The organism is Nitrobacter sp. Nb-311A (assembly GCF_000152905.1).
GTDB lineage: Bacteria > Pseudomonadota > Alphaproteobacteria > Rhizobiales > Xanthobacteraceae > Nitrobacter.
In genome coordinates this window covers 244,348-296,298 of record NZ_CH672418.1, presented here as the reverse complement: position 1 = coordinate 296,298, position 51,951 = coordinate 244,348, and the positions used below count along the sequence as shown (strand labels likewise).

General features: G+C 61.0%; 71 protein-coding genes and 1 other annotated feature (1 of these 72 only partly in view). Of the genes, 19 read left to right on the top strand and 52 right to left on the bottom strand.

What is annotated here, in order from left to right; genetic code table 11:
• The 5 genes in view from NB311A_RS14725 to NB311A_RS14705 are tightly spaced (at most 33 nt apart) and all read right to left on the bottom strand, a layout consistent with a single transcriptional unit that may run on beyond the window.
• Window positions 1-401: the 5' portion of a hypothetical protein gene (locus tag NB311A_RS14725; protein ID WP_040675366.1), read on the bottom strand. It extends 85 nt beyond the left edge of the window; 401 of the gene's 486 nt are visible here — the first part of the coding sequence; the start codon lies at window positions 399-401; its stop codon lies off the left edge, out of view.
• A 33-nt stretch (window positions 402-434) separates the two neighbouring features.
• Entirely contained in the window at window positions 435-665 is a 231-nt protein-coding gene (locus NB311A_RS14720) for a hypothetical protein (RefSeq protein WP_009799412.1), read from the bottom strand.
• Window positions 666-677: 12 nt separating this feature from the next.
• Window positions 678-1,070 (bottom strand): hypothetical protein, encoded by a 393-nt coding sequence (locus tag NB311A_RS21385; protein WP_009799411.1) that lies wholly within the window; start codon window positions 1,068-1,070, stop codon window positions 678-680.
• Complete coding sequence (locus NB311A_RS14710; RefSeq protein ID WP_009799410.1) at window positions 1,067-1,429, bottom strand: hypothetical protein; 363 nt, start codon at window positions 1,427-1,429, stop codon at window positions 1,067-1,069. Before NB311A_RS14710 ends, NB311A_RS21385 begins: the two co-directional genes overlap by 4 nt.
• Window positions 1,426-2,232 (bottom strand): hypothetical protein, encoded by an 807-nt coding sequence (locus tag NB311A_RS14705; protein WP_009799409.1) that lies wholly within the window; start codon window positions 2,230-2,232, stop codon window positions 1,426-1,428. Before NB311A_RS14705 ends, NB311A_RS14710 begins: the two co-directional genes overlap by 4 nt.
• A gap of 71 nt (window positions 2,233-2,303) precedes the next feature.
• On the opposite strand from NB311A_RS14705, the gene NB311A_RS23230 reads away from it, so the two are divergent.
• On the top strand, window positions 2,304-2,528 hold the full coding sequence (locus tag NB311A_RS23230; RefSeq protein WP_009799408.1) for a YodC family protein: 225 nt from the start codon (window positions 2,304-2,306) through the stop codon (window positions 2,526-2,528).
• Here the strand turns inward: NB311A_RS23230 and NB311A_RS14695 are convergent.
• Genes NB311A_RS14695 through NB311A_RS14680 form a run of 4 tightly spaced genes read right to left on the bottom strand, consistent with a single transcriptional unit; the run spans window position 2,525 to window position 10,263 of the window.
• Complete coding sequence (locus NB311A_RS14695) at window positions 2,525-4,579, bottom strand: tail fiber domain-containing protein (RefSeq protein ID WP_009799407.1); 2,055 nt, start codon at window positions 4,577-4,579, stop codon at window positions 2,525-2,527. The two genes, NB311A_RS23230 and NB311A_RS14695, sit on opposite strands and share 4 nt — an antisense overlap.
• Before the next feature lie 21 nt (window positions 4,580-4,600).
• Entirely contained in the window at window positions 4,601-6,049 is a 1,449-nt protein-coding gene (locus NB311A_RS14690) for a hypothetical protein (RefSeq protein ID WP_009799406.1), read from the bottom strand.
• 11 nt (window positions 6,050-6,060) lie between these two features.
• Window positions 6,061-9,864 carry a host specificity factor TipJ family phage tail protein gene (locus NB311A_RS14685; protein WP_009799405.1) on the bottom strand — a complete coding sequence of 1,268 codons (3,804 nt, stop codon included), beginning with the start codon at window positions 9,862-9,864 and terminating at the stop codon, window positions 6,061-6,063.
• Window positions 9,865-10,263 (bottom strand): C40 family peptidase, encoded by a 399-nt coding sequence (locus NB311A_RS14680; protein WP_040675363.1) that lies wholly within the window; start codon window positions 10,261-10,263, stop codon window positions 9,865-9,867.
• Window positions 10,264-10,324: 61 nt separating this feature from the next.
• Between NB311A_RS14680 and NB311A_RS22070 the strand changes: the two genes are divergently transcribed.
• Complete coding sequence (locus tag NB311A_RS22070) at window positions 10,325-10,480, top strand: hypothetical protein (protein WP_165475267.1); 156 nt, start codon at window positions 10,325-10,327, stop codon at window positions 10,478-10,480.
• Window positions 10,481-10,646: 166 nt separating this feature from the next.
• On the opposite strand, the gene NB311A_RS14675 is transcribed toward NB311A_RS22070, so the two are convergent.
• The 29 genes from NB311A_RS14675 to NB311A_RS23225 all read right to left on the bottom strand — a co-directional run bounded on the left by NB311A_RS14675 (window position 10,647) and on the right by NB311A_RS23225 (window position 29,653).
• Window positions 10,647-11,150, bottom strand: coding sequence for a DUF1833 family protein (locus NB311A_RS14675; RefSeq protein WP_009799401.1), 504 nt, complete (start codon window positions 11,148-11,150; stop codon window positions 10,647-10,649).
• A complete protein-coding gene (locus NB311A_RS14670; protein ID WP_009799400.1) occupies window positions 11,147-11,509 on the bottom strand; it encodes a hypothetical protein in 363 nt (120 codons plus the stop codon). The genes NB311A_RS14675 and NB311A_RS14670 overlap by 4 nt, the downstream gene beginning before the upstream one ends.
• Window positions 11,509-13,647, bottom strand: coding sequence for a tape measure protein (locus NB311A_RS14665; RefSeq protein WP_009799399.1), 2,139 nt, complete (start codon window positions 13,645-13,647; stop codon window positions 11,509-11,511). The genes NB311A_RS14670 and NB311A_RS14665 overlap by 1 nt, the downstream gene beginning before the upstream one ends.
• Window positions 13,648-13,813: 166 nt before the next feature.
• Window positions 13,814-14,191: a hypothetical protein gene (locus NB311A_RS14660; RefSeq protein ID WP_009799397.1), complete on the bottom strand. Its 378-nt coding sequence runs from the start codon at window positions 14,189-14,191 to the stop codon at window positions 13,814-13,816.
• Between the two features lie 3 nt (window positions 14,192-14,194).
• Complete coding sequence (locus tag NB311A_RS22675) at window positions 14,195-14,890, bottom strand: phage major tail protein, TP901-1 family (RefSeq protein WP_009799396.1); 696 nt, start codon at window positions 14,888-14,890, stop codon at window positions 14,195-14,197.
• 67 nt (window positions 14,891-14,957) lie between these two features.
• Window positions 14,958-15,359 (bottom strand): DUF3168 domain-containing protein, encoded by a 402-nt coding sequence (locus tag NB311A_RS14645; protein WP_009799395.1) that lies wholly within the window; start codon window positions 15,357-15,359, stop codon window positions 14,958-14,960.
• Window positions 15,356-15,850, bottom strand: coding sequence for an HK97-gp10 family putative phage morphogenesis protein (locus NB311A_RS14640; RefSeq protein WP_009799394.1), 495 nt, complete (start codon window positions 15,848-15,850; stop codon window positions 15,356-15,358). Before NB311A_RS14640 ends, NB311A_RS14645 begins: the two co-directional genes overlap by 4 nt.
• Window positions 15,850-16,077, bottom strand: a complete 228-nt coding sequence (locus NB311A_RS14635) for a hypothetical protein (protein ID WP_131522920.1) — start codon at window positions 16,075-16,077, stop codon at window positions 15,850-15,852. Before NB311A_RS14635 ends, NB311A_RS14640 begins: the two co-directional genes overlap by 1 nt.
• Window positions 16,078-16,118: 41 nt before the next feature.
• Window positions 16,119-16,463 (bottom strand): phage head closure protein, encoded by a 345-nt coding sequence (locus NB311A_RS14630; RefSeq protein ID WP_009799392.1) that lies wholly within the window; start codon window positions 16,461-16,463, stop codon window positions 16,119-16,121.
• Entirely contained in the window at window positions 16,463-17,059 is a 597-nt protein-coding gene (locus tag NB311A_RS19785; protein WP_009799391.1) for a hypothetical protein, read from the bottom strand. Before NB311A_RS19785 ends, NB311A_RS14630 begins: the two co-directional genes overlap by 1 nt.
• A gap of 47 nt (window positions 17,060-17,106) precedes the next feature.
• Window positions 17,107-17,493: a hypothetical protein gene (locus tag NB311A_RS14620; RefSeq protein WP_009799390.1), complete on the bottom strand. Its 387-nt coding sequence runs from the start codon at window positions 17,491-17,493 to the stop codon at window positions 17,107-17,109.
• Window positions 17,494-17,558: 65 nt separating this feature from the next.
• Window positions 17,559-18,842, bottom strand: a complete 1,284-nt coding sequence (locus tag NB311A_RS14615; protein WP_009799389.1) for a phage major capsid protein — start codon at window positions 18,840-18,842, stop codon at window positions 17,559-17,561.
• 9 nt (window positions 18,843-18,851) lie between these two features.
• Window positions 18,852-19,505 (bottom strand): HK97 family phage prohead protease, encoded by a 654-nt coding sequence (locus tag NB311A_RS14610; protein ID WP_009799388.1) that lies wholly within the window; start codon window positions 19,503-19,505, stop codon window positions 18,852-18,854.
• A gap of 5 nt (window positions 19,506-19,510) precedes the next feature.
• Window positions 19,511-20,743 carry a phage portal protein gene (locus NB311A_RS14605; protein WP_009799387.1) on the bottom strand — a complete coding sequence of 411 codons (1,233 nt, stop codon included), beginning with the start codon at window positions 20,741-20,743 and terminating at the stop codon, window positions 19,511-19,513.
• A gap of 12 nt (window positions 20,744-20,755) precedes the next feature.
• Window positions 20,756-22,294 carry a terminase large subunit gene (locus tag NB311A_RS14600; protein ID WP_009799386.1) on the bottom strand — a complete coding sequence of 513 codons (1,539 nt, stop codon included), beginning with the start codon at window positions 22,292-22,294 and terminating at the stop codon, window positions 20,756-20,758.
• A gap of 2 nt (window positions 22,295-22,296) precedes the next feature.
• Complete coding sequence (locus NB311A_RS14595) at window positions 22,297-22,761, bottom strand: hypothetical protein (RefSeq protein ID WP_009799385.1); 465 nt, start codon at window positions 22,759-22,761, stop codon at window positions 22,297-22,299.
• A 188-nt stretch (window positions 22,762-22,949) separates the two neighbouring features.
• Window positions 22,950-23,270 carry an HNH endonuclease signature motif containing protein gene (locus NB311A_RS14590; protein ID WP_009799384.1) on the bottom strand — a complete coding sequence of 107 codons (321 nt, stop codon included), beginning with the start codon at window positions 23,268-23,270 and terminating at the stop codon, window positions 22,950-22,952.
• 129 nt (window positions 23,271-23,399) lie between these two features.
• Window positions 23,400-23,822, bottom strand: a complete 423-nt coding sequence (locus tag NB311A_RS14585) for a transcription termination/antitermination protein NusG (protein WP_009799383.1) — start codon at window positions 23,820-23,822, stop codon at window positions 23,400-23,402.
• The gene (locus NB311A_RS14580; protein WP_009799382.1) at window positions 23,815-24,030 is read right to left on the bottom strand and encodes a LuxR C-terminal-related transcriptional regulator; all 216 of its coding nucleotides are present in this window, start codon (window positions 24,028-24,030) and stop codon (window positions 23,815-23,817) included. The genes NB311A_RS14585 and NB311A_RS14580 overlap by 8 nt, the downstream gene beginning before the upstream one ends.
• Complete coding sequence (locus NB311A_RS14575) at window positions 24,027-24,314, bottom strand: hypothetical protein (RefSeq protein WP_009799381.1); 288 nt, start codon at window positions 24,312-24,314, stop codon at window positions 24,027-24,029. The genes NB311A_RS14580 and NB311A_RS14575 overlap by 4 nt, the downstream gene beginning before the upstream one ends.
• Window positions 24,311-25,426: a DUF6551 family protein gene (locus NB311A_RS14570; RefSeq protein WP_050752126.1), complete on the bottom strand. Its 1,116-nt coding sequence runs from the start codon at window positions 25,424-25,426 to the stop codon at window positions 24,311-24,313. The genes NB311A_RS14575 and NB311A_RS14570 overlap by 4 nt, the downstream gene beginning before the upstream one ends.
• On the bottom strand, window positions 25,423-25,794 hold the full coding sequence (locus tag NB311A_RS14565) for a hypothetical protein (protein ID WP_009799379.1): 372 nt from the start codon (window positions 25,792-25,794) through the stop codon (window positions 25,423-25,425). The genes NB311A_RS14570 and NB311A_RS14565 overlap by 4 nt, the downstream gene beginning before the upstream one ends.
• Before the next feature lie 8 nt (window positions 25,795-25,802).
• Entirely contained in the window at window positions 25,803-27,281 is a 1,479-nt protein-coding gene (locus tag NB311A_RS14560) for an AAA family ATPase (protein ID WP_245257003.1), read from the bottom strand.
• Complete coding sequence (locus NB311A_RS22065; protein ID WP_165475262.1) at window positions 27,241-27,546, bottom strand: hypothetical protein; 306 nt, start codon at window positions 27,544-27,546, stop codon at window positions 27,241-27,243. Before NB311A_RS22065 ends, NB311A_RS14560 begins: the two co-directional genes overlap by 41 nt.
• On the bottom strand, window positions 27,543-28,442 hold the full coding sequence (locus NB311A_RS19780; RefSeq protein ID WP_009799377.1) for a DUF1376 domain-containing protein: 900 nt from the start codon (window positions 28,440-28,442) through the stop codon (window positions 27,543-27,545). Before NB311A_RS19780 ends, NB311A_RS22065 begins: the two co-directional genes overlap by 4 nt.
• On the bottom strand, window positions 28,439-28,618 hold the full coding sequence (locus NB311A_RS14550) for a hypothetical protein (protein WP_009799376.1): 180 nt from the start codon (window positions 28,616-28,618) through the stop codon (window positions 28,439-28,441). Before NB311A_RS14550 ends, NB311A_RS19780 begins: the two co-directional genes overlap by 4 nt.
• Before the next feature lie 33 nt (window positions 28,619-28,651).
• Entirely contained in the window at window positions 28,652-29,089 is a 438-nt protein-coding gene (locus NB311A_RS14545) for a hypothetical protein (RefSeq protein WP_009799375.1), read from the bottom strand.
• A gap of 85 nt (window positions 29,090-29,174) precedes the next feature.
• Complete coding sequence (locus tag NB311A_RS22930) at window positions 29,175-29,300, bottom strand: hypothetical protein (protein WP_009799374.1); 126 nt, start codon at window positions 29,298-29,300, stop codon at window positions 29,175-29,177.
• On the bottom strand, window positions 29,297-29,653 hold the full coding sequence (locus NB311A_RS23225; protein WP_371256524.1) for a hypothetical protein: 357 nt from the start codon (window positions 29,651-29,653) through the stop codon (window positions 29,297-29,299). Before NB311A_RS23225 ends, NB311A_RS22930 begins: the two co-directional genes overlap by 4 nt.
• 56 nt (window positions 29,654-29,709) lie before the next feature.
• Between NB311A_RS23225 and NB311A_RS14535 the strand changes: the two genes are divergently transcribed.
• From NB311A_RS14535 to NB311A_RS14515, 5 genes are all read left to right on the top strand, one after another.
• On the top strand, window positions 29,710-30,117 hold the full coding sequence (locus tag NB311A_RS14535; RefSeq protein ID WP_040675358.1) for a helix-turn-helix domain-containing protein: 408 nt from the start codon (window positions 29,710-29,712) through the stop codon (window positions 30,115-30,117).
• A 179-nt stretch (window positions 30,118-30,296) separates the two neighbouring features.
• Window positions 30,297-30,479 carry a hypothetical protein gene (locus NB311A_RS14530; RefSeq protein ID WP_131522919.1) on the top strand — a complete coding sequence of 61 codons (183 nt, stop codon included), beginning with the start codon at window positions 30,297-30,299 and terminating at the stop codon, window positions 30,477-30,479.
• 25 nt (window positions 30,480-30,504) lie between these two features.
• On the top strand, window positions 30,505-30,843 hold the full coding sequence (locus NB311A_RS14525) for a hypothetical protein (RefSeq protein WP_009799371.1): 339 nt from the start codon (window positions 30,505-30,507) through the stop codon (window positions 30,841-30,843).
• Window positions 30,844-30,867: 24 nt separating this feature from the next.
• On the top strand, window positions 30,868-31,203 hold the full coding sequence (locus NB311A_RS14520) for a hypothetical protein (RefSeq protein WP_009799370.1): 336 nt from the start codon (window positions 30,868-30,870) through the stop codon (window positions 31,201-31,203).
• Window positions 31,200-31,574: a hypothetical protein gene (locus NB311A_RS14515; protein ID WP_009799369.1), complete on the top strand. Its 375-nt coding sequence runs from the start codon at window positions 31,200-31,202 to the stop codon at window positions 31,572-31,574. Before NB311A_RS14520 ends, NB311A_RS14515 begins: the two co-directional genes overlap by 4 nt.
• A gap of 62 nt (window positions 31,575-31,636) precedes the next feature.
• Here the strand turns inward: NB311A_RS14515 and NB311A_RS14510 are convergent, their stop codons facing one another.
• Window positions 31,637-31,822, bottom strand: a complete 186-nt coding sequence (locus NB311A_RS14510) for a hypothetical protein (protein ID WP_083780482.1) — start codon at window positions 31,820-31,822, stop codon at window positions 31,637-31,639.
• Between the two features lie 256 nt (window positions 31,823-32,078).
• Between NB311A_RS14510 and NB311A_RS14505 the strand changes: the two genes are divergently transcribed.
• Together NB311A_RS14505 and NB311A_RS22060 are read left to right on the top strand one after the other, a co-directional pair.
• Window positions 32,079-32,372 (top strand): hypothetical protein, encoded by a 294-nt coding sequence (locus NB311A_RS14505; protein WP_009799367.1) that lies wholly within the window; start codon window positions 32,079-32,081, stop codon window positions 32,370-32,372.
• 128 nt (window positions 32,373-32,500) lie between these two features.
• Window positions 32,501-32,656, top strand: coding sequence for a hypothetical protein (locus NB311A_RS22060; protein ID WP_009799365.1), 156 nt, complete (start codon window positions 32,501-32,503; stop codon window positions 32,654-32,656).
• A gap of 44 nt (window positions 32,657-32,700) precedes the next feature.
• Here the strand turns inward: NB311A_RS22060 and NB311A_RS14500 are convergent, their stop codons facing one another.
• Complete coding sequence (locus NB311A_RS14500) at window positions 32,701-33,087, bottom strand: hypothetical protein (RefSeq protein ID WP_009799364.1); 387 nt, start codon at window positions 33,085-33,087, stop codon at window positions 32,701-32,703.
• Window positions 33,088-33,109: 22 nt separating this feature from the next.
• Window positions 33,110-33,631, bottom strand: a complete 522-nt coding sequence (locus tag NB311A_RS21590; RefSeq protein WP_131522918.1) for a hypothetical protein — start codon at window positions 33,629-33,631, stop codon at window positions 33,110-33,112.
• 540 nt (window positions 33,632-34,171) lie between these two features.
• On the opposite strand from NB311A_RS21590, the gene NB311A_RS14495 reads away from it, so the two are divergent.
• The 3 genes from NB311A_RS14495 (at window position 34,172) to NB311A_RS20695 (ending at window position 35,577) form a co-directional block, all read left to right on the top strand.
• Complete coding sequence (locus NB311A_RS14495; RefSeq protein ID WP_009799363.1) at window positions 34,172-34,360, top strand: type II toxin-antitoxin system HicA family toxin; 189 nt, start codon at window positions 34,172-34,174, stop codon at window positions 34,358-34,360.
• 17 nt (window positions 34,361-34,377) lie between these two features.
• Window positions 34,378-34,770, top strand: coding sequence for a type II toxin-antitoxin system HicB family antitoxin (locus tag NB311A_RS14490; protein ID WP_009799362.1), 393 nt, complete (start codon window positions 34,378-34,380; stop codon window positions 34,768-34,770).
• Window positions 34,771-35,283: 513 nt separating this feature from the next.
• Entirely contained in the window at window positions 35,284-35,577 is a 294-nt protein-coding gene (locus tag NB311A_RS20695; RefSeq protein ID WP_083780473.1) for a hypothetical protein, read from the top strand.
• Between the two features lie 124 nt (window positions 35,578-35,701).
• Here NB311A_RS20695 and NB311A_RS14485 read toward each other — a convergent pair whose 3' ends face one another.
• The 3 genes from NB311A_RS14485 to NB311A_RS14470 all read right to left on the bottom strand — a co-directional run bounded on the left by NB311A_RS14485 (window position 35,702) and on the right by NB311A_RS14470 (window position 37,996).
• Window positions 35,702-35,953 carry a hypothetical protein gene (locus NB311A_RS14485; protein WP_009799361.1) on the bottom strand — a complete coding sequence of 84 codons (252 nt, stop codon included), beginning with the start codon at window positions 35,951-35,953 and terminating at the stop codon, window positions 35,702-35,704.
• Between the two features lie 318 nt (window positions 35,954-36,271).
• Window positions 36,272-37,503 (bottom strand): IS3 family transposase gene (locus NB311A_RS14480; RefSeq protein ID WP_086008680.1). Its coding sequence is split into 2 segments (ribosomal slippage): window positions 36,272-37,212 and window positions 37,212-37,503, totalling 1,233 coding nucleotides; the frame shifts between segments, so codons are not numbered across the junction.
• Window positions 37,103-37,219: a sequence feature (AL1L pseudoknot), on the bottom strand. It overlaps the preceding gene by 117 nt.
• Window positions 37,504-37,789: 286 nt before the next feature.
• Window positions 37,790-37,996 (bottom strand): hypothetical protein, encoded by a 207-nt coding sequence (locus NB311A_RS14470; RefSeq protein ID WP_009799360.1) that lies wholly within the window; start codon window positions 37,994-37,996, stop codon window positions 37,790-37,792.
• 201 nt (window positions 37,997-38,197) lie between these two features.
• On the opposite strand from NB311A_RS14470, the gene NB311A_RS14465 reads away from it, so the two are divergent.
• The 5 genes from NB311A_RS14465 (at window position 38,198) to NB311A_RS14440 (ending at window position 42,025) form a co-directional block, all read left to right on the top strand.
• Entirely contained in the window at window positions 38,198-38,647 is a 450-nt protein-coding gene (locus tag NB311A_RS14465; protein ID WP_009799359.1) for a hypothetical protein, read from the top strand.
• 129 nt (window positions 38,648-38,776) lie between these two features.
• Window positions 38,777-39,235 (top strand): hypothetical protein, encoded by a 459-nt coding sequence (locus tag NB311A_RS14460; protein WP_009799357.1) that lies wholly within the window; start codon window positions 38,777-38,779, stop codon window positions 39,233-39,235.
• Window positions 39,235-39,447, top strand: a complete 213-nt coding sequence (locus tag NB311A_RS14455) for a hypothetical protein (protein WP_009799356.1) — start codon at window positions 39,235-39,237, stop codon at window positions 39,445-39,447. Before NB311A_RS14460 ends, NB311A_RS14455 begins: the two co-directional genes overlap by 1 nt.
• A 259-nt stretch (window positions 39,448-39,706) precedes the next feature.
• On the top strand, window positions 39,707-40,924 hold the full coding sequence (locus NB311A_RS14445; RefSeq protein WP_009799355.1) for an integrase: 1,218 nt from the start codon (window positions 39,707-39,709) through the stop codon (window positions 40,922-40,924).
• A 135-nt stretch (window positions 40,925-41,059) separates the two neighbouring features.
• Window positions 41,060-42,025, top strand: a complete 966-nt coding sequence (locus NB311A_RS14440) for a DUF2336 domain-containing protein (protein WP_009799354.1) — start codon at window positions 41,060-41,062, stop codon at window positions 42,023-42,025.
• 36 nt (window positions 42,026-42,061) lie between these two features.
• On the opposite strand, the gene cckA is transcribed toward NB311A_RS14440, so the two are convergent.
• From cckA to flgB, 7 genes are all read right to left on the bottom strand, one after another.
• Window positions 42,062-44,614, bottom strand: a complete 2,553-nt coding sequence (gene cckA, locus NB311A_RS14435; RefSeq protein WP_009799353.1) for a cell cycle histidine kinase CckA — start codon at window positions 44,612-44,614, stop codon at window positions 42,062-42,064.
• A 151-nt stretch (window positions 44,615-44,765) separates the two neighbouring features.
• Window positions 44,766-45,845 (bottom strand): flagellar biosynthesis protein FlhB, encoded by a 1,080-nt coding sequence (gene flhB, locus NB311A_RS14430; RefSeq protein WP_009799352.1) that lies wholly within the window; start codon window positions 45,843-45,845, stop codon window positions 44,766-44,768.
• A gap of 10 nt (window positions 45,846-45,855) precedes the next feature.
• Entirely contained in the window at window positions 45,856-46,626 is a 771-nt protein-coding gene (gene fliR / locus NB311A_RS14425) for a flagellar biosynthetic protein FliR (protein ID WP_009799351.1), read from the bottom strand.
• Between the two features lie 16 nt (window positions 46,627-46,642).
• Window positions 46,643-46,906, bottom strand: coding sequence for a flagellar biosynthesis protein FliQ (fliQ, locus tag NB311A_RS14420; RefSeq protein ID WP_040675447.1), 264 nt, complete (start codon window positions 46,904-46,906; stop codon window positions 46,643-46,645).
• Between the two features lie 143 nt (window positions 46,907-47,049).
• Complete coding sequence (gene fliE, locus NB311A_RS14415; RefSeq protein ID WP_040675349.1) at window positions 47,050-47,361, bottom strand: flagellar hook-basal body complex protein FliE; 312 nt, start codon at window positions 47,359-47,361, stop codon at window positions 47,050-47,052.
• A 15-nt stretch (window positions 47,362-47,376) separates the two neighbouring features.
• Window positions 47,377-47,802 (bottom strand): flagellar basal body rod protein FlgC, encoded by a 426-nt coding sequence (gene flgC / locus NB311A_RS14410; protein WP_009799348.1) that lies wholly within the window; start codon window positions 47,800-47,802, stop codon window positions 47,377-47,379.
• Window positions 47,803-47,832: 30 nt separating this feature from the next.
• Window positions 47,833-48,195, bottom strand: coding sequence for a flagellar basal body rod protein FlgB (gene flgB / locus NB311A_RS14405; protein ID WP_009799347.1), 363 nt, complete (start codon window positions 48,193-48,195; stop codon window positions 47,833-47,835).
• 420 nt (window positions 48,196-48,615) lie between these two features.
• Between flgB and NB311A_RS14400 the strand changes: the two genes are divergently transcribed.
• Both NB311A_RS14400 and fliP read left to right on the top strand, forming a co-directional pair.
• Window positions 48,616-49,497: a flagellar biosynthetic protein FliO gene (locus tag NB311A_RS14400; protein ID WP_009799346.1), complete on the top strand. Its 882-nt coding sequence runs from the start codon at window positions 48,616-48,618 to the stop codon at window positions 49,495-49,497.
• On the top strand, window positions 49,494-50,249 hold the full coding sequence (gene fliP, locus NB311A_RS14395) for a flagellar type III secretion system pore protein FliP (RefSeq protein ID WP_009799345.1): 756 nt from the start codon (window positions 49,494-49,496) through the stop codon (window positions 50,247-50,249). The genes NB311A_RS14400 and fliP overlap by 4 nt, the downstream gene beginning before the upstream one ends.
• A gap of 74 nt (window positions 50,250-50,323) precedes the next feature.
• Here the strand turns inward: fliP and NB311A_RS14390 are convergent, their stop codons facing one another.
• The gene (locus NB311A_RS14390; protein WP_009799344.1) at window positions 50,324-51,862 is read right to left on the bottom strand and encodes an alginate export family protein; all 1,539 of its coding nucleotides are present in this window, start codon (window positions 51,860-51,862) and stop codon (window positions 50,324-50,326) included.
• Window positions 51,863-51,951: the final 89 nt, after the last annotated feature.

Here is a 51,951-nt window from a genome sequence, read left to right as displayed (position 1 = left end):
TCCCAAACCAGCCACGTCCTGCCGTGCAGGTGCCGCTTGAGCACGAACACATGGCCTCGCCTCGCCGCGACCATGCCCGGTGCCGGAGCGGCCCTTGGGAAGCGCAGCCAGTTCGCCGCGAGGTTCAATCGCGGGATGATCCGACCGAAGATATGGAGCGAAGCCCCGCAGCCGCAGTATCGGCGCGGGCAGCCGCGTGGACGGCCGCCGACGATGCGCCCCGCACCGGTCGCCATGACACGATGAAGGCCGGGAGGGATCGGTTTAATTGCGGGATTTTCCCGTAATAAGCGGGATTGTTGAGACATATCAATATGGTGCCGATGATGCCTCAGCCTCGCATCGGCGCTCGACGCAAGCAGGGCGGCGCAAAGCGCCGCCAGAATGACGGTTGGTCGCATGGTGATCTCCGATGTTTCAGGTGAAGGGCTGGTTCAGCCGCGCATCCAGGCGGCGATCTTGGCGATCGATTCCCCGACCATGACGAAGCCGGCAAGGATGCCGATCAGCCCGACGATCACCCACTTCATGAACGTGCCGACTGTGCGGATGGCGCCGACGAGGCGGATACCGTCATTGAGCGTGTCGATTTCGTCATCGCGCAGATTGGAGAGGAAGTCCTTGGTGCGCTCCGGGAGGTCGTCGAACCGCCGTGCATCGCTCATTGCTGCCCGCCCTTACTTCTTGATGATGCGCGCGACATTCTCAAAGCCGCGCTTTGCAAAATAGAACCCCACGATGAGATTCGCCGTTGTCTCGATCCAGCCGCCGAGCGGGTCGGTTGACCCAAGCCCGAGCACCTTGTCGTAGATCAGCAGCTTGCCAACGTAGACCGCGACGGCGTAGCCCATGAGCTTGTCGGGCTCATACCAGTGGCCCAGCGCGGCGACGCGATATTCGGACTGCACCTCGATCTCGCGCTGCTGGACGGCCAGCTCGCGCGTCGCCAGATCAGCGGCGATGCGATCGGCGTCATTGCCGGCCGACAGCTTGGCCTTGTAGGCGTCCAGCGCCTTGTTCAGCAGTGGGCCGGTGAGCAGCGACGCGAGCCATGAGAGGACGGCAGTCACTTCGCCACCTTTGCGATCGACCGCAGCCGCGCCACGATGGTGATGCCGGAGACCAGCATCGCGAAGTAGCCGAGATACTGAGGGTTATCTTTCAAGAGCGTCATCACCTGGTTCTTGAAGTCCGGCGCGCCAAGCAGCGTAGCCAGCGGGTCGACATAGTCGAAGGCCACAGACGACGCGGCGACGACGAGCGACCATGCAACGGTCGCCGACCGGCCGAACAGAGCCCACACCTTTCCCCAGAAGGTATCGGCCTCGGCATAGAATCTCTTCAGCGCGGGCAGCGCCCTGAGAACCGGTCGCGCGAAGATCACGTAAGCGGCGATGAGCCCGGGGATGATGAACAGGAACCAGATCATTTTGCCCTCCTGAAGATTGCGATGATGGCCATGAAAAAGGCCGTCCAAACGGACGGCTGCGGGGTGGGTTGAGACAACTGCCGATCGGGCGGCGCGGGATCAGGAACGGGCTCGGGAGGCGGTACGACCACGGCGGCCACTTCGACAGGCGCTTTCAGCCCGCGCTCAAACAAGGCGGCTTCCTTGTCGCGACGGATCAACAGGCCCCGCAGGCTGTCGTCACCCGCCCAGATACGCTTCATCGATCGGAGTTCTGTCGGGATCGCCGAGAAGCGCTTGGCGGCCATATGCGCCCTGATGTTGCGCATCTCCTGGTAACGCGAACCGGAATTGCTGAACGAGGCGCCCCGATTGTAGACCAGCGACACCAGTGCGCCCTTGCAGTCCGGCGACAGCTTGTCCCAATTCGGCAGATTATCGGCGAGCGCTACGTATTTCGGCAGGGACGTGTTGCTGAACACCGCCAGGGCGGCGGCCCATGGCACGTCAACCTTGCTGCGCACCGACGCCAGGGCGCTCGCTGCTCGCGTTCCGGTTAGCCCTGCGACGGAAGCAAGAGCCAGAACCATAGGGACCGGCAGCACCCCTCCCCAATCTGAGCGAATCTGTGCGGCGGTCGAATAGCCGCAGTCGTAACCGATCCCGATCGTGACCCCGGACGCACCTCCCGGCCGGGTCGGCCGACGATAGAGCTTGTTGTAGACCGCCTCGCTCGACACTTCGAACTCGACGATCAGATCAAAGGCAGCCTGGGAGATGCCGTGCAGCCGCACGCCAGCGCCCCCGGAATCGAGGTTGGGCATTGGTGGTCCTTTCGTTGACTTTTTCGAAATGATCGCGGGTAATAAGATTCACCGAACGGGAATCAAAGACCATGGATTATGCTATCGCCCGAAGGGGGCTGACCGCTCTTGCGCCCGGAGATGTCGTTGCGCTCCGATCTGGAGGCCCGCGAATGACAGTGGTTCAAGTGCTCAAGGATCAGGTCGAGTGCACTTGGTTTGTGAACGGTCAACCGGTCAAGCAAAGCTTCCCGCCAAGCTCATTGCGATACATGGACGTGATCGGAACGATTTGTCGCTGGTTTGTGAGCGATTAGCGTCCTCGGTCAGTGATCCCGGAAATGGTAATTCCTAGCTCCGTAATTTTTTTCGCCTGCTCCGCTACGATCCGTTCGAGAATCGAGATGCGCTTCCGTGCATCCTTCGCACCCCACAGGGCAAGAGGCGAGAGTTGGCCATAGTCAACGGTCCAGACATCACCTTCACTCGATGGCTTATGCACCGCCTGAGGGAAGACCTTTTCCGTTCGCTGTGCAGTAACGCCCAACATGGTGACCCCCGGTCTCGACTTGAACTCGTAATCACCGACCCACAGTTCGTCCAGACGCCGCCCCCAATCGATGCCCGACTTATCGAACTTGGTTTTCAAGCGCTCATCAGATGTTGTCGCGTAAGTGACGCCGGTTCCGTTGTAATTGATGTCGCCAACGACAGAACCGTTGCGATAGAACAACTGAAAGCTGTTGCCTGATACCATCCCGCTCCCGGCGCGAATTTGTACCTGCCCATAGTTTGAATTGACTGACGCTAATATGCCGGGGCTAGAGCCAAGCGGACCTAATGTTAACGACGATCCGATGGTACTGGAAGAAATGCTGGCAGCGGTTGAGAAGCTGAGATTACCGCCAACCACAGCCGAGCCGCTCAACGTCAGCAGGCCGCTTGAGTGCGTGACGGTGTAGTTGCCGTTGGCAAAGTTAAGGACGCCACCACTAGCCAAGTACACGTCGGACCACGAAGATGAAGCCGTACCAAGCCCTCCACCATCGTTGGTCGCAGGCGAAAGATTGCCACTGTCATCAAGAGTTACCTGCGAATCCTGAAGGATAGTGCCCGTGGTGCTGTCGAAGCGTGCGAGTGCATTGTCAGTCGACGACGCTGGGCCACTGACATTCCCCGAACCTGCCGGTGTTGCCCATGTCCCGTCGCCCCGCCAGAACGTTGACGATGATGCGCCAGTCCCGCTGTTCAGGTTCGCAACCGGGAGATTTCCGGTCACGTCAGAGCCGAGCCTTACCGTCAGAGTGTTGCTCGCGCCGCTAATGGTTTTGTTCGTGAGTGTGGCGATGGCAGCGTTCTTCGTCGCATCAGACGTGTTATCGACATTGCCGAGCCCGACATCACCCTTGACCAGGCCGGTCGGCGTCGTGATCGCGGGAGACGTGAGCGTCTTGTTGGTCAGGGTCTGAGCGTCGCTGGTGCCCACCACGGCTCCGGCCGGCGCGGTCTTGAGCGCGAAGGCATCCAGATCAGCGTCCCACGCCTGCACGTCGGAGCCGATCGCAACGCCGAGGCTGGAGCGTGCAGCCGATTCCGTGGTCGCGCCGGTCCCGCCATTGGCAACCGCAATGGTGGTGCCGTTCCACGTTCCGGCCGTGATGGTGCCGACAGTCGCGATATCGGTGCCGATCAGCTTCGACGCGGCGATGCTGCCGGCCAGCATACTGTTGGTGACCTTCCCTGCCCCGATCGCCGTGGTGCAGGATCCGGCCGAGGTCGAGATATCGCCGGTCAGCGCCGGCGCCTGGGTGCAGGCCCATGAGCCCGAGATATCAGAGAACGCCGGCTGCGAGGCGTGTGGGACGCCGGACGTCGAGATCGAATCCAGCCATTGGCTTGCGGTCGGCGCGATGGACTGCACGCCGCCGAGCGTCGAGCTGGTCGGATCAGGCAGCCGCGCGGCCGGCAGCGTGCCCGTGGTGAGATCGGACGCATCGCCCGAGGTCGCCACCGCCACGATCGGCGCACCGTTACGGTATGGCGTCCAGACGTGCGTGGAGGTATCGAGCGCGCCATAGGTGACCCAGATCGCGCCGTCGTAATATTTGAACAGCACCGGGCTCGCTGCGGTGTCCGCCCAGCATTGATACGGCAGCGGCGCGCCGGACGGACCGTTCGCCGGCGCCGAGGATCCCCACGAACACGAGGCCAGCGCCCGCAGGCCGGGATTGAGATAGGTGCCGGCGAAGGTCGACATCGACATCGGACCAGTGGTCGGCGCGACGTAACTCGATTGCTCGGCCGCCATCGCAGGCGTGACAAGTAACAGCGCAGCGCAAAGCGCGCCGGGAAGGCGTTTCTGCAGCATCGGATGAATCCTGTTTGGGCTTTAAGGAATAACGCGAATGACGCAACGCGCAGTCAGCGTCGGCTGCACGGTTCGGAACGAAGCACCGGACCCGCCGGACGACACGGTGCCGGCGGGCGTGTATCCGCCGCTCGAAAAGAGGAATGTGGCCGAAGTCGACGGAGCCAGCATTTGGAACGGGCCAACGCCGCCCGAGGATTGAAACCCGAATTGGCCGGCAACAGAACCCTGCACGACGTTGGCTGACGGCGAGTTGACGGTGATGGTCGCGGGCGTTCCGGTAAAATCGAACGTCGTGCTGGGAAGCTGCGACTTGCTGGTGAGGTTGTTCTTCTCGTTGCCGAGATCGACGTTCATCGCACTGGCGTACTTGCCGGCCCAGGTCGCCGTCAGCCGACCGGCGCCGACATCAAGGCCCGCGATGACCCGGCCGCGGCAGTCGGGCACGCCGATGGTGGTGTTGTCGCCGCCGGTGCCGTAACCGGTGAGGAACACGGTCACCGGCGCGGTGCCCGACGACGTCACGCAGGATGAGCTGTTCAGCGTGATCGTCTTCGCGACCGATGAAAAATCCGCAACGGTACATCCGGAGCCGATTCCCGTGCCCTCGACCGGCATCCCCACGCCAACATCCAGAACGTCATCCGCGACCGTGATGACGGCGTTCCCGTTGATGCGGGTGCCGTTCTGCACCTTCACCATCTTGGCGGCATAGGCCGGATAGCTCGCCCGCGAGATCGCGCGGCCGTCGCCCGGAAGGTAGAGATCGGGCACCGCGCCCTGGAACGAATAGTCAGGACGCCCTACGGCCGCGACATCGATCGGAATGCCGCTGTCCCGGATGAATTGCGTGACCTCCCAATTGCCGGAGCCGAGATGGGTGACGATCGCCCGGTCGCCCGCGGCCGTGGTCAGGTCGAACCCGCCCGGCACCCGCAAGGCTGACGAGTTGGTCAGGACCAGCGCGCCTTCGAAGCGCAGGATTTTCACCGCCCCTTCCGGCGCGCTCGAGCCGAAGCCCGCAACCGTCGTGGTGCCGGTGACGGTGACGTTGGCCTGCGGTACCGAGCCGAGATCGACAGTGGAGCCGGACGCGATGGAGGCAAAGCCGCCGCCGCCGATCGTCCCGATGAAGGCGCTTGTGGTGGGATCGAAGCCGCCGAGCACGGCCCATCCGCCGTTGATGTACCGCTTCCAGCTCCACGGCGTGGTGGAATCGTCGATCCATTCCAGCCCGTCGACGGTCGCACTCTCGACGTTGGCCGGCGCACTGTTACCCTTGTTGCCGCTGGCGATGGATTTGAAGGCGTCGCCGATCTTCTGGCTATATTGCACCCCGGTATAGATGCCAGACGTCGGCGGGACCAGTTCGTTCTGAACCGCATAGGCCGAGAACAGAGACTGCACGGCGCCAGCCGCGAACATGCCGCTTATCGTCGCGATGGCGACGATACTGAGACTTCGTTTCATGGATGTGACCTTCAGTAGCCGCGAACCAAAAGATTGACGCCGGCGCGGGCGACGTTGCTGCCGGCGTTGACGACATGCACGGTGCAGCCCGCCAGCGTGAGGTTGGTGACCTTCACCTCATCGCCGTTGGCGCCGTTGATGATGGCGCGCTGGACGTGCGGGACGTTGGCGCCGTTCGGGCCGCCGTTGAACGGCGTCGGCGCCAACCCGCCGGCGGGAATGCCGTCAAAGCCGCCGGAGTAGAACACCACGTCGAGACCGGTGTCCGGCACATCCAGCTCGGTGTAGTCGTCGTTGCGGTCGGGCACGTCGACGAACCATCGAAACTTGGTGCCGGTCGCGTCGGTCGTGGCATCATTCGTGATCAGCACGAAGCCCGGCACGAAATAGCGCGCCACCCGCGTGCCGGATGAAATCGCGACCCAATCCAGCCAGGTGATGTCACCGGCGAAGATGTCGGCCGGATCGAAGATATCAGGCGCGGCGAAGACATCGGTCTCGCCCTCGACCGCAAAGCGCCAGATCGGAAACGCCTGGATGAACCGCGTCGGCGAGGTGCCGAGAACATCGCCTGAGCCGAGCACATCAAGCTGCGCCAGAAAGTCATCGCCCTGCAGCACGCCGGAGGCCTCGAATTCCGTCCAGAACCGGCATTCCGCCGGCCGGCCGATGTCGACGATGGTCGGCGAGACATAGACCGCGATGTGCAGGCCATCGAGCGCGAGCTGGTCGATGATTTCTTGGGCAAATGCCTCGCCTATCGATTCCCCGACATCGGTGCGGATGAAGCTGCCGCTGATCACGCCGCCGTCGAGGCTTCCCGGCCAGCCCTCGGTGAGTTCGTCTCTCGACACAATGATGTTGCGCGAGATGATCGAGCCCGCGATCGTGATCGACGATGTCGTGACGCTGTAGATCCGGCTCGCGAACGGCGACAACACATAGGCGCGAATGTGATAGGTGCCGTCGCCGGTCGTCGGCCATGGCGGCTGGGTGACGACGTCGCCGACCACGAGGCCGGTGTCCCAGCTCGTTCCCTTGCGGACCTCGTAATAGACCGTGCGCTGGTCCTGCACCGTGTCCCAGCCGAGCACGGTCTGGCCGTCGACGCTGCGCTGATGCAGGTTGGTGATATCGCCCGGCGGGAAGGTGAGCCCGAGCAGCGACAACTGCGATGTGGTGACCCAATTGGAGACCGTGCCATCGGCAAAGATGCATCGGACCCGGTAGGTCCACGACCCGGCCGAGGTCAGCGGCACGTCGACGCTGGTGTGCGGCGGCAGCACCGAGGCGACCGTGGTCCAGACGCCGCCGCCGTCATTGTCGATCGACTGCACCTCGAACGAGGCGATCCGGCCGAACCGTGGCACCTGCCAGGACAGACGCACCAAAGCGCGAACCGATGCGCCATAACCGTCGATCACCTCCAGCCAGGTCAGGCCCCGCGGCGGCAGCGAGAACGGGTCAGTCGGAATCGTGACGTTCGGATTGTAATCCGGGATCGCGCCGCTATCGGCGCTGGAGATCTCCGGCGCATCGTCGACCAGCGTCAGCGTCGCGATCAGGTCTTTCTGATGCGAGATGCCCTGCACCCGGTAGACGGCCGATTCCCGGTCAGTCTCGCCAAAGCTGAACAAGGTCCCCTGTGTGACGCCGGTGAGATCGCCGACCAGCGTCAGCTGCAGGTAATCACCGGCTGCGGTCTCCTCATCGACGGCGCGATCGATGGTGCGCGCATCCTCCGGAACGCGAAACTGTATGCCGTAGGTCTTGCCCTCCTCGATCGTCACCTGTTCGTCGAAGGTGACTACCTGCCCATCGACCGATTTGACCCGACCCGAGGCCAAGCCGATCAGCATCACGTCATAGGTGACGCGGACGCGGTCGCCACGGGTGCAGACCAGATGCTCCCAGCCCACGTTCAGCGTGATCTTCTCAGGCCGGAGCCGCGATTGCGCGATGTGAAACCGGCCCAGTTTCCAGATCTGCGCCGGATCGGTGACGCCGGGAAACTCGATGCCTTCGAACAGCGAGGCGTTGGCTGCGCTATAGCCGTCGTCATAAACGATGCGCTCGTCCTGGGTGTAGCCGTTGGCCGCGTTGATGAACGAGACGCGCCAGCCGTGCGGCTGCTGGACATAAGGCTTCTGGCCCTGGAATCCCCAGGAGTTGCGCGGCGTGAAGTGCTGCACGATCGGATCGGACGGCCGGTCCCAGACCACACCCCATTTGCCGTCAAGAAAGGTTGGAACGGCGCGGCCGGCCGCCGCGATATCGCAGAGCTTGTCATAGACTGAGCCCGCGCCGGTCACGACCTGGTTGAACTTGAACCCGTTGATCTGGCAGTAGTTCGACCATTCGATCAGGCTTGCGAGATCGATCGCCGAATCCGGCCGCGGGCGCGCATTGGCCGGCCCCTGCAGCACATGCCGGAACAGGTCGGCGGGATTATTCGTCGTGACGTTCGGGACCCATGTCGAGCCGTTCGACGAATTGGCAACGATGCTCATCACCTCGCCGTTGAAGGTATCGATCACGCCGGACAATTGATCGGTCGCGCGGATGCGCAGCGCCGTGAGCGCCAGCCACTTCGGAAACCTGATCGGCTGCTCGATCTTGACGCTGCGCAGCGCGGTCCAGACGATCTTTTCCTTGATCTTGTCGTCGTTCTTCTCGGCATTGACCTTCTGGACCATGACCTCGTATTGGCCGGGGCTCGGCAGCACGACGCGGGCGCCGCGCCGGGTCGGGCTGGTCGATCGGGTAAAATGCACAGCCGCGAAAATCGTCCAGCTACTGCCGCCGACAGGGCGATAATAGGCATTGCACTGCACGTCATAGCCTTCGGCATCGCCGGTCTTTTCGTTGATGATGTAGATGCCTTCCGTCGCGGTCCAGTCGACAGAGACCTCGCCTGTCTCGGGAGGTGTGGTCTGGATAATCGAATCCACCCCGCCCGTGAGCGTGATGTTCAGCGGCACCTCGTCGACCTGCATCGGATAGAGCGTGATCGGCGCATCGCCCGGAAACCCCTGCCGGTGCTCGACCTGGTAATCCGAAAAGGACGACAGCGGCGTCTCGCCGATCTTGAGCGATGACACATCGATATAGAGCGGCCCATAGCCCCAGCAGAACAGCAGCCGCAACCACTGATCCTCGCCGACGATTTCGGTGTAGGGCTTTGCCGCAAAGAACGGTGACAGCCGATGCCGCCCGAGGACCACAGGGACTATACCGAACGGATTTTGCTGGTTCTGCGCGCCCTGGATTGAATTGAGCGACCTTGAGTTGACGGTCTGTTGCTCGGCCGGAGGTCGCACCGGAAACAGCGCGTTGAGCGCCAGCGTCCCGGCAAGCATGATGCCGCCGGCGGCCAGCGCCGCGGCGGTCGAGGCTCCGACCGTGATGCCGGTCGCACCGAGCGCCGTGACCAGCGCCGGCGCCGCATAGGGCGCAATCACCAGCGCCGCGACCGTCACCACAAGGCCCAGCACCGAGCGCCAGATGTTGCCGCCATCCTGCAAGCGCGGGATGAAGGTGACGGTCGCGCCTTGCTTGACCCGGACCCGCGACCAGTTCTCCTCCGGAATGATGTGATCGTTGATCCGAACGATCAGGTCGCGCCGCCGATGCCAGCCAGGCTTGTGACTGAGCGCCTCGCCCAAAATCTCTGTGATCGACCATCCGGCCGGAACGCGGCAATGAATGCGAGCGCCGGCCACGGCGTTGAGCGGATGCGTGGTGCCATAGACCGAAACCGTCGCCGCCGGCGGGATCAGCTCGCCGTCGATCACCGCAGGTACAATCGCGTGCATTCATGCGTTTCCGTAGCGGTAGAACCCGACAACGCGGTTGGCGAGCGATCCGGAGCGATAGCGCTCGATCCGGCTCGTCATTCCCTTTGAGACGTGCAGCAACCGCCCCGGCGATGTGACGATACCGATGTGGCGAGGAAAACGGCCCTCGCGCATCAAGACGCCATCGAACGGTTGCTCCTGTCCTTCGGCGATCATCGACCACGCATCCAGCCGGCCGGCAATCAGCCGAGCCATGGCGGCACGATCAGCGGCGGTGACGTACTGCTCGGCATAGGACGGCAGGTCGATGCCGCGCAGCTCACGCATGACAAGCGCGACCAGCCCCCAGCAATCGACGCCAGTGGCCGGGTCCCTGCCCTTGTCAAGGTACGGGATGCCAACAAATCGGTCAAACATATCTTCACCGAGCGGCACCCGACCCTCTATCCTGAAACAGCACATGACGAAGGAGGAAGACATGGATAACGACAAAGCGAGATCGATCGTCGCCGCCGGCAAGGCTCACGGCCAAGGCGGCGTCATTCGCCTTCTACTGGCCTATTGCGCCGGCCGAGAGCCCGACCCGAGAGCGTGGCTGACGCACATCCAAGGTCTTGCTGAAAGGAAGACTTGAAGGGCACGGCGATGCCGGGCCTCAGCGATCAGGAGGGCCTACTGGCGATGAACGCCGGACTTCTGACCATTAGAGATCTTTTTGACGGCCTGGAGACGTAACGGCCTATGCTTCCAGATCATCATCTTGCGCCGCTTTGTATCTGCCGTCACCTTCATGTCACCTCTCAATAAAACAGCCCCGGAAAATACGCCGGCGAGAACGTGCCCGACGGGTACGGCTCTGTGACCAACGCGTCGATCGTGAGGTCGAACGTCAGGAACGATGCGTCATAGGTCAGGTTGGTCATGTCCATGGCCGGCCAGGTCATTTCGACGGTGTCGGGGTCCGACGCCAGAACCACCTCGATCTTGACCGCCGGCGGTGTCGACACCGAGCGCGCCAGCGGGATCAGGCCGCGCGTGACATTCGCGATCGTCAGCTTCGAGGCCGGCGGCGACTTGTCCTGCTCGTCCGGCAGCGTCACGTCGATGCCGGCATAGAGGAAATCGATCCCGCGAGATCGCGTGCGGTACATCAACGGATCGGTCGAGAAGCGCTCGGTCGGGTCGGTCGACAGGTAAATCGGCTCAGGCAGCTCGGGGTGCGTGATCGTGACCAGCAGGATCGGCACTTCGCCGGATTCCTGCCCGAACAACTCCTGACGGAAATTGAGCGACAGCACTCTCATGGCAACACCATCAGCGTGAGGTCGACGCGATAGAGGCTATTCGACAGCCTGAACCGGGTCGGGGCGCTTCCCTTCGGAAACTTGACCAGCAAGGTCTCATCCGCCGCCGTCTGGCTCGGGAACTCGAACGGGAGCGAGCCGCCGAGAAGCGTTTCGTCGAAGAAGGTGCGCAGCGTCTCGAACTGCGCTCCCGTCATCACCATTTGGCCGGACATCGGGCGTGTGGCCGCAGTGGTGCGCCGGCGAGATATCGGCGGACCAACATCAGGCGCATATTCCAGCACACTGTCCGCAAGCCCCTCGCGGAAGCTATCGAGCAGAAGATACCGCGGGAGCGTTTCGGGCCAGGCGTCAACCATCAGCGTCTCGCCAATCTTCCGCGTTCACTTAGCGTCCGGTTGGTCGCGCTCCCTGGATTGGCGACATTCTTCGCCGTGATTGAGTCCACGAACGCTTCGATGTTGATCTGCCCGTTACTGCTGCTCTGCTGCACCTGACCCGCCCTCGTTGAGTCTTCAATCAGGTTCACCGTGATCCGCGGCGCGGACGATCGCCCACCTGCCATAACCGTCGGAATGTCGACGGCGCCGCCATTCGCGAAGCTTTTCCGCAGCCGTTCCAGTTTGTCGACGCCGATCGCCCTCACGCTTTCGGCGTCGAACACATACTCGCCCTTATGCACCACGCCGGCTGGCTGATATTTGCCGCCGCGGCCGGTAAAGCCGCCGGTGTCGAAGCTGCCAAAGCTGAACGCGCCGGCGAGCGGATTGAACAATGACGATCCGCCACCGCCCAGCATCCCGGCAATCGGCCCAAGCACCGCCTTCTTGATCGCGATCCGCGCCAGCTCGTGCATGATAATGTTCGTCATCGATTTGAACGCATCGGCAACCGAGCGTGTGCCGGTGATGACATCGGCAAGCTCGTCAGACATCCGATCGAGCGACTGGACGGCGACCTGCTCAAGCTGCTGGCCGATGTTGGCCGATTCCCGCGCGAAGGTAGCGAGAGGGCCATTCAACTGCTCAAGCTGCCCGCGCGCCTTGGCGTAGGCGTCGGCCAGCTCATTGATCTTCGCCCGCTGTGCCTCGGTGACCTCGGTGTTCGCCTTGCCGGCGCGATGATTGGCCTCCCGCGCTGCCGTCTCCAGTTCGACCACGACCCGCGCCCGCTCCCGCGCTGCCACCGTTTGGTCGATGGTGGACACTTCGACGCCCATCAGGTCGATCTGGCGCTGTGTCATCGCCATCCGGCGCTCGAATGTGTCGCGATCGGAGCCGGCGCCCTTCTTCGCCGTCGCGGTTACCGGGTTATCCTTGAGGCTGATTTTTTTTGTCGCGAACGGCGAAAAGGCGTCGTCAAACCTGCTCGACGCGGGCTTCTTGGCCGCCGCCTTGTCCGCCTCCGCGTTGGCGGCCGACATCGCCTTGCGCAGCGCGTTGAATCCTTCCGCCCGACTGGCGATTGCATCGCCCGCAGCCCGCTGAGCGAGCGATCCGGAGGTGTCAAACAGGAAGCGGTAAAGGTTCTGAAACGACGGGTCATTCCAAAGGTTCTGCGCGGCCGCGCCAAGGGCGTCCAAGCCTCTGTTGGTGTCCTGGAGGCTCTTGCTACTCGCCAGAGACGTGAAGGCGTCAGCGAGCTTGGTCACGGCAGCGGCGAGCGTATCAAGGGCCGACGTTGCCGCCCTGCTCGCGCCGCTGGCGTCATTGATGCGCTTGGCCGCGTCAACGGCGGCATTCTGCAACCGCTCGAACCCCTGCGCAACCGTGAGTGACGCGCCGGCAACCTGCTGGTTGAGCATCACGGCTCCGGCCTGGAACCCCTTGAAGAACGCGGCCGACGACACCTTCCCGTCGACGACAAGCTGCCGCAGCTTTGCGACTGACCCGCCGGCCTCGGTGATGCCGTTGGCCGCGGCCTGCACGATCGGCAGCGCGCCTTCCAGCATCGAATTGAATTCCTCAGCCCGCACCACACCGGAGCCGAGCGCCTGCGATAACTGCAACAGCGCGCCGGATGATTCCGCCGCCGACTTTCCCGACACGCGCAGCGCGACGGCTACGTTGTCGGTAAACTTGAGCAGTTGCTCGGTCGAGACGCCGAGCTCTTTCTGTACCAGGCTGGCGCGGCCATAGAGCTGCACCAGAGCCTCGAGCGGCGCGGCATTCTTCTGCGCCGACACGAACAGCGCGTCATAGACCTTGGTCAACTGCTCGCCGGAGAGGCCGGCGACCTTCAGGGCGTTATCGATGCGCGTGGCGGTGTCGATGAGCTTCTGTGCCTCGCGCACGGAGAAAGCAGCCGCGAGGGCGCCAACCATACCCTTGCCCAGCCCCGCGAAGGTTCCGCCCATCTTCTTGCCAAGCCCATCGAACTGTTTCTCGATATTTTTGGTGCTGGCGCGCGAGTCCGTTTCCAGCTTCTTGAGCGCGCGCTGGATCTGGCGGGTATCCGCCGAGATCGACAACACCATTTGCTCGAGGTCTTGGGCCATCAGCCGTATTTCTCCAGAAGCTTCGCCATCTCGTCCTCATCAGGAGGATCGGTCCTGTCGGGGTCGGCGTGCATCTCGTTGAAGATGTCGACCGCGTCGAAGAACTCTGTGACGGTCACCGCCCAGAAATCCGCCGGCCGCCAGCCCATCGGTCCGACAGCGGTTTTCAGCCAGTCGCGCCAGGGGAAGGGCTTGTCGTCCTCGTCGCCGGCGCGCCTTCTTCGTCGGCTTCGGCTTTTCCCTCGGCATCCTTGAGGTGATGGCTAAGCGCCATGCTGAACGCCTTGGCGCAGGCCGGGAAGTCGGAAAGCGACAATTCCGCCGCGGCGCGCGCCCCGTCGCCCTTGACCGCGAGGTGCTGCACACCGGCGATCGTCGCCGCAACCTCGACGCCGAGCAGACGCTGATAGAGGTCGCCGAACGATTTGCAGTCCAGCGCGGTCGAGACCGCAGCCAACCTGCCGATCTCGGCGGCGATCACCAGATCGACAGAGCCGACGCGGAGCGGCACTTCGCCCCGCGCGCCATTTGCTGACAACGCCATCGGTTACGCCCCGATAACGTCGGCGGTGCCGCCACTGGTCGCGGTCGCGCTGCCCGACGAGTTGGTGGCGGTGACCGCGACCGTGATGGTGGCTCCGATATCGCCGGTAACAGGGATGTAGGTTTCCTCCGTCGCGCCAGAGATATCCGCACCGTCCTTCTTCCACTGGAAGGTGAACACCGCCGAATGCGTCCAGGTGCCGACGTTCGCCGACAGCGTCTGACCCTCCTGGGCGATGCCGGCGATCGACGGCAGCAACGTATTGACCGGCGCGCCGGACTCGGCCGTGAAGGTGAGCGGTCCCGCCGCCGAGAAGGTAGCCGAGAACTCCACATTGCCTTCCATTTCTCCAGATGCCTCATAATCGGAGACCATCCACGAGCCGGCATACGTACCATCACCTGGCACGACCACCTGAGCGTTGAACAACTCGCCGGCGCGGATATGGCCCATCAGGATCGCCTGAGTGGCACCGCTGATAAACTTGCCGGAGCCGGTGAAGGTGCGGTTGACGATGCCGGGTTCGGCGGTTTTCTGCACGGCCCCGCCGGGATTCTCGCAATCCGGCACGGTCGTATCGATCTCGCTGGCTGACAGGTTGAAACTGCGGGTTGTCAGGCCGCACAGATTGGCGAAGGCTTCCGGGCTTCCCCCGTCCCCAATCTTGATGAGAAGCAAGCGGCCTTTTTGCTGCGACATGAGAGCGTCCTTTCACGACAAAGCGCCCCGCGGTCGCAGGACGGTCAAGGTTGAAATTTGCGGGTAGTTACTCGGTGACGATGGCGACGAACTCGACGACGCCATGAGACGTCAATCCATCGGCATCGCGGAAAACGCGGGTTTGTCGATGCTGCAACGTGATAACGGTGTACGTCGCCAGCGTAGCATCCCAATTGTGCATCGATTTCGCGACGGCGTGCGCAATCTTCTCAGCTTCGACAAAACCAACGCCGCGTGACCAGACATCAACGCCGAAATTGATCTCGTAGCCGGTAACACACGTCGCATCATCTTGCAGAATGTCGACGCGGGCGAAATTGACATACGGAAACGGCGCATCTTCGGGCACGTTGTCATAGACGCGGCCGCCGATCAGAGTCGACAGCGCCATATCGGCCTTGAGCCGCGCCACAATTACGCCCTGCAATTCCAACGATGGCGAGGTCATCCGGATTTGGCCTTTCGGATCGATTTATTGACGGCGTTCGCCATCTTCCGGCGAATTTTCTTCCGCATCGCCCGGTAGGTCGGGAAAATATGAGGCTGCGCCTTGGTCGCGGCATGGGCGCGGTAGGCGCGCGTCAAAATGAATACATTGCGATAATTCCGGTTGCGTCGTGGAGCCTGCGCCTCGTGCGCCTTCGTCCCAAATTCGAGAAAGCGCCACGTGAACCACGCGAAGATACCCCACGCATTCTTGTCTTTTGTGAGCTGAAGGCCGATCGGCTTCTCCAGATCGTTCCTGCCTTGCAGCGGTCCCGCCTTGATCGAATCTGCATAATGTCCGGTGTCTCGCGGCGCGCGCGCCCTGATCGCGGCGGCTAGTTCCTTCGTCGCCTCCATCTGCGCTTGCGCAAGCTCTTCATTGATATTCGGTACCATATTCATAAGTTTGCGCATCACGGCATCACGGCCGAGGAATTTAGCCTTGATCGCCATCAGATGACACCCATGTCACGCGCGTCGCAGATGATCGACTTGATCTCGGGGGACGGCTCAAAGACGATGCGCCCGGCGCCGATGTAGTGCGTCGCCGGATCAGAGAGCTTCGTTTCACCATCCAACAAACGCTCGATGCGCCTTTCCAACGCGCGATATTGCTGTCCGTGGCATGTCGCGAGAGCGCGGAAAATCCGTTCGACATCAGCAATGGCGTCGTAGATCAACTCCACCTCAGCGGTCAGTGACAAGACAAGCTGCGCCATGGCTACGCCGCCACCCCGCGCTCACACAACAACGAAATCCACTGCCGATCGGTCTCCGGCGTCACATCCCGCACGGCCCAGGCGGTGCCGTCACGCGCATCGACCAGCCGCCAGTCCGAATTGATCTGCCGCGTTTGCGTCGATGACCGCAACGTCACGATCATCGGGTGCTTGTTCTCAAGCCGGGAGGCGATGACCGTCTCACCTCCGCGCAGATGTACGAATGCGGCGCGTACCGTAAATTGAGTGGCGAAGTCGGACACGGTGTTGCCATAGCCGTCGTCCTGCTCGACGCGCTTCTGGCAGTGGACCTTGTAATAAAGGCTCGGCGCGCTGATCTTCACCATCAGATACCAACTCGGCGAAACGGCGCGACCAGTGCATCAATCGCGCGCTGATAAGACTCCCTCACCGCGGGTTCAAGCGGGTCGTAGTTCAATTTGACCTGCAGGATGATCGCCAGCTTGATAGGCTCGGGCACGGTGCTCTGCGCGGGCGTCTCACCTTCAGCTGGCGTCGTGGCGTATCCAGCCTTGAACGTGACCGAGACGGCATCGCGCCGCGAATAACTGCCCGGCCAGGACTGATCCGGTTTCAAACCGACATACGGGCCGCGCGCATCAGAGAAAAGGGCATAAACCGACGTATCGAGCGTTTGTTGCGCGTTCTCGCCGTCGAAATAGGTGATGCTGTCGACGGACAGCACCGGAGCCAGAGGCAGCCGCAGGCAGTCTGAGAAGCATCCGAAATCTTGTCGCCAGGTCTGCTCGACCAGGCAGCGGCCGAGGATCCCGGTCCACCCGTCGAAATGCTCGGTCGCAGCCGTCAGCAACGCGCCGATCATCGCATCATCGTCGGGATGATCGACATGCAGCTGCGCCTTCACATCAGTCAATGAAACCGGTGTGATGTCTGGCGGCGTGACGCGGACGGGTGCGAGCATCAACTATCCCCAAGAGAGAAGGAGTGGCCTTCGGGCCACTCCTATTGTCAGGCGATAGGACGCTGGGTCGCGTGGCCGAGCACCACGACTGCGCCGGCGGCGATGGATGTACCGGACTGTTGGGTGATGACCGCGCGGATGTAGCGCTTCGTGCCGACATAGCCCTGCCGATAAACCGACGACGCCTCAAGAGCAGCCGGCAGGTCGCCTATCAGATCGGCAGCGACGACATCGGAAAAGTCGCCGTCCGTCGTGGTGTCGCTTTCCTGCAGCTTGATGTCGAACAGCCCGGCGCCGGCAATCGCTCCGGTATTGATGACCAATGCAGCACTGTCATAGCCGCGAAGATCGACTTCCGAGCCCTTGAGCGTGGCCGTCTGAACCGCCGGGACAAGCGATGCCACGACGCCGATATTTGACGCGAGATCACGCATTTGCGTGCCCTTTCATATTGGAGAAATTGGAGAGAAAGCAGGCGGCCGCAGCCGCCCGCAGATCATCAGTCGCCGAATTTCAGGAACTTTACGGCTTCGAAGGAGATGGCATCGCCGCCAACGCGCTTGGTCGTGTAGAAGCCGACGTAGGGCTTGTTGGTCAGAGCATCGCGCAGCACGCGGATGCCGACACGATCCACGATCTGGTAGGCCTCGCGGAAGTCGCCGAAAGCGATCGACAGACTGTCGGCCGCCATCGCTGGCATATCCTCGCCCTCGACCACGTTGAAGCCGAGAACCGTGCCGCCGGAGAGCGCCGAAAGCGAGGGCTGCCAGGCATAGTTGCCCTGCCCATCTTTCAGCTTGCGAAGGGCCGCGACAGTCGCTCGCGACATCATGAAATTCGCGTTCTGGCGATACTTCGCCTTCAGCGAATAAACGAGGTCGATCAGCTTGTCGGTGCCGTTGGTGGTGGTGCCGAACGTTCCATCCGTGCCGGTGAGCACGTGCTGGAACGTGCCCCACGCTCGGGTGGCGTCTGCCGTCGCCGCGGTCGGATAGGTCAGAAGGCCACGCGGCTGACCGACGCCCGTGCCGTTGAGGAAGGCGGCGTTCTCGGTACGGGCAAACTTGTCCGCCGTCTTGTCCGCGAGCCAGCTTTCGATGTTGAACATGGAATCGTCCAACAGCTTCTGCGTGACCTGCGGGAAGGCATACAGCTCGTGCACGGGGATTTCCCACTTGCCGAGCTGCGGCGTTCCGGTGGCGGGACGAGCCTGCGTCTCCCCGACCCAGCCGGCGGTGCCCTCGCCGAGATCGTTGAAGCCCTCAAGGCGATCCGTGCCGATGGTGACGACGGACGCCACCTGACGCATCGGGGTCGTTTCATAAACCCGCTTGATCATGCGACCAGACACGTCAGGAACGACGGTATAACCGCCATCCGGGTCAGACCCGACCGACATGGCCTTGCGCTCGTCGAGCGACAGACGCTCGCCCTTGCGCATGTAAGCGACGAAACCAGCCTTGTAGGCGCGATAGCCGTCAAGATCGACCTGTTCGCCGCGCTCGGCGCCGAACTGCGCCGCCGCCTTGATCTCGTCCTTGTCGGCATCAGAGCCGCCGCCGAGCGAAAGACGGTTGAGCTTGGTTTCCAGCTCGTCGCCGCGCCTCTTCGCCTCGTCCTGGATCTTGTCCAGAGCGGCATTCAGCTTTTCGACCTTCTCGACGGTCGTGGCATCGGCCGCGCCAAGCTTCTTGATCTCGGCCTGCATTTCGTCATTCGCCGACTTGAAGGCGACAAAGGTCTCGCCCTGCTCATCGAGCAGTTTCTTCAGTTCCGGGTCCATACGGACCTCCTATTTTCGAGTGAGGATTGACATGTTGCGGCGGATGATGTCCGCCAATTCATCGCTCGCCTCACCGGCATCCCGCTCGGATCGGATAGCCTTGAAGCCGCCTGCCAGAAGGGCCTTGGCTTCACTCGCGGAAAGCGGCGGCAACGTCCCGTTGCGAAGCGCTTCCTCGAATTCTCTGATTGTCTTGATCTCGTCGGCAGATTTGACGCCGGTGACACGGGCGTTCTCGTTCATGCCGAAGGGCACAAGGCTGATTTCCATCAGCTTCACTTCCTTGAGCATCCGCGCTTTGCGGCGCCCATCATAGGAATGATCGACGGCGTGATAGCCAATCGACATCGCGTCGATAACGCCCTCCTTGAGGTCGATATAGGCGTCCTTCCCGTCCTGTTTTTCGAGCAGAAGCCGTCCTTTGACGAACAAGCCCTTTTCGTCTTCGACGATATCTGTCCAGACACCGATGCGCTTGCGCCGATCGTGGTCGGCAAACATCTTAACGCCCTTGGTGCCACTCGATTTCAACGACTTGGCAAATGCGCCCGCCACAACGATATCGCCGCCGAGATCGCGCTCGCCAAAGGTCGAGGCATAGCCCTCGAATAGGCCAGCATCGGTCACGCCCTTGACCTCAAGAGCAAACTCAAGCCTATCCATATCGTCTATTCCTCGTTGTCCGGCTTTGCAGGATCGGCAGGCTTGTTGACGACCGGCTTCGCCAGCTCGTCACCACCCTCAATGCGGTCCATTTCCTCGAGGCCGCGCACCTCGTTGGGCGTCATCCAGGCGCCGGAGCCGCCGGACCCGAGCGCCTTTGCATAGAATTCCGCACGATCCTTCGCCGCGCCGCGCATCAGCGCGTTCGGGATGAACTTGGTGTAGTATCCGGCCGTCAGTTCTTCTTCCGAGAACAGGTTGACGTCGGCCGATTGCTCGATCCGCTGATACCAAGGCGCCAGCGTATGGACGACGTGCGCCAGAAACATCTGCTCCGCGCTGGCATAGGTCGCGGCCTTATCCGACTGGCCGACCATGATCGGCATGACGCGGAATTCGCGGCAGATTTCCTCGATCTGGAATTTTCTGGTCTCGATAAGCTGCTGATCGACAGCGCTCATCATCTGCGCGGCCCATTCTGCCTCGTTATCGAGGATCACGGGCTTGCCGTACCGGTCGCCGCCCGGTGCATGCCGGTCGAGCCACTTCGCCAGAAACTCAAATCGCTCCGGCGAAAGCTTGTCCTTCACCGAGTAAGACGACGACGGCTGAGCGCCGTTCTTCTGAAACTCGGACTGCCCCTGCTCAAGCGTGACTGCGAGGCCGATCGCGTTGCGAGCGAGCTTCGTCGCCTCCATGCCCATCCAGGAATTCCATGACGGGCCGCGAAGGTGCCAGATGGCGTCTTGCCCGAACACTGTGGCCTCGCCGGTCTCAGTGGCAGTCACCCTGTATTCGAGTGAATAGTCCTTGTTCTGCTTGACCGTGACGCGCTGCGGCTCGATCGGGATCAGTTCGGAAACCTCTCGCTCCGTCCCAACGCGGTTGACGAAAACATAAGCGTTCCCGCACAGGATCAGGTGGAGCATCAATGTTTCGCGAAACTCGAAACTCGTCTGCCACGGATTCGGGCGCCGATAGAGGCGGTGATAGACCGGATGATCCTTTGCCGGCTCATTGCCGCCGGTAGCATCGCGATAGACCTTGAACGGAACTTGCGCCACTCCTTCCGCTATGACCCGGCAGCAGGCCAACACGGTCGCAACCTCAAGCGCGGTCTGCACGTTGACGACGACCCCAGATCGAGATTCACGGCCACCGCCGTAAACCTCGCGCATGAGATCGTCCAATGAGGCCGCTTTCTGTTCGCGGCCAACCAGTCGTTTCCAGAAGCCCATAAAGCGGATTCCCTACGCGACTTCCCAGAAAGACACGGTCTCGTCCTGATGCGTCCCCGCCACGCTCATCGCCATGGTGAGCGCAACCGCGCCGTCGATCCGCCCGTGCGATTTCTGCTTGGACAGCTTGCGATTGCCGGCCGGATCCGGCTGCACCGTTGCATTCAGCATGCACATCGTCAGCACCGGGTGATCGCCATGCGCCAGCTTCTTGTTCAGGACGGCGCTCTCAAGGTCACGCAATGCCGGTGACATGCTCTGGAATCCTTGCCCGAACGGCTCGAACACCGCGGCGTCTCCTTCCAACTGCGATTCATCGAATCCGGCCTTGAGCAGCCACGGCTTCAGATGCCGCCAATTCCAGCGATCGAACGCAATCTTGCGAATGTCGAGATCGTCAAACAGGCCGCGCAGATACTCCGCGACGTAAGCGTAATCGACGGTCGGCCCCGGCGCAGCCTGCAGATAGCCCTGCTTGTGCCAAACATCGTACTGCACCCGATCAGCGCGGGCCTTCTCGGCCAATCCCTCGCCCGGCAACCAGAATGTCGGTTTCACCTGCCAAATGCCATCCTTCGGCGCGACCAACACCAACGCCGTCAGGTCGTTGACCTCCGACAGGTCGAGGCCGCCATAGACCGGCAACCCCTCGAAGCTTTCGACCACAGCCGCGTTGCAGGATCGCCATACGCTGGCGGACAGGAACGGCGCGTTGGCTTCAACGCGCTGGTTGAGGAAGAGCCAACGGAAACTATTCTCGTCGGTCGGCAGGCGCTCCGCCTTGCGCGCCATGTCCTCGATGTCGGTCACCGAGCGAAAGACGCCCATGGCCGGATTTGCCGCCTGCCATGCCGCGCGGTCGGATAGATCGCAATCGGCCGGCGCCGCGTGAAGGTGACTGACGATGCGTGGGTCCTGCGACGATGCCGCGTCGTCCAGCCACCGTGAAAACAGATCGTTGTCGGTCGACGCCTGCGTCGAGATCGCGATCAGCAACGCCTTGCCGTCATACGCGCCCTGCGAAGTCTCGATCGCTTCGACAAAGGCGTCGGTCGGACCCTTGATCTGCCCGACCTCATCGAGGATGGCAACGATCGGTGAGCCACCGTGCGCGCCCTTCGCATCGGCCGAGATCGCCTTGTATTCGACGTTCATCGGCAACCCCGTCAACTTCTTCTCCGAAGGCGTCGCCTTGATGATCTTCGAAAGCTCCGGCGACTGCATCACCATCTTCCAGGCGTAGTTGAAAACCTCCGCGGCTTGATTGCGCGTCTGCGCGCCGGAAACAATGCGGCTGTTCTGGTAAGCCTCCGGGCCGACAAGATGCGCTAGAAGCAGGCACGCAATTGTAGCCGTTTTCCCATTCTTGCGCGCCATCGACAGGTAGGCTCGCGACGTCCCAGCCGGGTTGTCGTAGATGTCCAGGATGAACTGCCGCTGGAACGGCAGAAGCTTGATGGGCTTCCCGAGCAATCCACCTTCCGGTGCGCGCAGGTATCGGTGAATAAACTCGATGACACGTTCACCGCGGGTCAGATGTTTCCTCGCCATCGTCAGTTCGGTCGTGCCAGCAACTCGTCGTCGAGCGGGTTGTCCGCTTCGATCTCTTTCGCCATCGTCCGCCGCTTGGCAACGTCACGCCCCTCGCCGCCTTGCGCGCGCGCGTGAAGCGATAGCGTTCGCCGCGTCGCCATGATCGATGTGTCCAACATCCGCACGCCGCCGAGCAATGGGTTCTGACACGGCGTCCCGTTCGCCGTCGCCGCCGTCAGCCCTTCATCATCAAGCCGCTCCAGGTTGTCCCGCAGCATCCGCATCTTCTTCGCCAACAACGCCGCTAGCTCAAGCTGATGCGCGGTCCACTCCGATCGCGCGAACTCCGCGATCACGCTCGCGAAGAACGGCATGTCGCAATCTTTCAGAGGCACATTCGACGGCGGCCCGATCACCGTCGCCGCTTTCGACATCACGCGCACAGCCTCCGCCGCGCTGTCGATACGCGCCTTACGCTTGCCCATCTAAAAACCTGTAATAGCGATTGCGTTGTGGGGGGCCGCCGGTCTCCGGCCTGGAACCTGTAGAGATTTCACACCCCCCGCCCCATTGCGACCAAAATGTCACAGTGATAAATTTATCACACATTGCGCTGCACAAAGTTCCAATGTGACATCACTCACACATCACACAGCGCCGATCGGCCTCGGCCCTACCGCGCCGCCGGATGTCGCGGATCAACGGGGTATCCATCATCACCGACCCTCACCGAGAAGCCCTTGTGGGTCTCGGCCTGCTTATCCCGATCGTGGTGTGGCTTGCACAATGGCTGATGGTTGTCGGGATCCCAGAATAGATCGAGGTCGGACTTGTGATCCGTGATGTGATCGACCACCGTCGCCGGGGTGACCTTGCCCTCGCGCTGGCACATGACGCACAGCGGATGCCGCCTGAGGTATCTTTCCCGATAGTTGCGCCATCGCCGGCCGTAGAGGCGGCGGTACTGCTTGGCCTGATCGGAGCGATGGTCCATGCTCGGCCTGAATGCGGGCGTAGTTATCCATTGCGGCTGCACCATTTTGCAGCCCAGCGGAAAGGATGAACCACGTCGCTGTTGGGACGCGACAATGCACATGATTTGCCCGTCTGTATATTCGTAACACTACTGCACCGTAAGACTACGCATTCGCGCTCGCTTGCTTCGACGCGGCTTGCGACTCTTGCGGCGACCAGAGCGCGAGGCTTCCGAGACGCATCCGTCAAATCTGTTATGGGCGCCGGCCGCATGATCGAGAACGAGGCGCGCCATCTCGTCATTGGAAATGCGCATAGCGCGATCACCGTCCAGCAGAACGCCAATGACACCGTCGACGCCCTGCACCGGCGGCCAATCATCTCGGCTTGACCGGAAGAACACATAGCCGGGGACGGCCGCCCGTTCGGACGACGACAACCTGCCACCTGACACCCACGACCTCACATAGGTCGGCAGGAAGGCACCGCGGTCCAATTCTTCGATCTTGGCTCGGACAACATGCTCGCGGCCCGTGAACGTCCGACAAGCCGCCCAGAACTGCTCAGCCATGAACTTCCCCTTTGGTTGAGAGGAGAATGCGGACAAGTTCGACAACGTTTCGCACGCCGTACTTCCGAAATACCGCGACGCGGTGTGCCTCAACAGTCCTGTGGCTGATGCCGAGCCGTTCAGAGATTTCCTTGTTCGAAAGCCCCTGGATCAGCAGATCGCAGACGGCCTGCTGCCTGTCGGTCAGGGCATGGTTCTGCACATTCATGCTGCCATCCGCTCGCCATCATCATCCGGGTCATCATCATCGTCGGGATCGTAGGAAACGACGACGCGCGACCCCGGATAATCCCCGCACCATATCTCCGCAGCTTCGACAGCCTCTCGCCAGTCTTGTCCCGACCAAACGCAGACTTCCCCGCCGTCTGGCTCGATCAACACGACGACAAGGGACCATTCCCGGTTGAGAGGTTGGCCGGGTGGATGCACCCACGCTCGCATTACCTGAATGATGGTCTGACGGTGTCGTGGGAATGCAATGATATCTGTCATGACGCCTTTGCAACCTCCTCCGCCCGATAGGCGCAATCCGCGCATTCCTCGGATCGCGGGTTTCCCACGTAAGGTGTTCCGCAGGCTCCACACCGACGAAGGTGATTACCTGGCTTCCAGCCGCGAAGAGCCGGACGTTTGTCCCGCTTCGCCTGGTCGGCAACAGATTGACCCTTTCGCTCTGGCGGGAGCAGAGAACGCGGAAGATTTTCCAGTTCGGTGATCGCCGAAGGCTTGGTCTTGACGATCTTCGCGAGCGTCTTTCCAACGGGAGGCACCGACGCAATGCGTGGCGGCTCAACTGCGCGGGTGTTACGCCTGTTCTTGAACCAAGTAATCGCCAACGCCTTCCACAACGGCGTCGATGGGTGCGCCGCCCGGAACACGTTGGCCTCGCTATAGGCTTTCCTGCCCATGCCGGCGATCGTGGCGATCAACGCAGCGTCGCTGATGTCGGAATACTCGTCGCCGTAGACCAGCAGATCGATGGCCTTGATCTCGATTTGCGTGAGCGGACAGATACCGGAATTCCGTGCGATCTTCAGAACCCGAACTGTGCCCTCCTGCCCTCGCCCGCGCACCAGCGCGCCGATGGCTGATATCGCCATGGTCTCGGCGGGCTTCGGATCCTTGGTCGGCGCGCGCAATGTCCGAATACCGGCTTCACGACATACCGCCTCGATTGCCAAGGCTTCGTCGTCACCAGCCGCGATAGCCGCGACGTGAAGCTGGGCCGCCGTGACGGCAACCCGATCCTTGTTGTGACCGATGAAGGCTGCTGCCCGTTCGGCGCGTTGATCGACATCGACGATCATCACCGGAATTTTCTCGACGCCGGGATGGGTCGCGGCGGCAATCGCGGTGTGCTGCCCGTCGATCAGTTCCAACCCCGCATCCGTCATGACCGCGCAAGGGGCTTTGAACTTCGCCCAATCCCAGCCGGCCACGATTTTGCGAACCAGCTTCAGGCTGCGCTCGCTGCTGTCGCGCTGATAGCCCTCGTCGACGAGCAGCGTCGCCGGTTCGACCCACTCAAAGATCGGCAGCGCACGCGGCATCCCGCCGGGCACGAAACCGTTGATCTCGATAGGAGCGATCGGTCGATGCGTCACGCCGCCCACTCCTCATTCGAGAACTGGATACCATCGAAATGCTTGTCGCAGATGACCTCCCAATAGGTGGAGTTGTTGGGACTGTTGTTGGTGGCAATATCGACCACCCGCATCGCATCGTCGGAACTGAACCCATTCTTGGCCATGATCTTTCCGATCTCTCGAACGCCTTTGCAGAGCGCGCTCCGTATTGGATCGGCCATGAAGCAATGGCCGGTGTCGATATAGTCCTCGAAGGTTGATAGCGTCATCGCGCCGCTGAACTTGGCTGGCAGGTCAACCTTCGCCCCTGGATTAGCATCGTGCTGCTCAATCGCAGCCAGAAGAACTGCAAGGGCTTTTCCCAGACGGGCCTCATAGTCGTTCATGGCAATCCTCACTGGCTGATCAGTTCCATCTCAGGGATGTATTCGAAGATCGTGCTGCCCCGTCGCCCGGTTGGCCGGTGCCGAACTTTCCCGACTTCGACCGTTAGTTGCTGGTTCTGGTGATCGCTCTCGATCTTGATTCCGTAATCCGCCTTGTTGACCCAATGCGAACTGTCCGCCGCGTCGTAAAGCGATAGCGAGCCAGCCCCTTTCAGGCCGCCTTCCTTCGTCGGGTGGATGACGACGATCACCAGAACGTTGTTGACCCGCGCGAAACGCTTCAGCTTCTTGATGGCGCGGCCGACGTATTCGGTCAGGCTTTCATCACGCCGCCGATGATGCTCAAGCTCGTTCCACGGATCGATGATCAGAACATTCAGGCCAAAGCGCACCACGGCGTCTCCGGCGCGGTCCAGAACCCAATCGATGGTCGGGTCTTCCGCATCGTCGTCGATCTCGCAGCTCATGAACATGAAGCGCTGCTCGATGAATTGGTCCGCGGCCCTGAGGCGAGGATCGAACGGATGCACGCCGGAGGCCGGCTCCCCGAGATACGCATTGCGCAGTAGTTTCTGCATGTACGGCTTGACCTTCATTTCGAAGGTCGCAATCCCGATGTTCCAGCCATGGGCGCGGGCCAGGTTGGCCGCGAGTTGCGTGGTCCATGTGGACTTGCCAGACCCCGGAATGCCGAGGACTGTCATGAACAGTCCAAGGTCCATCATCAGGCCCGCCATACCTTCCTGCACCGGCAGGTCGAGCCTCCCCCAACCGGTCGTCACCGGCTGCATCGCCGGCGGGTCGGGAAATTCACTCATCCGGTAGATGCCCTTGACGGGATACGGCGTCGCGTTGGCGATCATATCGACAACAGTCGATGCGCCGTGACGGATCAGCACCTCGTTTGCGTCCGGCTTTTTTCCACCGCAATCCGGATAAGTCACGAACGAGCAGCGGACCCGTCCAAGGCGCCGGGCCAGTTCATCCCGCAGGCGATGACCAGGGCCGTCATCATCCGTCATCAGGATAAACCGCTTGATCTTCTTCAAACGCTCCCAGTTGTTGACGAGGAATCGGTACTTGTCGTCGTTGTTCGGATCGACATCGTCCGCCGTCTCCGGCACCGGCGGCAGCTTGTTGCCGTGCGCATCCTTGTCCGGCGGCGCTCCGTCCGGAACCGACACAGCGAACGGATATCCGGCGGAAAGCACCGCGAGGCAGTCCGGCTCACCCTCGGTGATGACGAGCGCCGCCGATCCATCGGACAGTTTCGGGTCGTCGAGAACGTCGGCGTTGTAGAACGTGCGCCGCCCATTCGCCCGTTGCCATAGGACCTTCGAACCGTCGGCGCGTGGCCTTCCGCGATACTTGGCTGCAACCTCTGCTTCGTTTTCGAGGTAGGGGAAGACGAGGATATCGCCGCTCGCGTCGGGAATGACCGCGCCGCTATCGCCAGTGTCGTCGCGCCTCGCGCTGTAAATCCCCATACGAGACACGATTTCCAGATCGATCGCACGCGCCGCGAACCATTCTTCCGCCCTTCGACTGAGCGTCATAGCTTTTGCCGCCTTTCCAGCTACAGTTCTTGCAGTTGAAGAAAACACCCTCGCCGTCGATCAGCACCGACAGGCACGGGTCGCGCTTGTGCTTGCGCAGGTGAGAACAGTTCGGGCAGACGGTTTTCTGATTGCCGTGCCGCTCGGCGCGAAGCCGAATGCCGAACTCCGCCAGGATGTCGGATGCTGTTTTCAAATCTGCGGCCTCCCGGTCGGAGCGCCGCGGGGCTGATTGAACCGCTGTGTTCGCCGCAGCCAGTTCTGCCCGGCCGCCGTCCAGTCCGCGAAAACGTTGCCCTTCGCCTGATGGTGGCCGATGAAAAAATCAAACTCCTCGGCAAGCGCCGGTTCCGGAAGCCGCCTGGAACGCCCGTAATCGAAAAACGCCGTCCTGAGCGCCGTGAACTCCGGACTGGCACGGTCCGGCATCGGCAGCGTCGCCGGCTTCCTCCGCCTGGGCTTGGGCGGATCGAGAGCATTCCCGTCGGGAGGGGTCCCCCCGGAAGGGGGGACTACAGGGGGTTTTCTATCTATTCCCTTCCCTTCCCTTCCCTTGGTTTCCGTAACGGTATCCGTGACGGTGTCGGTGACGACATCCGAGACGTGGTCCGCTACGGATTGCTGCGAGCGCTCCGTGACGACATCCGTAACGGTATCCGTAACGGATGCTGGCACGTTGTTGTGACGGTCATCGTTATTCCGCCGGTTCGCCGCGGCCACTGTGGCGGCAGCGGTACGTTGACGCTGAGATTTTTTCTTCGCCGCGGCCTCGATCGCCTTCTCGGCGATCACCGGATGATAGAACCGACCATCGGAGCACTTGACGAAGCCATGCAGCGCCGTATCCCGCACGGCCTCCCAGGCTTTTATATCGCGGCCGAAACCGGCGAGACTGGCCAGCAGGCGATCATCATCGGGCAACGATGCTGCCGGCACCTGATGCCACGCAGCGCACCACAGCAGCACCGCTGCACGGAACTCTTCTCCGCTGGATATGACCGCCAGTTCGCTGTCCCGCAGTCGCACCACATCAAGCGGCATGTAGGGAAAGTCTCGCAAGTCCAGGTCCGGCGGTGTCAGGGGAGCCGTCATGCTGCGTCCCCTTGCGCTGACCGCTCAAACTCTGCGAGCCAGCGCGCCCAGGCACGTCCAGCCGCAACGCCGTCAGCGATGTCCTGACTTGCCTGCGCCTTTGCGCGCGCGGCCAGCCACTCCCGCCAGAGTCGATCGAGACGGGTCTCCAATCGGGCGAGATTTTCGGCCTTCATGAATGATCTCCCAAGCTCTTTTCGAGATCGGGATCAGCGTCGAACGCTGCTGTCTCCCAGAAGGCCGCTCGCCGACCCAACCTGATCGCGCGCCGCAGATACTTCCGGGCTAAAAAATTCCGCATCGATGCGCTGCAAAAGCGCTTCGTATTTTGCAAGACGCTCCACAGTAGACCGGAGTTCGGCGAGTTCATCGACAGCAGCCTTGTCTTCAACGCGCCGGTTTACGATGGCGCGGAGTTGCTCGATTTCGGCGGTCCTGACCTTGACGCGATGGTCGCGGTACCAGACCGCGCGGATACGCCCGTAGGACCAGTCTTTGAGATCACGCGACAGGCGGTGAAACACCGCCTTCACGGACTCGTCGGCTCGTCGCGAGCCTGCAATCGTCTTCAGCAGGCCGGACGCCTCACGCAACGCAAACTCACTCATTTCAACCTTCGACGGTTTGTCGAACTTCACGCATTCCATCTGTGCTCTCCTGGCTTGGCATCGAGAACACGGATGCAGACGGGCGCAGCGTCGATGTCGGGAAAACTTGGACGCTGCGCCGAATTCAGTCGCGATTGCCGCCGGACAGCCCCTCCGTCGTGGTGATCGCAAACGCGGGACGGTCAGGCGAGGTGTGCGCCTGGCCGTTGCCGCTCTGATGAAAGGAAACTTGAATGGCGCCGAAGATCATCGATCGACCCCGCACCCCTGCCCACATTCGCCAGCGGGCAATCCAGATGTTTCGTGAATGGGATGCGTCGATGACGCGGGACCATGGCCCGCTGTACTATCGGAAGATGGGATACACGGTGCATTGATTATGCTGACACCATCTTGGCGAGGATTCGGTCTGCCACATTCAAGCTTGAGAGGGATGCTAGCTGAGACCAGAGCGAGATCGGCAATTGTGACGATGCCGCTTGTTGCCCGTTCAATTCTGGCAGCCAGATCAATCGACGGCGAACGTTCACCCTTTGCTAGGCGCGTGATCGTTGAAACCTCGCAGCCAACTTTCATCGCGAGCGCGGTGGCGGTCTGGTTCATTCGTTTGAGATATTCTGTCAGCGTCATGTTTTGCATTTTGCCTATTTGGCAATAAAATGCAAGATGTTTTTTGCCTATATGGCAGTGGCGGCATTTTGCCTAACCGGCAATATGCACGGATGGCACCCAACCGGATAAAAGAGCTTCGCGAATCTCAAGGGATGACCCTTGAGACCCTGGCCGAGCTAGTCGGGCTCTCGACGTCCTACGTTCAGCGACTTGAAAATGGCGAGCGAAACCTCGCCGTGAAGCATTTTGCAGCCTTTGCGACAGCCCTAAGGGTAAAGCCGGAAGACTTGATCAAAGAAACAAGCAGTAGGGAGCAGGTTCTTATCAAGGCTATTTTGAAGGCAGACTCTGCGACGCAGGCAGTGATTGCTCGATTGCTCGGAATCGATCTTGGCGCAATTCAGCCAGAACTGCCTTCCTCACATGAGGAGGAGAATTCCGCCAACGAGAAATGATCGCCAAGTCGAGGTTATCCATCAGCCACGCCCGTTACAGTTCATGATCTGTTCAATAGACTATAATTCCGGCACGACTGCAAAAGACAAAAATCCTATTTTTCGAGCAATGGGGTATTTATGCCGGATCTTCACAAGGGAATGACCAGCTTCGACCGCCAGCGCCCGGCGATGACATTGTGGTGGAACTCTACCCCGAGAAGGACGGCGACCAGCCCAAGGGCTTCCTGAAGCGGCTGGTGCGACGAACCGGGCTGCGGCTCTACTGTCAGCAGTTCAACCCACCGGCCGATATCGAGTTCGACATGGGCGAGGTGAAGAACGTCTGGCGCGTGCTGACGCTGCGGGATCTGTTGGGGTGATGCCCGGAAATTTGATGATGCCGCGATGAACCGCCCTGCCCGCAACACCCCGATCGGATACGTTTTGTGCCTGATATTGGCGGCGCTCTATTCGAGTGCCGCAAAGGCAGTGGGGACGGACCAGGACTTTGATATGGCGTGCGCCGTAACGTCAGCGGCTGAGATCGCAACGACTAAGCCGGGCAGCGACCAACGAAACGCTGCGCTACAAACGAACTTCTATTTCCTTGGCCGACTCAGCGGCCGCGACACGCACACGTTTTGGTCAGTGGTCGTCAAGGGCAAGGTTGCTGAATTGCGCGAGCGGGCGAAGAACCCCGAGATGTATAGTCGTTGCCTAGATTTTCTAACGAAACAGCTTTAACCGGCCACGGCACAGGGAGATTTTATGAGTGACGAGACGAACAATACTCTGCCGCCATTGCCACAAGCATTCAGCATACCGGCGACACAGATATCAAAATGGACCAGCGTCCCACCCCAGACTCAGATCAACATCGCGATTACACGCGGCGACATGGACAACCTATTCTTCGCCATGTCAAAATCAGCCCAAGCGATAAGCTCCCTCCAGACTTGTCTCATCCTTTATTCTCAAGGGAAAATCGAAGAGGCAAACCATGTGTTGGCGCAGTCCCAGCGGAACAACGTTGAGAGCGATAACCACTTGCGAATGTTCATGAACGCCGTGATGTCGGGCGTAGTCGTTGTCGGTGCTCAATGAGCGAGGCCAACCCTTACGAAGGACCAAGGCTGGTCATAAGCAATGACACGCTAGGCGAGAATATCCCGAAACCGGCCTTGAAAGGCGGCAATGGAGGTGACAGATTCGATCCTATGCTAGAGCCTCGGGTCAAAGCGCTGGAAGACAAGTTCGAGAAGATGGATTCCAAGTTGGATACCATCATCGCAGACCTGTCTTACATGAAGGGCCGCTTCGAAAGCCTACCGACGGCCGCCGCCTTTGGCGAACTCAAAGGGCGCGTCGATAGCCTCCCGACACTTGGCAAAATCGCGGCTCTCGTTGGCCTGATCGCCGCTGCGATGACCATAGTTCTCAAGTGGCATGACCTGTCGACTATATTGAACGGTTAAATGAAGTCGCCAGCCTCTTACGAGCGCTGACGGCTTCCTTCGCACTTAGTGTGTGTCGCGTTCTACGGAACGATGTCGCTCCTGCCCGGCGGGGCGTGCTTGATGCTCTCGCCGCTCTTCTTTTCCTTCTCGGATAGGTGCTTATCCGCCTCGTCCGTCAGTTCCTGCATAGTCTTGCCGAGGGTCTTCTTCGGGTCATCCTTCGGCTGTCCGGCAGGAGGAAAGTTCGTACTGCTATCGCTACCCATCTCCATCTCCTTTGCTATAAGCGTAAGGAGACAACGGCACCCTCCGTAAGGCGTTCCTTAGGAACCTCCCGCGGGTCCAGCAAAAGAAAAACCGCCGGAGCGGGGTTTCTGCGCCGCAACGGCTTCCGATCAACAGCTATCCGGAACGCCCCTCGACCCGGTTGAAGAGATGAACGCGGAACGCTCTTCCGCTACATGCGTTTTGCTGAGGTGTGTCAACGATGTCTAATGTCTGAACGCGCTTTGGAGAACGATCATGCGAAATAATCTGATTCCCGCCGCCGCTTTGGCCATGATCGGATTCACTGTTCCCGCGTCGGCAGCCGACATCGGCTACGTTCAGGAACCGGTGTCCGAGTTCTACACCCGGGCTGGACCGCTGCCGCTTCAGGCGGCTGTCGATATCGCCAACGGAATCGGGCTGGTTTCCGTGTCAAACACGAACAAATGGGGCAACCAGTGGCAGGTCGAGGGCTATGACGTTGCCGGAAGCTATATGGAAGTCGATGTTGATGCGCGCACCGGCGCGATCGTAAACGTCGATAGGTGACGTCGGTCGCAGGCGCCGAAGTCAGGCCGACGAGATGGCCGATATCGATCGATGGGCAAAGCCGAAAGAGCTGTGGCTGATCGGCATCCGGCAATAGAAAACCCCGCTCCGGCATAGGGATTTGATGAGTGGACCAGCCGCCCCTCGATCCCAAGGAGACCCTAGTTTATATCCGGACGCTGGTCCGCCTCGCGTCGGGCAAATATGACATTACCGTTTTGCACAAGCTCTTGAAGGAGATGTACGCTCGTACAGATAACACCATGCTGAAACGCCAGAAATAGAAAACCCCGCCGGAGCGGGGTTAGACCGATCGTCTGTTAGGCGATCAAGCTGCGGCGTTCATCTCAACGGAAAGATCGCCCGTGTCGCCTTTGAAAATAAGCCTGAGCGTTTCGGACATCATCGAACCAGGGCGATATTTTACCAATCGGTCTATGATGTCGGCAAGCTTATAGCTGCGATCTAACGCGATACCTGCATCCGAGAACAGGCTGCGGATTCCCTTGATCGTAAAGCCGACGTAATCCGGGTCGAATGGCAATCGGTGGTTAGGTTCATGCAGTGTAAAAAACTCACTTATCCGATGCTCAGTCACGCTGCGGTCGTGCGTAACAACACGGATGCAATCCATATGCTTATCGTAATACGCAACGGGACGAAATTCAGCGAGTTCGAAGTCGGCGGGATATGCGTTTTGTCTTTCCGTTGCCATGATGCTGATCCTCAATCGTCCTCTAAGCTGCCCAAATTTCTCGGTCGTATCGCGTTTCCCAATCGACCGGCGCGGTCGGGCGCGCTGGGTCAGAAGCTATCCAAGCCCAATGCTCGGCCCAACCGTGGATGAGAGGAAATTGCTGTAACATCCGGTTGGGTGAGATGTAAACGGCGAAGGTCCGATTGGGTGGAGCGTCGCAATACCTGATGGTGGGATTGAATCTTGGCCCGATGAGTTGAGCATCGCGCGGTGCTAACCAAGTAACAGCTAATTTATCAGCGGCAGCGTGCGAGTTTCCTTGGATGGCCATGTCGCGATTAAGCCCTTTGAAGACGTGCTTGGCCATAATTAATCCAGTCGAAACAACTCCGTACGCTTGTCCGAGATGCCAACTCATACCGCGGATGCCCTTTCCTCTAAGGGCTTGAGATGTGATCCCGATTAATAAGTGATCACGTCCGTTGAGAGTTCCGCAGCTTTTATCCCACACGGGGCATTCGGCGACGAAAACGCTGCCGCCCGGCTGATCAAGAAGGTTCACGGTTAATTCCAAGTTTAAAGAACGGTAGTTTCAAGAATCAATAAACGTAGGCTAGTTGCGTTGGGAGTGCCGATCAACCTGGCTGGGCATCACAGGCGCTCTTCGGAACCGCATACCCTCCGCCTGCATTATTCGTCTGGAACGGTTGATCGCTTGGTACGGCAGATCCCGGTCCCGAAAGGCCCGCTAATCCCCCCAACTCCGGCGGGCCTTTCGCTGTTCGCTCCGGCGATCGCATTTCGCCCAATGCGAGCTTTTCTCGAGGGAACAACTTTCAATTTAGTAAATTGGTTAGCCGGAACGGGGGCCACCCCATATCTCCGTTGGGGCCCGTTCCTTATTCCCGAAACTAGCCCGCTCCCCAGAGGCGGGCTTTTTTTGTGATCGAGCGCTTCTAGTCGGCGCTCCGCAGGCGCTTCATCGTAAACTCAATCTCGCCGCCGGGTAGCTCGCGCCGGGGGCTCAACTGGCAAGTGAGTGTGTATAGATACACACTATTCTACTTGACTGCTCCACTAGCGATGTGTATTAATACACATCATGAGATCAACGGAAATCATCGCGGCTCTGAAGAAGGACGGATGGGAGCAGGTCGCCCGAAAGGGCAGCCACGTTCAATTCAAGCACCCCACAAAGCCGGGTCGCGTGACTGTTCCGCACCCCAAGAAAGACATCCCGCTCGGAACGCTTAAGAGCATCGAAAAGCAGGCCAGGATCAAACTGGGATAATGAGAACGGAGCCACCCATGCGTCAGTACATCGCCCTTATTCACAAGGACCCCGATAGCGACTACGGCGTGTCGTTTCCCGATCTTCCGGGCGTGGCTACCGCCGGCAGCACCCTGGACGAGGCGCGGGCCATGGCGGTGGAAGCCCTCGCCCTGCATCTGGAAGGTATGGCGGAGGACGGCGAGGACATTCCCGCCCCTTCGTCCATGGAAGAAATCATGAAGGACGCTGAAAACAAGAAAGCTGTCGCGGTTCTCATCGAGGCTCCGGCAGCTCCTATCAAAACCGTCCGCGTCAACGTCACCCTTCCGGCCGATGCCCTTGAGGAAATCGATCGGTACGCGGAAAGCCATGGCTTGACCCGGTCCGGCTTCCTGGCTCAGGCGGCCCGAAAAGCCATGGCGGCGTGATTGTTGGGGGCGCCGATCAGACCTTCGCCAAAACGAAAAGGCCGACCGCATGCCTGCCCTGCGGCCGTATCCGGGAACGTTACACCGCCGTCTCGATTACCTGCACGGCGGATGGTTTCGAACCCGCCACCGCCCTCGTCGAGCCCGCCGGCGCCCTCAACCCACACCGGCGGGTTTTCTCATTTAGGAACACTCGCCTGCCACGCAGATTGTACAATCGGAACGGGACGATCTCCGCACCCCCATGATCCCCGACCCCGGAAAGGCCCGCTGTGACTCCATCCGGCGGGCCTTTTTCGTGGCGTGCGCTCACCGGCGCGTAGGAACATCACCTGTCCGGCTGATTGGATTAAGCGGAACGGGGATCACCGCACCCGACCTCCCCGGACCCGAAGTGGCCCGTTGGTCGTAGCCCCTTCCAGCGGGCCATTTTGCACAATCTGGTCATCGCATAGAACTGATCCGCCCGGGCGGGGTTAACAGCCGTCTGTAGAATTACTGGAGGATGTTTCAATGCGGAGAATCATTCTTGCGACCCTGGCGGCAGTCGCTATTACGACCGCCTCTGTTGCTCCTAGCGAGGCTCATTGGCGCGGCCATAGAGGATGGGGGCCGGGCTCGGGCATCGGCCTAGGCCTGGCTGCCGGTGCTTTAGCTTTTGCGGCGGCCGCATCGTCGCCGTACTACTACGGTCCCGGTTATTATGGCGCACCCTACGGGTATTACGGCCCGCGCCCCGTGTACTATGGGCCGCGGTATTATCGCCCGTACTACAGACCGTACTTCCGACCTTACGGTTACTGGTAAACGTCAAAGGCCCGGATCAAACCCGGGCCTTTTATTCTATTGGCCAGATCGGGCCATGTGCTTGCGGAACTATCTCCTGTCGTCAGCATTGAATCGTTCTTTGCCGCGTTCTGGGTTGGTTGGTTCAGGCCGGTTTGCGCTTCCAAAAAATTTCGACGACGTCGATGCTCCAATCGGCCCTCCATGAAGGAATTGCAGCGTCCCGCTCTGCGGCAGAATCGTAGAACTCTCCGTCGACCCACGACCCGTCGGCCATCCTCACGAACAGGCCGAATATCGGTTTCCCCGTCGATGCATCGATGTCGTCAAAAAGCTCTAAACGCTCTGGTTGCGGCGCTGCTGGTTCTCGTTGTGGAAACGGGATCACGTTACGCATGCGATTCGTTCCTGCATAGCGCCCGCGCGGGCTTCCCTACGGACAAATCGTAAGCACACACATGGATTATGTCGCTGAGCACGTTATTGGGTCTGCCAATTACCAACTCCCAGCAAGTATGACCCGCGAGATCGGGCGAATTTTAGTAAGGTGGGCCTACTTCGAGCATTGCGTGCAGGAGATGAACTGGCAGGCACTTGATCTAACCCCTGCTGAGGGTCGAATAGCGCTTAAAGAGCCAGCGGTTACCGATCGTCTAACCATGTTGGCCGAGCTTATTGAACCGCCCCGGGTTTGCCGGAGGCCGTTTGGTTTAAGTTATGCCGCCATGGCCGATTGTTCCAGCATGGCGTAGTAGCGTTGCTCGGCTTCGGCGGGCGGGATGTTTCCGATGGGCTCCAAGAGCCGTCGGTTGTTGAACCAATCGACCCATTCCAGCGTTGCGAACTCGACGGCCTCGAAGCTACGCCACGGTCCGCGTCGGTGGATCACCTCAGCTTTGTAGAGGCCGTTGATGGTTTCGGCGAGAGCATTATCGTAGGAATCGCCGACACTGCCGACAGACGGCTCGATGCCAGCTTCAGCCAGGCGCTCGGTGTACTTGATGGATACGTACTGACTTCCTCTGTCGCTGTGGTGTACGAGCCCGCCGCGATGGACCGGCCGTCGATCGTGCAGGGCTTGCTCCAGCGCATCGAGCACGAAGCCGGCGTGCGCCGAACGTGATGCCCGCCAGCCGACGATCCTGCGGGCATAGGCGTCGATGACGAAGGCGACATAGATGAAGCCGGTCCAGGTGGCAACATAGGTGAAGTCGGAGAGCCAAAGCGCATTCGGCCTCGACGCCTTGAACTGGCGGTTGACGTGATCCAGCGGGCATGGCGCCGCCTTGTCGCCGATCGTGGTCCTGACCGACTTGCCGCGGATAACACCGTGCAAGCCCATGGTCCGCATCAATCGTGACACCGTACAACGGGCGATATCGAAGCCTTCGCGCTTGAGTTGCCGCCAGATCTTGCGCACGCCATAGACGCGGAAGTTCTCATCGAAGACGCGCCGGACCTCGATCTTCAGGATGACATCCTGCCTGGCGCGCGCCGACAGCTTGGCGGGATCACGCCGTTTGGCGACATGGGCATGATAGGTCGAGGGGGCGATCGACAGAACCTTGCAGATCGGCTCGACCCCATGCGCCGCGCGATGATCGTCGATGAAGGCGATCATGGCTTGGACCGGCGGTCGAGCTCCGCCGTCGCAAAATAAGCGCTTGCCTTGCGCAGAATCTCATTGGCTTGCCGAAGCTCGCGGTTCTCACGCTCAAGCGCCTTCAGCTTCTCCGCCACGTCCGTTGGGACGCCTGCTCGCTTGCCGCTGTCGATCTCCGCCTTCTTCACCCATTCCAGCAGGGTATGGCCGGAACAGCCAATCTTGGGGGCTATCGCCTCAATCGCAGCCCAGCGGGACGGATACTCGCTGCCGTGATCCAAAACCATTCGAACCGCTCGGGCCCGAACCTCCGGTGAAAACTTGTTCGTCGTCTTGCTTGTCATGGCTCCATCCTCTCAGGAGTTGGAGCCTCCGGCAAACCCGGGGCGGTTCATATCGCTGTGCGACATGGGTCATGGGATGATGCTCTGTATAAATCAATCTACAAACGCACGTTGACGCTAGGCACAAAGCGCAATCTTCTTGCCCACGGTATATGGGGCTATCTATCGAGCAGAAACGAATGGCACGTCCAACTCTCCCGCGGGTCTTGGCCCAAAAACTTGCGCGAAATGGTCAGAGGGTCGAAAAAGGTAACCCCCGAGGGTGTACTTATGACAGCGAGCGATCTTAGGTCGACCACCATTCAGATCGAGTCCTTAATCGAAGACTTGAAGCGTCTCCGAGATTCAGCGAGCGGGCCGCCTCGTCCATCGCAAGATAGACCCGCTCGACGATAGTTGAGGGTAAATCAAACTCTCGGTCGCATTCCATATAGGCATCAACGCCGGCGTCGATGACGGCATCTGCTGCTTTGACGAGATTCAGATCAGCCACCGGTCTCTCTTTTCGCATAGATCTCGTCCGCCCTTCCCGGCGGGCTTTTTCCTGCCGTCATCATATCCCCTGTGCGCCACAGGACAATATTTCTTTGCCTATTTGGCAAATTTATCTTGACGGTATTTTGCCTATATGGCAACATCTCTCTACATGAACCGGCTTTAACCGCCTTCCGGGGCAAGGACGGGGAGAGAGTGAATGCGAGATCGCGCCGAAGCTACCGTTTCCGAGCGGGCCTCGAAGCCCAATGTGGTCGACTTCACGACAGCGGCCAAAGCAAGCCGGGCACCCGGCTCCCGCCGCGCAAATCTGCCGGATCATCCCGACGCTGAACTGATCCAGGCTTGCGTCGAGTTCGGAATAGCTGTCCAGGGAATGAACGGCGCCTTTGAAGTCGACCCGACCGACGACGCTGATTTCGCCCAGCGCATGGACTCCGCGCTGCTGAAGCGCGCCAGGAAGCAGCAGGAACTGATAGCAACTCTTCGGCCGACGACATTGGACGGGCTGCGCGCGAAGGCTACCGTCGCCAACATGGCGTTGACAAACGATCTCGACCGGTCGTCCGCCCTTCTCTCGTCGCTCTGCACGGACGTGGCAAACGTCCACCGTTCTTCGAAGAACACCGCTGCGGTCGTGCTGACATGAGTATCGTCCGTGCCGCTTGCAGCGACCTTCCTTCGCTGGTCGCGCTCGTCCTTTTCATTTCCATGGCCGCAACCTGGTCCGCGATCTTCTGCGGAGCGTGACGGCCGCGTGCCGTCGATAGGTGCCGATATGTTGCAGATTCCGGAAACGTCATCAGCTCTGAAACCAACGCCCTCCCGCCGCCGTAAGCGAACGCCATCGCCGTTCGATGTCATCGACAAGAACATCAGCCCTGTCGAGACCGAGCCTGACCTTGAAGCCGAGCTTGATCGTCTCGCAGGCTTAAATGACGCCTGGGGGCTGGTCAGCATCTATTGGGCCTACATCCATGCTGCAGAAGCAGTTCTGGGCGAGGATAATAAGCCAAGGGCGGAAAATGCCTGCGATCTGCTCGGTGGCGAATGGGTCCGCTTGATCAGCAAGAGCTACGCGGTCGCAGATCGGCTGAAGCGTATCTCCATCACTCGCTCCAACGCCGATCTGGTCGCCGCCGTGCTGATGCATGCCGCCGCCGCCATGGGCGCCACCTTGACCGAGATCGCCGCCTTGGCGGGTGCTCTGGCCATGCGAGAAGCGGAGGCACGATAATGCTGCAACTCCCGACGAACGCCGAACGCGGCTGCAAAGTCCTCGCCAAGGGCCCTGACAGGATTCGGCTGATCGAGGACGAAAACACCCTCGCCGCAGCGCTGTGCTACGTCGATCTTGAAAAACGCGGCTTCGTTACGATCGACAACGACGACGGGATGCTGGTGACGATCACACCGGCCGGGCTGGCGGCGATTCCGAGGGCCGAATGAGGAGACCGGAAGCTCGCAGACTGAACGATCTTCCGCTGTTCGCCTCGGACGAAGCGATCTCGGACGCCTTTATGGGACCGGGGAAAACATCGGAATGGAGGCAGATTGCGGCTTTACTTGAAACGAGAGGATTGCCCAAAATCGACGCCCTCATGGGCGGCCGGTATGTTCCCGCAGTGAGGGCCTTCTTCGACAAGGAATATGGGTTGATCGATAGAGCCCCAAGACTGGCTCCGAGTGGCGTTGAGGATTTAGGCGCATGGAACCGCGAGAGACCGAAACAAAGGCGCGTGCGCCCGGTCTGACGTGGCGCAACGATCGTCCGGTGTGGCGGGCTACCAAGACAGCGATCGCTGCCGGGTATCCCGTCAAGAACGTGAACCTCTCCAGCTATCTCAATCAGCCGGCCTTGCTTGTGCAGCGATGCGAGAGGCTTCAAGCTGAAATGCTCGCATGGGTGTCGGGACGGAAGGGGCGCATCACCGAGTTCGATGGCACCATTCGCAGCCTGATCGAAGTTTGGCAAGCTGATCCGGAAAGCCCCTATCACAAGCTGAAATCATCGACGAAAAAGCCATACGAGGTCTACGCTCGCATGGTGATCATGGAGGTCGGGTCGAAACTGATCGATGACGTGGACGGGCGGGACGTTAAGCGATGGTTCAACGCCTGGACAAAACCGAAGAAGTCAGGCGCACCATTGCAGATTCCGAAAGCCAGAACCGCGATCGCCGTCATCAAGTCTGCGCTTAGCTTCGGTATCATGTGCAGAAAGGCTGGATGCGCCGAATTCAAGGCGGTCCTGGCCGAAGTTGATTTCCCCGTTCCAGCATCCCGGACAACGGCCCCGACCGCGGACGACATCACGAAGGTCCGCAAAGCTGCCCGCGCGGCCGGGCATGGCGCCGCCGCTCTCGCCTACGCGATCCAGTTCGACGGCGCTGTGAGGCAATGGGACGTGATCGGAGAATGGGTGCCTATGTCGGATCCGCGTCCGTCGATCGTTCTGGATCGTGGCATGAAGTGGATCGGCCCGATGTGGTCGCAGATCGATGAGAACCAGGTGTTTCGCTTCACGCCCTCGAAAACCGAGAACACGACCGGCAAGGAGGTCGCCGTCGATTTTACTGTGTGCCCCATGATCATGGAGGAATTGGCGCTGATCACGTCCGAACAGCGCAAGGGGCCACTGATCGTCAACCCGGTGACCGGCAAGCCGTATCGACCCGACTATTTTCAGAAGCTATGGCGGACCGTGCGCGACGCTCAGGAAGTCTCGCCGGCGATCTGGAACAGGGATTTGCGCGCTGGCGGTATTACCGAAGGCCGGGCGGCCGATGCATCAACGGACGACCTCGCCAAGCTGGCAGGCCATGCCAACAAGAGAACGACAGCGAAGGTCTATGACCGGGCACAAATCGAGGCCGCGCGCCGGGTTGCCGCAGCCCGCGCGGCCCACCGAAGCAAGAAAAACTGACCACGACGCACACCCGACGCACACGGCGCACAGAGGTCAATGTTTTCAAGCATTAAGGAATTGTTTTCCTTAACGGCCTGTTAAAGGGGCCACGCTAAGTTGAGAACGAACAGTTCCCGGTAAGCGTAAGCCGACATGACCGCACCTCCGATGTTTCCCGGCTTTGACGGGTTGTTGATGCTGTCCCGCCGGGACGGCGTTGACATCCGTCCGACCCTGCTACGGGTCCTGACAGACCTTTACGTGCAGACCAGCACACACTCTGTTGAAGAGGAAAGGCATTTCGTCGAACTCACCTCACGCCTGATCGACCATGTCGACGACGCCACCCGCGCCGCGGTGCGCGCCCGACTGTCGATCTACCCGCGGACGCCGGCGGCGATCATGAGCAAGCTACGGATCGACACGCTAACCGCCGATCCGCAGACCGGCAGCCCCGCGCCACCGCCGTCGCCCGCGGCGGCGGCCGCAGAGACGAAACCGCACGCGGCCGCAACGCTATCGATGGAGCCACGCGACGCTGCCGAAGTCAGCGAGGTGTTCTTCGGGGCAAACTCTAAAGATCGCGCTTTGATCCTGCACAATCTGTCCACGACGCCGCTGCGGCCGTCGCCGCACATTCATCCCTCCCGTGCCGCGCGCGCGATAGAGGTTCTGCACATGGCCGCATTCGCGTCCGACGTCGAAAACTTCGCGACCGAACTCAGCGCAACCTTGATGCTCCCCGCCGCGATCGCCCAACGCGTGGTGGCGGATCCAGGCGGCGAACCGCTGGCTTGCGCCGCCAAGGCCATCGGCATTCCTTCAAAAATTTTCCAGCAGATATTGCTGTTTCTCGATCCGGCCATCGGCACCTCCGTCACTGAGGTCTATCGGCTCTCGCGACTCTACGACGTGCTCAGCGAACGTTCCGCGCGAATCATGCTGGCGGCCTGGCGCGGGGCCACCATGACGGAAGCCCGCGCGAAGTATCGTTCCGCGCTTTATCATGAAGAACGCCACCGTGCCCGCGGGGCCCCGGCGCCCGCCCGCCCCGACGGCGTGCGCCCCGGAACTGCTCCGCTTCGGCGCCTCGCCGGCAGCGATGGTTCGGGCGGGTAGCGATCAGCGTCTTGCATTAACGCTGCCGCCGAACAATTACATCGCCGTTATCGTCTCCTTGACCTTGGCGATCAGCGCACTGAGCGCAAAAGGCTTCGCAAGGAAGGCGAACTGCTCGTTCTCCGGCAAGCTCTTGTCGAACGCTTCTTCCGCGTAACCCGACACGAAAATGATCCTGAGATTGGGATTGCGCACCCGCATTTTCCGCAACAGAGTTGGTCCGTCCATCTCCGGCATAACGACGTCGGAGACGACCAGATCGACAGCACCATTCTTTTCGTCGAGCGCTTCCAGCGCTTCAATGCCGTTGGATGCCTCGATCACGCTGTAGCCGCGTGAACGCAGACCGCGCGCATTGAGCGAACGCAGCCCTTCCTCGTCCTCCACCAGCAAAATGGTGCCTTGGCCGGTCAGATCGGTGTTTACCGGTTTGGCCGCAGGCGAAGACTCCGTCCCCACCCCGATCACGCCGGGCGACGCCGGCGCTGTCTCGGCTTCGGGATGGTGGCGCGGCAGAAAGATACGGAACGTGGTGCCCTCGCCCGCTTTGGAGTCAACGTAGATGAAACCGCCCGTCTGCTTGACGATGCCGTAGACAGTGGACAGACCGAGGCCGGTGCCCTTGCCCACCTCCTTGGTGGAAAAAAACGGCTCGAAAATCTTATCGACGATCTCGGGCGGAATGCCTGTGCCGGTATCGCTGACCTCGACCAGCACGTAGTCCGCTGCCGGAAGTCCCTTGTGACCGAACGTCGGGATCTCCGCGGCCGCGACGTTCGCGGTGCGAATCGCGAGCTTGCCGCCGTTTGGCATGGCGTCGCGTGCATTGACCACGAGGTTGACGATCACCTGTTCGAACTGGGAGACGTCGGCCTTGACCGGCCACAGGTCACGCCCGTGTACGACGCCGGGGAAAGTGACCTTCTCGCCGATCAGACGTTTCAGCAACATGCCGATGTCGCTCAGCGTGTCGCCGAGATCGAGCACTTTTGGCTGCAGGGTCTGTCGCCGCGAGAACGCCAGCAATTGCCGCACCAGGGCGGCCGCGCGGTTGGCGTTCTGCTTGATCTGCATGATATCCTGGAAGGACGGATCGGTCGGCTTGTGCGCGTTCAGCAGGAAGTCGTTCGCCATCATGATGGCGGACAGCACGTTGTTGAAATCGTGCGCGATGCCTCCAGCGAGCTGGCCGACCGACTCCATCTTCTGGGATTGATTGATCTGGCTCTCGAGCGTGCGCCGCTCGGTCGTCTCAAGCATGTAGACGATCGCGGCTTCCGCGTCGCGATCGTCCTCCACCCCGGTGACAAAAAACTGTCCCCATCGCTCGCGCGTACCGTCCAGCATCACCTCGACAGGAGGGATATCACCCTGCCCGTCCGCCGCAGCCTGGATGGCCGCGCTCAGTTGACCACGATCGCGTTCATTGACGGCCGCGAGTATCGACTTGGCGGCAGCGCCGTCCGGACTGAGGCTTTGCGCGAGCTTCACAAACCGCGCGTTGGCGCGACCGACAACGCCGGTTTTATCGACCGTCGCGATCGCCATCGGCGTGTGGTCGAAGAAGCGCATGAAGCGCACTTCCGCCGCCCGCTGCGGATCGACGCGCTCGTCGCGGGCGCGGCTGACCACCAGCGTCCGCGACGGGCCCGGCGCACCGTCGGCGCCGAAGGCCAGCTTGTGATACAGGCGCGCCGGCATGGTCTTGCCGTTGCGCATCCGCAGGTCGATATCGAAGACCTCGGTGCGGACTTCGCCGGGCGCGGCGATAATCGACGTCAGCAAAGCCGCGCCGTCCCCCGAAACGATGTCGGTCAGCTTCAGCCCACCCGAGCCGATCTCCGCCAGATCGTGATCCAGCCAGTTGGCAAGCGTGGCATTGACGTAGACGAGATCGCCAGACTGGTTGACGGAGAAGAATCCGCACGGCGCGTGATCGAGATACTCGATCGCATGACGCAGTTCCTGAAACACATCCTCCTGCCGCTCGCGGTCGCGTGTGATGTCGGCGATCGACCACACCGCATGTCGAGAATACCGCTTCGCCTGTGCGAGCGGGCGGACCCTCAGCCGCAGCCAGCGACCGTTCGTGCCGTCGGCGGCGGCGACGCGTACCTCTTCCTGCTGGCGTTTGCCCTCGCGCGCCGCCTTCAAAAGGCGGAACACCGCCTCGGAAACGTCGGGGTTGCCGATGAATACGCGCTCCACCGGCCGCACATCCTGCATCGACGTAGCCCCGGTCAGGGTGAGATAAGCCGAGTTGGCATAAACGATATGCCCGCCGGAATCGGTGACGGCGATACCGTCGAAAGCGTGATCCGCGATGGGACGCATCAGCGGGTCATCAATTGTGCGGTCGGCAAAGCAGACGATCCCGGCCGCAAACGCGAACAGCGTGAACAATCCGACCATCGCCAGCAAGGCCAGCAGCGCCAGAATATAAGGCTGGGCTTCGGTACGTCCCAGCGCCATAAAAGCCACGGCGGCCGCGACGATCGCGCCCGCGACCAGCAGAACCAGAAGAATGCTGCCGCTCCGCCGCGCCGGCTCCTGCCCGACCTGTGGTGAATCGATGGGATCGGGTGTCATGGTGTCCGGCGGAGCCTGTCGCAGCGAGCGCGGAATGCGCGTGCGCCGGAGCCTGAGTGCCTGAATCGGACCCGGCAGCGCAAGCGCCTCATAGGCTCATTTCCCGCCATTTTCCCCGCCCCGTTGCTGTTCCCGATGCCCCGGACCGGCCTCAGACACCGCGTCCCGAAAGGCCGCGCTTCAAGCCCATGACGTAACCAATGATTTCGGCGACGGCGTGATAGTGCTCGACCGGGATCTCGTCGTCGATTTCGACGGCGGCATATAGCGCGCGGGCCAGAGGCACGTTCTCAACCACCGGAATGTCATGCTCGCGAGCGATTTCCCTGATCTTGAGCGCGATGTTGTCGACGCCCTTGGCCACGCAGACCGGCGCCGACATACCGCGCTCGTAAGACAAGGCGACCGAATAATGCGTCGGATTGGTGATGATCACCGAAGCCTGGGGAACGGCGGCCATCATGCGCTTCTTCATGCGGACATGGCGCAACTGCCGGATGCGGGCCTTGATATGCGGATCGCCCTCCGACTGCTTGAACTCCTCCTTCATCTCCCGCAGCGACATTTTCTGCCGTTCGAACCATTGTCGGTACTGAAACAGGTAGTCCGCGATCGCGACCAGCGCGAGCATCACCATCACGGCTCCGAGCAATTGCAGCGTCAGGCTCTTCGTGATCCCGAGAAGAGCGTTCGGATCGAGCCGCACCATGGCGTCGAGCCGCGAGCGTTCCGGCCATAGCACCGCCGTCATGACCGCACCGAGCGCCAGAACCTTGAAAAGTCCCTTGGCGAAGTTCGCGACAGCCTGCTTGCCGAAAATCCGCTTGGCCCCGGATACCACGGAAATCTTGCTGAGCTTCGGCTTGAGCGTTTCCCCCGACCAGACGAAGCGGTGCTGAACGACATTGCCGGCAACGGCAGCCATCGTCAGCAGAAGCAGCGGCACGCCGAGCGCTGCGGCAAGGCAATATCCGATCTGCTCGGCCAGCGCCAAAAGGCCGGGTCCATCGGTCCGAATTTGCCAGGAATTGGCGATCAGATTGCGCAACGGCATCCGGAATCCGTCGCCGATCGAGCCTGCAAACGTCGAGAGCACCAGTGTCGCACCTGCGATCGCGAACCAGGCGTTGACCTCCTGGCTCTTGGCAACGTCGCCGCGCTCGAGCGCATCGTCGAGGCGCTTTTGCGTCGGGTCTTCTGTCTTCTCGGTATCGTCGCTCTCGTCGGCCATCGCGAAGTCCTCAGTTCAGCGACGTCAGATCGTGCATCACACCCACCAGATAGTCCATGTAAGTCCCCATCATGGATGCCAGCACGGCGGCGAAAATCATGAAGCCAATAAGGATCGAGAGCGGCACGCCGACGAAGTAGACCTGCATCTGCGGCATCAGCCGCGCGAGCACGCCAAGTCCGATATTGAAGACTAACCCGAACACCAGAAACGGGGCCGATAGTTGCAAGCCAATCTTGAAGGCGCCGGCAAAGGCGCGCGTCGCCAGCGCCGCCACGTCGCCGCTCGGCATCAGTTCGCCCGGTGAGAATATCTTATAGCTGTCGTTCAGCGCGGCGATGACGAGATAGTGGGTATCGGTTGCGAACAGCAGCGCGATCCCGAGGAGGGTCAGGAAGTTGCCCATCAGCGCGCCCTGCTGGCCTTGCGTCGGATCCACCGATGTGACGAATCCGAGCCCGAGCTGCTGTGCAATGATCGAGCCCGCCACATGCAAGGCCGCGAGCGTGACGCGCGCCGTAGCGCCAAGGACGACGCCGATGATGATCTCGTGAACCAACAAGACCGTCAGTGGCGCGATTGACTGCGTGTCAACGTGATAGGCCGTACGATGCAGCGGCAGGATGATAAGGGTCAAAAGCAGAGCGATGGCGAGCTTCACCCGCACCGGAATGAAGCCCTCGCCGAATCCGGGCAACAGCATCACCATCGCCCCGATGCGGGCGAATACCAGCATGAAGGCGGCGCCGAGAGCGGGCAGTAGCGAGATATCAATGCGCATCTCGCGATAGTCTGCGTCATCCGCCGATGATTCGCGATGAAATCCGTATCATTTCGGCATGCAGCGCATCAGCCATGAACGGAAGCGCCAACACCATCGTCACGAAAATCGCAAGGATCTTCGGCACAAACACCAGCGTCTGCTCCTGAATCTGCGTCAATGCCTGCACCAGCGAAATCGCGACGCCGACGATCAGGCCGACGCCCAGCAGCGGTCCTGAGACCAGAACGATGGTCCAGATCGCGTCACGCGCGACATCCAGTGTTTCAGCGCCGGTCATGATGATTTCTTTCCTTAAGGAGTGGATGGGAGCACGGACGTCTTCCTTCTCCACCCAAACCGGGGCTTACCGGAATTTGGACCGTGCGCTCTCTCCGCGCGGGAACGATGAAGGAAGAATGCGAGCCCACGCATAAAGTAGGATCAGATCGGCATCCGCATGATGTCTTCATAGGATTGGATGACGCGGTCGCGCACGGATACCAGCGTTGAGACCGCGACATCGGTATCCGCAACCGCCGTTACCACGTCCATCAGGTTGGCCTTGCCCGAAGCCATCGCCACAGTCTGCGCGTCGGACTTCCGCCCCGCTTCCATTACGCCGCCGAGCACATCCTTCAGCACCGCACTGAACGCGGGACCATCACCGCCCGATGCCTTGCCGGCGGCGGCGCCGGAATCCATCATTCTCGCGAGGCTCGCATAGGCATTTGCTGCGACTGTGGGCGATGCCATGGTCAGATTCTCCGATCAGGACTTGAGGATATCGAGTGTGCGCTGGATCATCCGGCGTGTTGCGCTGATGATATTGAGGTTCGCCTCGTAGGACCGCTGTGCGTTGCGCATGTCGGTCATTTCCACGAGCGAATTGACATTGGGATATTTGACATTGCCGCTGGCGTCAGCAGCCGGATTACTTGGCTCGTACTTGACGCGGAACGTTGACATGTCAGGCTTCACCCGGCCAAGCGTGACCACTCTCGCGTCGAGCGTACGATCAAGGGCCGACGAAAAGGTCGGCACCTTGCGGCGGTAGGGATCGCCGCCTGGCGTTTGTGCGGTTGAATCAACGTTGGCGATGTTTTCCGAGATGACCCGCATCCTGCCCGCCTGCGCTCGCAGACCGGAGGTTGCGATACTCATCGATCGCATGAAGTCGGCGCCATTGTCTGCCATGATGCGGTCTCCTTCCGTTCAGCCCTTGCGTCACGCCTTGCCGACAGCCATTTTCAGCAGCCGCAGGCTGCGGCTGTAGAGCGAACTCGCGGCGGCATAGTCCATCTGGTTGGCAGACACCTGGAGCATTTGATCCTCGAGATTGACGGCGTTGCCGGCCGGACGGGTCTGAAAGCCGCCATTGCCATTCTGCCCGAAGTGCGAAGACGCTTCGAAACCGGCTATGCTCTGGCCTGACGTGGTGCGGATCATCGCCAGCGTCGCGCCGGTTGAGGCATTGCCACCTTGCGCGTCGAACCTCGGTTCCACGAGATCGTGCGGCCTGAAGTTCGGCGTATCGGAGTTGGCGATGTTTTCGGCCAGAACGCGCTGGCGCTCCTGATGCCACTGCATCCGGGTGCGCAGCGCCGCTAGTGCGGAAATATCATTGAGGGGCACGGCTTTTGCTCCGGCCTCGGGACGACGCGCCGCCGAGGTAGGCAGAATTTGCCCCCCTCATGGTTAACAGCGGGTTAAAATGGCGAGGCGGCGGATTCTTGCCTGAGACGGTGGCCAGTCACACTCACATTAAAAACCCTCGGTCAGGCGGCAATATTCGCCACGAATGCGTTAACCACCTTTATTAACCGGAGCGCGCGACGCGCAGAAGTTGTTTTGGTCTGGTCGATTCATAGGTTATTAAGGCTGTCAGCGGCAGCTTTTGCCGGGTGGGATTAACAGACTGGGCCAGGGCTCGATCGTCACGGGAGGAATGCCGGAAGGCGTTCGACGATCCGAAGCTGAATTAAGGGCGCTTTCTGTCAGGGACACAGCATGCAGGCAGTCACATTCGTCATCGCATTCATTGTGGTCCTGGCGCTGATTGCCGGGGCCGCCTGGCTCGTGCGGCGATTCGCGGGAGACCGTCTCGGCGTCAATGCCAATCGCGGACGCATGCCCCGTCTGGCGGTCATCGATGCCGCCGCGGTCGACGGACGCCGGCGGCTGGTCCTGGTGCGCCGGGACAATGTCGAGCACCTGCTGATGATCGGCGGCCCGACCGATATCGTCGTGGAGCACAGCATCGTTCGCGCCAGCCCTGGACGCGATCAGATGCCGCAGCGCCCGCTATCGGGCGAGACCCCGAGGCTGCCACCACTGGCCGAGACCGGCTGGACGGAGTCGGACGGCCCTCGTTCCGATCCGTCCGACCATCCCGAGCCTCCGATGCCGGTGCCGGAACCGCAGCGCCCGGCCCGCCCACCCTTTGCCGATACCCCGCGCCGACCCGTCGCCGCAGAGCGCCGCAGCGATCCATTGGCCGGTTTCACGCCCGAGCCCATGAGCCGGACCGACATTCGCGGCGCCCGTCCGGCGCGGCAGGAGCCGGTGATGCCGCGTCCAGCGCCGCCTCCTGCGCCGGCACCCGCACCGTCTCCCCCCGCCTCCAACGCCGATCAAAATCTCGCGGAGATGGCGCAGCGTCTTGAGGCTGCACTCCGGCGCCCGACAGGCGATAACAAGCCTGCGGCCGCCGCACCCGCCGCCTCAGACCCACCGTCGCGTCCGCGCAGCACGGAAGCTGCGCTCGGACCCGCATCCCGTAGCGAAAAGTCGGCAGCTCCGCCGGTCGCGCCGCCAGGTCCGAAGTCCGGGTTCGAGCATCTCGAGAACGAGATGGCGTCCCTGCTCGGACGCTCGAAGCCCCCTTCGTGAGCGCGGCGGACCACCCGCGTAGAGTTTCGTTCATTGTCGTTCTGATAGCCGCCGGATCGCTTGCCGATCCGGCGTTCGCGCAGGATATCAGCATCAATCTTGGCGGTGCCGGCACCAGCGGCGTGAGCGAGCGCGCGATCCAGCTGATTGCGCTGCTTACCGTATTGTCGATCGCGCCGTCGATTCTGATCATGATGACGTCGTTCACGCGCATCGTGGTAGTGCTTTCACTGCTGCGCACCGCACTAGGCACCGCGACCGCGCCGCCCAACTCCGTCATCATCGCGCTTGCGGTATTCCTCACCGCCTTCGTGATGGGACCGACGCTGCAGAAATCCTACGACGATGGCATCAAGCCGCTGGTCGCCAACGAGATCACGGTCGAGGAGGCGCTGCAGCGCGCGTCCGTTCCACTGCGCGGCTTCATGCAGAAGAACGTGCGCGAGCAGGACCTCAAGCTGTTCATGGACCTGTCCGGCGAGCCGCCGCCGAAGACGCCCGCTGAACTCTCGCTGCGCATTTTGATGCCGGCCTTCATGATCTCCGAACTGAAGCGCGCCTTCGAAATCGGATTTCTGCTGTTCCTGCCGTTCCTGATCATCGATCTTGTGGTGGCATCGGTCTTGATGTCGATGGGCATGATGATGCTGCCGCCCGTCGTTGTGTCGCTGCCGTTCAAGCTGATCTTCTTCGTGCTGGTCGACGGCTGGGCGCTCGTGGCCGGCAGTCTGGTTCAAAGCTACGGGACCTGAGCCCAGAGTGTGATGGACGAATCCCACGGCTGAGAGTCGATTGGTGCAAGACGCATTGTTGGTCGGTACGGCTTCTAAAAGAAGATTTGCGTGGTGAGATAACCGTAGACGGTGTCGCCCGCGTCGGGCGCGTTGGGGGCATCCCGCAGGAATCTGCCTTTGAACAGGTAGGCAGCGCCTGTTTCAAGCAACATGGCATCGGGGATGAGCCAGTATCTCAGGCGTCCTTCGATTTGATGGCCAGCGAAATTACCGGACTGGCCAGAACGATCCGTTAATCTCGTCGCGCCGAACGTGTCGGTGGGACTGTCCAGCCAGAGCGCGCGGTAGGTAACGAAGGCATCCCAGATCGGGCTTGGCGTGACGGTGAAGCGCACCGCCGGCGTAATCAGGTTTGAGCGCGTCATCGGGCCGTAGAGACTGGGCGCATTGTATTCGCGGCGAACGCCGAACAGACTGTCGAACCGGGTGAAGGTATTAGGATTGGAGCTGTCGCCGCTGGCGTGATCGTACAGCAACGAGACCCGCGGCAGCCAAGGCGCAGCGAAAGTGTAGCCCGCCTCCGCATGGACGAAATAGGCCGAGACGTCGAGGTCGCGCGTGTCGGTGACGGCGGTCGTTTGGCGGGCCAGACCCGCCTGGTAGGTCGTCTCGAACTCGTAATCGAATGTCCCGGGTTTCGGTCCCCGAAACAGCCGGGCGCCCGGGGTGAACAGGCGACGGTTCCGGGTCTGCACCGATTGCAGCAGACCCGTCCCAGAGTCCTGCTCATACAAGCCGTAGCCATAGACCTCCAACGAACCGCCGAACATATTCGCGAAGGTATAGGACGTGCCGTAAAATTGCAGGTTCGGGCTCTCCCGATCGAACTCGACCGCGTTGTTGCGGACACCTTGCGCGTCATCGGGCAACCGGATGTGCGGCATACTCCAGAACACCGTCAGCCGGTCCTTGTTCGCTCCCTTCCAGTCGAAGGAGACGCCGGTGTAGGCGTTGGTGGTGTTACGAAACTGCTGACGCGACATGAGGCGGCGGGAGCCGACATCCTTCGTGAACCGACCGGAGGTGATACTGCTCGTCGAGCCATTGCCTGTGACGTCGGAGAGATCGAAGTTGAGATAGGCCTGTGTAAGCTCGAAGGCGTTCACATCCAGAGCGGAGACAACGGAGTTTAGCGGCTGGAAGTAGCTGCGGCTGTCCAACAGTTCCCCGCCGATCTTCAGCCTAGTGCCGGTATCGTACTCGGCGAATATCGAGCCGAAGAACATGTTCGCGAACTCATCGCGCGGAAAAGGCGCCGGACGGAACCCGTTGGCGATTCCTTCAGCGCGGGAACGGAACGTGCCGCGGATCGTGAAATTGTCGGGTCGTCCGAGCGCGTCGTAAAGCGAGAACAACGGCTTTGACGTGGTCGGCTTGAAGGTCGGCCACGTCTTCGGCTGCTCCTGAGCATCTCCGTTCTGGTGATGACCTGGGTCGCCCTGCGCCTGCACCTCGGCATGGGGCCGAGGCTGTGCCTGCGCAAGGTTCGGCGGGATGGCGGCAAGCAGGACAGCAGACAGGGAGACCAGCCCTGCCGTCGAGTCGAGGAAATCGGCTTTCATCAAACTCATTATCAACTTCCCAAGTTGTTCTGCAGGGTCGCTGGGTGCAACCCTCGAAGAAACGTTCTCGCGGTCTTGATTGACCGCAGCCGTCCGCG

Bases quoted from the DNA above. Each gene is read 5' to 3' on its own strand.
- NB311A_RS14720 (WP_009799412.1), bottom strand. From the start codon at position 665: ATGAGCGATGCACGGCGGTTCGACGACCTCCCGGAGCGCACCAAGGAC.
- NB311A_RS14710 (WP_009799410.1), bottom strand. From the start codon at position 1,429: ATGATCTGGTTCCTGTTCATCATCCCCGGGCTCATCGCCGCTTACGTG.
- NB311A_RS14705 (WP_009799409.1), bottom strand. From the start codon at position 2,232: ATGCCCAACCTCGATTCCGGGGGCGCTGGCGTGCGGCTGCACGGCATC.
- NB311A_RS23230 (WP_009799408.1), top strand. From the start codon at position 2,304: ATGGATTATGCTATCGCCCGAAGGGGGCTGACCGCTCTTGCGCCCGGA.
- NB311A_RS14695 (WP_009799407.1), bottom strand. From the start codon at position 4,579: ATGCTGCAGAAACGCCTTCCCGGCGCGCTTTGCGCTGCGCTGTTACTT.
- NB311A_RS14690 (WP_009799406.1), bottom strand. From the start codon at position 6,049: ATGAAACGAAGTCTCAGTATCGTCGCCATCGCGACGATAAGCGGCATG.
- NB311A_RS14685 (WP_009799405.1), bottom strand. From the start codon at position 9,864: ATGCACGCGATTGTACCTGCGGTGATCGACGGCGAGCTGATCCCGCCG.
- NB311A_RS14680 (WP_040675363.1), bottom strand. From the start codon at position 10,263: ATGTTTGACCGATTTGTTGGCATCCCGTACCTTGACAAGGGCAGGGAC.
- NB311A_RS22070 (WP_165475267.1), top strand. From the start codon at position 10,325: ATGGATAACGACAAAGCGAGATCGATCGTCGCCGCCGGCAAGGCTCAC.
- NB311A_RS14675 (WP_009799401.1), bottom strand. From the start codon at position 11,150: ATGAGAGTGCTGTCGCTCAATTTCCGTCAGGAGTTGTTCGGGCAGGAA.
- NB311A_RS14670 (WP_009799400.1), bottom strand. From the start codon at position 11,509: ATGGTTGACGCCTGGCCCGAAACGCTCCCGCGGTATCTTCTGCTCGAT.
- NB311A_RS14665 (WP_009799399.1), bottom strand. From the start codon at position 13,647: ATGGCCCAAGACCTCGAGCAAATGGTGTTGTCGATCTCGGCGGATACC.
- NB311A_RS14660 (WP_009799397.1), bottom strand. From the start codon at position 14,191: ATGGCGTTGTCAGCAAATGGCGCGCGGGGCGAAGTGCCGCTCCGCGTC.
- NB311A_RS22675 (WP_009799396.1), bottom strand. From the start codon at position 14,890: ATGTCGCAGCAAAAAGGCCGCTTGCTTCTCATCAAGATTGGGGACGGG.
- NB311A_RS14645 (WP_009799395.1), bottom strand. From the start codon at position 15,359: ATGACCTCGCCATCGTTGGAATTGCAGGGCGTAATTGTGGCGCGGCTC.
- NB311A_RS14640 (WP_009799394.1), bottom strand. From the start codon at position 15,850: ATGGCGATCAAGGCTAAATTCCTCGGCCGTGATGCCGTGATGCGCAAA.
- NB311A_RS14630 (WP_009799392.1), bottom strand. From the start codon at position 16,463: ATGGTGAAGATCAGCGCGCCGAGCCTTTATTACAAGGTCCACTGCCAG.
- NB311A_RS19785 (WP_009799391.1), bottom strand. From the start codon at position 17,059: ATGCTCGCACCCGTCCGCGTCACGCCGCCAGACATCACACCGGTTTCA.
- NB311A_RS14620 (WP_009799390.1), bottom strand. From the start codon at position 17,493: ATGCGTGATCTCGCGTCAAATATCGGCGTCGTGGCATCGCTTGTCCCG.
- NB311A_RS14615 (WP_009799389.1), bottom strand. From the start codon at position 18,842: ATGGACCCGGAACTGAAGAAACTGCTCGATGAGCAGGGCGAGACCTTT.
- NB311A_RS14610 (WP_009799388.1), bottom strand. From the start codon at position 19,505: ATGGATAGGCTTGAGTTTGCTCTTGAGGTCAAGGGCGTGACCGATGCT.
- NB311A_RS14605 (WP_009799387.1), bottom strand. From the start codon at position 20,743: ATGGGCTTCTGGAAACGACTGGTTGGCCGCGAACAGAAAGCGGCCTCA.
- NB311A_RS14600 (WP_009799386.1), bottom strand. From the start codon at position 22,294: ATGGCGAGGAAACATCTGACCCGCGGTGAACGTGTCATCGAGTTTATT.
- NB311A_RS14595 (WP_009799385.1), bottom strand. From the start codon at position 22,761: ATGGGCAAGCGTAAGGCGCGTATCGACAGCGCGGCGGAGGCTGTGCGC.
- NB311A_RS14590 (WP_009799384.1), bottom strand. From the start codon at position 23,270: ATGGACCATCGCTCCGATCAGGCCAAGCAGTACCGCCGCCTCTACGGC.
- NB311A_RS14585 (WP_009799383.1), bottom strand. From the start codon at position 23,822: ATGGCTGAGCAGTTCTGGGCGGCTTGTCGGACGTTCACGGGCCGCGAG.
- NB311A_RS14580 (WP_009799382.1), bottom strand. From the start codon at position 24,030: ATGAATGTGCAGAACCATGCCCTGACCGACAGGCAGCAGGCCGTCTGC.
- NB311A_RS14575 (WP_009799381.1), bottom strand. From the start codon at position 24,314: ATGACAGATATCATTGCATTCCCACGACACCGTCAGACCATCATTCAG.
- NB311A_RS14565 (WP_009799379.1), bottom strand. From the start codon at position 25,794: ATGAACGACTATGAGGCCCGTCTGGGAAAAGCCCTTGCAGTTCTTCTG.
- NB311A_RS14560 (WP_245257003.1), bottom strand. From the start codon at position 27,281: ATGGGGATTTACAGCGCGAGGCGCGACGACACTGGCGATAGCGGCGCG.
- NB311A_RS19780 (WP_009799377.1), bottom strand. From the start codon at position 28,442: ATGACGGCTCCCCTGACACCGCCGGACCTGGACTTGCGAGACTTTCCC.
- NB311A_RS14550 (WP_009799376.1), bottom strand. From the start codon at position 28,618: ATGAAGGCCGAAAATCTCGCCCGATTGGAGACCCGTCTCGATCGACTC.
- NB311A_RS14545 (WP_009799375.1), bottom strand. From the start codon at position 29,089: ATGGAATGCGTGAAGTTCGACAAACCGTCGAAGGTTGAAATGAGTGAG.
- NB311A_RS22930 (WP_009799374.1), bottom strand. From the start codon at position 29,300: ATGATCTTCGGCGCCATTCAAGTTTCCTTTCATCAGAGCGGCAACGGC.
- NB311A_RS23225 (WP_371256524.1), bottom strand. From the start codon at position 29,653: ATGAACCAGACCGCCACCGCGCTCGCGATGAAAGTTGGCTGCGAGGTT.
- NB311A_RS14535 (WP_040675358.1), top strand. From the start codon at position 29,710: ATGCAAGATGTTTTTTGCCTATATGGCAGTGGCGGCATTTTGCCTAAC.
- NB311A_RS14525 (WP_009799371.1), top strand. From the start codon at position 30,505: ATGAACCGCCCTGCCCGCAACACCCCGATCGGATACGTTTTGTGCCTG.
- NB311A_RS14520 (WP_009799370.1), top strand. From the start codon at position 30,868: ATGAGTGACGAGACGAACAATACTCTGCCGCCATTGCCACAAGCATTC.
- NB311A_RS14515 (WP_009799369.1), top strand. From the start codon at position 31,200: ATGAGCGAGGCCAACCCTTACGAAGGACCAAGGCTGGTCATAAGCAAT.
- NB311A_RS14510 (WP_083780482.1), bottom strand. From the start codon at position 31,822: ATGGGTAGCGATAGCAGTACGAACTTTCCTCCTGCCGGACAGCCGAAG.
- NB311A_RS14505 (WP_009799367.1), top strand. From the start codon at position 32,079: ATGCGAAATAATCTGATTCCCGCCGCCGCTTTGGCCATGATCGGATTC.
- NB311A_RS14500 (WP_009799364.1), bottom strand. From the start codon at position 33,087: ATGGCAACGGAAAGACAAAACGCATATCCCGCCGACTTCGAACTCGCT.
- NB311A_RS14495 (WP_009799363.1), top strand. From the start codon at position 34,172: ATGAGATCAACGGAAATCATCGCGGCTCTGAAGAAGGACGGATGGGAG.
- NB311A_RS14490 (WP_009799362.1), top strand. From the start codon at position 34,378: ATGCGTCAGTACATCGCCCTTATTCACAAGGACCCCGATAGCGACTAC.
- NB311A_RS20695 (WP_083780473.1), top strand. From the start codon at position 35,284: ATGCGGAGAATCATTCTTGCGACCCTGGCGGCAGTCGCTATTACGACC.
- NB311A_RS14485 (WP_009799361.1), bottom strand. From the start codon at position 35,953: ATGCGTAACGTGATCCCGTTTCCACAACGAGAACCAGCAGCGCCGCAA.
- NB311A_RS14465 (WP_009799359.1), top strand. From the start codon at position 38,198: ATGCGAGATCGCGCCGAAGCTACCGTTTCCGAGCGGGCCTCGAAGCCC.
- NB311A_RS14460 (WP_009799357.1), top strand. From the start codon at position 38,777: ATGTTGCAGATTCCGGAAACGTCATCAGCTCTGAAACCAACGCCCTCC.
- NB311A_RS14455 (WP_009799356.1), top strand. From the start codon at position 39,235: ATGCTGCAACTCCCGACGAACGCCGAACGCGGCTGCAAAGTCCTCGCC.
- NB311A_RS14445 (WP_009799355.1), top strand. From the start codon at position 39,707: ATGGAACCGCGAGAGACCGAAACAAAGGCGCGTGCGCCCGGTCTGACG.
- NB311A_RS14440 (WP_009799354.1), top strand. From the start codon at position 41,060: ATGACCGCACCTCCGATGTTTCCCGGCTTTGACGGGTTGTTGATGCTG.
- cckA (WP_009799353.1), bottom strand. From the start codon at position 44,614: ATGACACCCGATCCCATCGATTCACCACAGGTCGGGCAGGAGCCGGCG.
- flhB (WP_009799352.1), bottom strand. From the start codon at position 45,845: ATGGCCGACGAGAGCGACGATACCGAGAAGACAGAAGACCCGACGCAA.
- fliR (WP_009799351.1), bottom strand. From the start codon at position 46,626: ATGCGCATTGATATCTCGCTACTGCCCGCTCTCGGCGCCGCCTTCATG.
- fliQ (WP_040675447.1), bottom strand. From the start codon at position 46,906: ATGACCGGCGCTGAAACACTGGATGTCGCGCGTGACGCGATCTGGACC.
- fliE (WP_040675349.1), bottom strand. From the start codon at position 47,361: ATGGCATCGCCCACAGTCGCAGCAAATGCCTATGCGAGCCTCGCGAGA.
- flgC (WP_009799348.1), bottom strand. From the start codon at position 47,802: ATGGCAGACAATGGCGCCGACTTCATGCGATCGATGAGTATCGCAACC.
- flgB (WP_009799347.1), bottom strand. From the start codon at position 48,195: ATGCAGTGGCATCAGGAGCGCCAGCGCGTTCTGGCCGAAAACATCGCC.
- NB311A_RS14400 (WP_009799346.1), top strand. From the start codon at position 48,616: ATGCAGGCAGTCACATTCGTCATCGCATTCATTGTGGTCCTGGCGCTG.
- NB311A_RS14390 (WP_009799344.1), bottom strand. From the start codon at position 51,862: ATGAGTTTGATGAAAGCCGATTTCCTCGACTCGACGGCAGGGCTGGTC.